This window comes from Salmonella sp. SAL03688 (assembly GCF_046551895.1).
Taxonomy (GTDB): Bacteria; Pseudomonadota; Gammaproteobacteria; order Enterobacterales; family Enterobacteriaceae; genus Salmonella; species Salmonella enterica.
Map to the genome: position 1 here is coordinate 1 of NZ_JBGDVI010000023.1, position 57671 is coordinate 57671.

Below are 57671 nucleotides of genomic sequence, written 5' to 3' on the forward strand. Positions count from 1 at the left end.
CGGTGGCGTCGTCACAGTGCCTGTGGCGGTCTCAGTCCGGAACAATTTGAAAACCAGAACCTCGCTTAGGGCTGTGTCCACATTACGTGGGTAGGATCAGAGGATAGTTCATCGTAACATTCGTCATAAGTGTCGTCATCAATTTCTGTATCAGGGTCTATTCCACCCGCGCCTGAGATAAGGTACTCCACCACACACTCTGGCTCCAGACGGAATTCACTGTTTATGGCAAGGCTGTCATGAGCAAGGCGTAGCCGTGAGGGATTTGGTGCATGTTCGGGAATATCGGGGAAAACAGGTGTATCTGCGGTATTTAATCCATATGTGGATACTCCGCTTTGAGGTATTAATCTATAGGTGACCGGAAGCATAACTTCTTATTTCCTGACTACAATTATGAATTATTTAAATTAAACAATAATAGTGTTTTTAGTTAATGTGCCACATACAGATAACGCTATGATTCAGACAAAGCCAACAAGTAATACGCTGAAAATGTTATTTATAATGAAACTTAGGGGCGGGGTTTATTTAATAAAACAAGGGGGCCTCTGTTTGAATACTTCTTGTTTATAAAATCCCTTTATCTCGACTAAAATATCGGATGGGGGAAAAGAGTTCTATCATTGTAATCCGGGAGTGGAGTAGGGGTATGTTGACTACCTGTCAGATCGACTCCTGTTAATGCTTTCGCTAAAGTTAGAGCTATCTTATCTAATTTCGCACCATTTAGTTTGGTGTCAGTTAAGTCTGAGCCGAATAGAATTGCAGCGGTTAAGTTTACACCGGACATGTTAGCGCAAGTCAGGTTTGCGTGAGTCAGGTTTGCTTTAGTCATGTTTGAACCCATTAGATTTACAGCGTGTAGATTTGCACAACACAAATTTGCACCGACTAAATTTACATTAGATAGATTTGTTTCACGGAAATCTGCATCAGAAGCATCTATGTCTGACAAATCTTCCCCCTGGAAATCTTTATGAGCCAGGTTTACTCCGCGCAGGTTCAAAAAACCATCCTCGGTTATAAGTGAATCAGGCTGTTGTATATTATGTTTACTCATCAGTTTTAACATTCGACATACATTCCAAAATCTCTCACTATCAACTTTATCCGTTACAGTTTTTCCATTTTTGTTCACTTCAATAATGACCATGGGATCCGTATTTTCGGATGCTGCTCCACATGACAGACATATAGTACACCCGTTGACATCCTCCAGAAATATTTTATTACCATCGAAGAAAGCATCTTTATTTACATATAATAATGATGTGGTCAGTTTTCCAATTACCTCCCGAAAGCATCTTTCATTGCTTCTTCTTACTCCACCACAGGTAAAAAAATTGACAAGCCATTCAAGTACACCGCGTGGTGAAGTTGCACTTTTCATTGCTTCTTTCGTACCGATACCGGCCGCATGCAAATATCTTAATATATTTTCTGGGGACGCGTTAGTTATTGGCATTTTGATTCCTTCTTATGGAAGTGAGTCGATTCCTTATAGGTGTGAGTCAAGTCACATTTATACAAGGAATAATAAAAAAAGATATAAGGTGATTTTTGTATTTAGAGCTTTGGTTGAGTATGAGTAGGTGTCTGGCATCTGACAAGAGGCGATGATATCTGCCATAACGGTGAAGCAGAAGTAATATCACCCGTGAATAATAAGATTATCCTTGCTATTGACTTCCTTCATTTCCAGCATAGCTTACGCTTCATCATCATTGAATAAACAATTAAGTTTGTTGAGCGAAAATTTACTTAAAGAAAAAATAATAAGTACCAATATTTTTTGCAGCATTTCAACTTATAGCAGAATAAATGTGCGTAGATGGCGTAAAAACCTGATGAGCAGGAATACTTACACACTAAAAATGCTCCCGCAAACAGAGCAAAATGAGAAAGAGGAACGTTTGCCCCTTACATTTCCACCAAAGATTCTGGTTTTGTCTCTTGTAAAGGGCATACGTATCGCGTTTTATCTCATTAAGAAAGTATGTTGACGTATTAAATTATGCATAATGCTCTTTCAATTGCTTCACGTTTGAAATGAATAATTCAAAACCAGTGAGCGCCTCTTCTTCGGTACTGGTTTGCGGCAAGCGATAAAGCGCCACTAAAGCAGTATTGTCTGCGTCAGCGCCGATAGTGACGGCGCTGGTGTAGTTAAGACGTAAAAAATGCTGCAAAGTCAGGATGTCGTCAGGCAGTGGCATAAAGGGACAGCACATTTCCAGTGTATGATCGGATTCATTAAAATAAACCTGTATCCCATCATCAATGATAAGCAGTGGCTCATCTTCTGGCGCATCCAGGCCTAACGCGTCATATAAACGATTTAATAGACTTTCCATATAGTTACCTCAAGACTCAAGATGTGATTAATGAAGAAATGCCTTTTACTGACTGCCAAATATTTTCATCCCCAACTCGTTTTTGATAGGAAAGATTGAGCACCTCTGGCGATAAATTTTTCATTACTTTGTTTCCCGCCCCGCCCGTATTTTGTTTCTGAATCTCCAGGTTACCGCTATTCAGTAATACTTTTTGGAAAATTTTCTGTCCACCGCTATCCGGAAGACTACCAGGCGCACTTAACATATGGGTCTGATGTAAGGAAATGATCTCTCGCTTGATTTCTGAATCCATCATTCCTGTACGATCTTTGCCGCTTTTACAATTCCAGGCGGGCACCGCGTCAATTTCATGGGCTAACATGGCAAGGCGTTGTGCGAGTTTATAGGGTTCGCCGCCATCTTTATGATGTTGGTTATTTTTCCAGATATCCTTAATCTGGCGCGCTAATGTATTGACGACCTCATAATTATCCGGGTATTGCGCCAGCCATTCGCCAACCCAGCCACCTGGTCTGGCTTCAGGGCGTAAATCATTGCCTAATAACTGATGTAGCGCTTCGGCATTATATCTATCCGATGCCTTAAGGCCAAAGCCGAGCTTGAGCGCCAGCTCATTAACACCCACATTAAATGCGGCGACGTCCGGTTTTATTTTTACCGTCTGTAGATCGCCATCTTTATTGCGGATTTTTAAATGAATCATTTTTCCCGGCTGGGTCAACGATTGCCATGCGCGCATTTGATCCTCGACCATCGTTCCCTCTTTGCCGAAAATATTCGACGCGGTGAGTAACCCGACGGATACCAGTTTCAGGCTTACCGCTTCGCCCGCTAAGGCTCTGTTAAGCAACTCAGGTTTACTAAAAAGTGCCGCAGTTAATACTTCTTTGGCTTTGTTTTCAGCGCCGACCTGACGCAGAAGCGGATCTTTTTCATGATAGGGGGAAAGCACGCCATGACGTATCCCGCAAAAAAGCGTTTTATCTTTACCGTCCTCATGCACACTCACCGTGGACATCCACAAATTATTGGCGTGATGAATATTCCTGGTATCCCAACTGCATACGCCCTTTCCCTGATAAGCACTGGGAAAGATATCTTTTGCGCCGATTTTCATCTCTGCGGCAGGGAGCTGCGTGTTGGTATAGTGATGCCCGTTATGCGTGAGTGTATTTTTTATGGTTTGCCAGGGCTGGTTATTAAGCTGCTTGACCTGAGCATCTCTAAACGCTACTGCCGCAAAGCGATGAGCTTCTTTTGCAGGTAAGCCATCCTGCTGCTGAGTGCGTGCTGCAATAAGTTCGATAAGATTTTTCTTCAATGCTTTTGCCGCGGCTTCTTCTTGTTTTGTTGCTGGCCGGTCCGCTTTAACTTTGGCTAACTCCATTTGGTTTGCCATTGACGTTAGAACCGGGTCTTGTTTACCCAGAACGGTTGCCGCGACGGTAAGAAGATCGCGCTGTAAGTTATAGATGTCATGCAGGGAGTGGTTAGACGTCTTCTGATGCTGTAGATAATTCCCCCATGTCGCGCCGGGTTCTCGCAGGACAATAATTTCCGGGCGAACGTCGGGCGCTTTAGCCGGCGCTTTGCCCTGGCCTGAGAGAATCTGCATTCCGTTGTATAAGGTTTTTTGTAGGCTTTTAAAAGCCTCCTGGGTTTTTAGTGAAGCTGAGTGATAGAAGCTCTGTATTTGCATAGCGTTTTTAATATTCCTGAATAGGGGAGTGGGAACATTCAACAGGGTTAACAACCCTTTAAAAGGATGTGACTTTTATGCACCAAGAACTTTAAAAAAATGTCCTTTTTAATGAGGAAACGCTTCTGATCAGGCGGGGAGGCATCCTGACGTCCATACGTAGTGGCGATCATGGGGGGAGATCGGTACATCAAATGTTCATAAAATCTACAAACTTCACAATTTAGGGCACAACTTTTATTGAAAACCCACCTTCTTGACTCAGATCAAATTCACCGATTTACTCCTGCGTAAAGTAACGGCGTTACATCAAATGTTATACAGGTGTGTGTATGCCAGCAAAGCCCCGGACAAGTAAGACCGTGACGAAGAATATTCGTTTTTCCTATTCCATGCTTGAACAGATAGAATTCGCGTTGAAATCTGAAAAGACGCGGAATTTTTCAGCATGGGTAAAAGAGGCCTGTCGGGAAAAGTTATGTAACACGGGACATAAGTTGTAGTTATCGTTTTATGCGAGAGGAGGCGGCCATTTTGAAAAGAACAACGTGCTTATATACCTCCTGGGTTTTTGCCGCTTTTGTCTCTCTGCTGATATTTGCCTGGAGTGTCATAAACTATCCTCTCTATGAATCCATAATAATTATTGTCTTTTATATCTGGCTAATTCTGGTGCCGCTTTATCTTATTGTGTATGAGTGGCTAATAGATTGTCATTGAATTTATGGTTGCGTACTTGAAAAGTGATATTTCATATCTGTGCGGTAAGTCATTGTCGTAATAATATTATTGGTCAGGCGACGGGCGAGCGTTTGCGCATTTTGCATCGTTTTATCTTCAAAATTTTGCAGTAAGCGTTGCGCTTCTTTCGGATGCGACGCATATAATCTCAGATAGCTCTGCTCCATCTTATACTGCTGCTTAGCTGTTTGCTGTTCAAATGTTTTCCAGGCGTGTTGCACATCTGGCGCAAACGCATTGTAGTCCTGCATAACCAGCGTTTGCAGCGTGCGGAATGTCCAGTAGGTAGAGTCGTTGCTCGCCCGATCGGTTCCTTTATCATCTCCGGGTTGATAATGACGCATTCCCTGATAATAGGGGAGATAGACGCTAAGAGATGGCATTCCATAGGCGATGTATTCTACGTTACCGATAGCCTGCGGTAATTTCGGTCTGACCTGTAAAATATGTGACTCCTGGGTACGAAAAACGGATATGGGTCGCCATGGTTCTTGTGGGTTATGACTGGCATAAGGGTCGTGCGACGTTCCCTGATAGTGATTGCGTAACGCGTTTTTTACTGCCGCTACGCTAATTTTCGTTATTGGCGTTAAAAAAACAGGAAATGTTTCCCCTTCGCTAACGACCGTATCCAGATGCGGATTAAACTGATGTTGTAGCGTCCAGACGCGCGGATAATTATAGGTGGTATCGTTTTTGTTATCCTGCGAATAGGCTTGATGAAAGTCGAATTCGCCGCGGGCCGGATCATATAATCCCTGCTTTTTCGCAAAGCTTACTAACGTTGGTGACGCCATATAATTCGCGTTATCATTCGGATCGTAATGGCGTAAACGTCCCTGATTGGCGGAAACGAAATAGCTATCTGCCGGAAGTCGTACTGCCAGCCATTGATGACCGCTTCCCGTCTCCAGATACCATATCTCTTTGCTATCAATAAACGCGACGCCGAAACCTTCGCCCGCGCCTTTTTGTTCAATAATGTCTCCCAGTAATTTGGCGCCCTGACGCGCCGATTGCGCCACTGGCAGGATCACGGACTCAATGGCGTCTTCCGTGATTCCCGTTTTTGTCACGTAAGGATCGGCAGCCAGCGCCGCTCTGCCGTTATAAATGGTTTCCGTTGCGCTCATTCCGACGCCCGCCGAATTGAAACCGGCTTCACCCATGGCGTTATCGTTAGTATCAAAGTCATGAATCGCCGTATAGCGCATCGCTGTCTCCGGAAGCGGCCAGCTAAAATTGTTCCGATGTGCTTTATACTCGCCTTGTTGATGAAACGCGATGGGATGAATAACCTTATGCTTGGCGTTATTTGCCGAGCCATCTTCGTTGCGCGCGATAATGAAGGAGCCGTCAGCCGAAGCCTGATTGCCTACCAAAAGGGTAGTACAGGCGATGACTTTACCCATACCCAGCAGCGTAACGGCGAATGCAAGATACTTTTTCATAAAGGTTCCCACTGAATAACGCGTTATGGGATGAATTGACCCTGGATTGGAAACCGAGAAAGTGATCGAGCCAGCAATATTCTTTGCCGGCATCCTTTATTTTCTCTTTATTGAGGTTGTATTGATAACCACAGCCCTGTGGCAGGGAAGGGGAACAGAACCTGTACTGACCTTAGCTATCACCGCTATCAGGCAGACGAACCGAAAAGATATTATGTTCATCGGCATAGCGGTAAGATGCCGCGCCACCGTGCAATAGAGCAATCGCGTTAACCAACGATAGCCCCAGGCCGAAACCAGCAGTGTGGCGGGCATTATCTCCTCGCCAAAAACGCCGGAAAAGCTTATCCGCATCGGCGGGGTGGCTGCCCGGATTAGCGACCCGAATTTCTGCAACGTTATCATCATAAGCGCTTTCAATACGTATCACGGCGTTTTCATCAGAATAACGGATGGCATTCGTCAGCAGGTTTGAGAGCACTCTTTGTAATAATATTTCGTCAGCCCATACCGTTCCCTGACATTGATTTATAAAACAGATGCGCTTCTCCTCGGCAAGGGGGCTAAGATAATCCAGCATATTTTCGACCAGCGCATTGAGCGAAACAGGCTGTTTTTTTACCGCTATATTCTGGTGCTCCGCGCGTGCCAGAAAGAGAATATTTTCTGTCAGTCGCGACAGTCCCTCCAGCTCTTCAATATTATCGACAAGGGCTTGTTGATACTCTTCGGCGCTGCGTTCCTGACTCAGCATCACCTGATTCTTCCCCAGTAAAATATTAACCGGCGTGCGCAGCTCATGCGCCAGATCGTCGGCAAATTGGTTCAGGCGTTCAAAATCGTCGGAAAGCTTCTGGCGCATAGTATTTAGCGCTTGTCCAAGCGGCCTGAGCTCGACGGGTAACGCCTGTTCCGCCAACGGCTGGCGAAGTGTGCCGCTATCTGTCGCCGCGGTGAGTCGGCTGAGCGACGTAATGGCCCGCAGCCCGTTTCTGATGACTAATGGACTGAGCGCCGAACAGACGAGGATCGCGATAAGGCTCATCAGCAAACTGTTGCGGCGATATTGCGTCAGCATTTGCCGCCTTTCCGTCGCCAGCCTGGCAATAGTAAGGGTCAGCGGGTCATCGCCGCTTCTGGCGTTTACTCGTACCGCGGTCAGCTCCGTGCCTTGCACCGCCTGGCGAAATAAGGTTTCGCGGGTGATGTTTTTAGTCAGCGGAATCTCGTTAAAGCGTTGGTCGGGGATGCCGCTATGATTAATCGCAACATTGTGGCCTGTTGCTGAATGGATCAATAAGATGTCCTGCTTCGTATCCACCATCCGATTGAAATAGAGCGGCAGATTTTCCGGCCTGGCGCCATCCAGTAACAGTTGCTGCATTTGCGCCGCCCGATTTATTAGCGTCATATCATCCCGATACGTTAATTCTTTGCTCAGCGCGTTATAGAGCGTCCAGCTAATGCCGGTACAGGCGAGGATAAGGATGGCGATAAAAGAAATTGTCAGGCGCAGCGTCATTGATAACTTAACCATTCTGCGACGTTTCCGCCTGTAATCGATAACCCATCCCCCGGACGGTCATAATGAGCTTCTTTTCAAATGGATCGTCTACTTTGGCGCGCAGCCGACGAATCGCGACATCAACGGTGTTGGTTTCACTATCAAAGTTAATTCCCCAAACTTCGCTGGCGATCGCGGTTCGGGGCACGATTTCTCCTGCCCGGGACGCCAGTAACCAGAGGAGCAGGAATTCTTTGCGGGTCAGGGAAATCGGTTTGCCATTTCGTGACACCGATTGCTTTGTGGCATCCATGTCCAGACCATTGATCGTCAGTCGGGTAAAGACCGGGACGTGCTGTCTGAGTTGAGCTCTCACCCGGGCCAGCAGTTCGGCGAAGGAAAAAGGCTTAACAAGGTAATCATTAGCGCCCGCCTCAAGACCTTTGACGCGATCCTCAACCGAGTCGCGCGCCGTCAGGCAAATAACAGGGGACTGATGCGCAGTGCGTAACGCGCGTAAAACCTGCCATCCATCAAGCCCCGGCAGCATAATATCAAGAATAATCAATGAATAATGTTCCTGAAGGGCCAGGTGTAATCCGTCTCGTCCATCACAGGCATAATCAACCACATAGCCTGCCTCCGTGAGTCCCTGACGTACCCACTCAATGGTTTTCTGGTTATCTTCAATCAATAAAATCTTCATCGACGCAGTATGCCATAGGCTTGTTAGCGAATCCGTAAATCTCCAACAAGATGACATAATTGTCATGTCCGTGTAAGGTTAATCCTGGACGCGCCAGATATATTTTCCTGCATCAATACCGTAAAGGAGTGAAGCATGAAACGACATATACTGGCTACCGTGATAGCATCTCTTGTTGCAGCCCCGGCAATGGCGCTGGCCGCTGGCAACAATATTCTCAGCGTACATATTCTCGATCAGCAAACAGGCAAACCGGCGCCCGGCGTGGAGGTGGTACTGGAGCAGAAAAAGGATAACGGATGGACGCAATTAAACACCGGGCATACCGACCAGGATGGACGTATTAAAGCACTGTGGCCCGAAAAAGCTGCCGCGCCGGGGGATTATCGCGTTATTTTTAAAACCGGCCAGTATTTTGAAAGTAAAAAACTGGACACATTTTTCCCGGAGATTCCCGTCGAGTTTCATATCAGCAAAACGAATGAGCACTATCATGTGCCGCTGTTATTAAGTCAGTATGGTTATTCAACCTATCGCGGGAGCTAATTTAGAGCCCATCCCATTAGGGCTATTTTACTTGCCATTTTGGTCCTGGGCAGTGCTCGCCAAAACGCGTTAGCGTTTTGAACGCCGCTAGCGGCGGCCCGAAGGGCGAGTGTAGCGAGTCAAACCTCACGTACTACGTGTACGCTCCGGTTTTTGCGCGCTGTCCGTGTTCAAACTGGCTGCGCCAATAACGCCTGGTGGGATAGGCTCTTAGATTGTATTAATCGCCGCGATTTATGGCGAGCAAACATCGCGGCGGGAATAAAAATCTTCAGCGTATCGACTCTTCTCCCACAAGCGGTGGTTATCCCGCTTGTGGGCATGAGTGACGGTTAAACAGGCGCTTCCATCTCAAGTCTGACCGGATGAAAACGGCGTTTGAAATAAATCAGGCCATGCCCATCCTGGCTAAGGATAATATTTTTGATCGCCACCAGATACACCAGATGCGTGCCAATGGTTTGTACCTCGCTGATCTCGCCTTCAAGACCGGCCAGCGCGCCGTTAAGTACCGGCTGGCCCAGCGGCCCGTTTTGCCAACATGGCTGGTGAAACCGCTCCTCCATCGCCATCCCCGTCATACCGGCAAAGTGGCGCGCCATCAGCTCCTGCTCATGGTTAAGTACATTAATGCACAGCCTGCCGTTGCCCTGAAAGACGGGGTTCATGGCGCTATTGGCATTAATACATACCATCACGGAGGGCGGCGTATCGGTGACGGAACAGACCGCTGTTGCGGTGATACCGCAGCGTCCGGCGTGACCCGCCGTGGTTACGATGTTGACCGCTGCCGCCAGACTTGCCATCGCATCGCGAAAACGCAGACGTTGTTCATCTACTTGCATGAGAACCTCCTGCCGCGTTATTTCAGCAGCTTATCCAGTTGATTGATGTCGTCGTTATTGTGCAAATGCGAAACCGTCCAGCCATTCTGATCGTATTCGGAGAGGCAGCGATCGACCATTGCCATCATCTTATCCATATTGCCGGAGCTCTGGGCCTGACGCAGGCACTGCAGACGAATTTCATCCTGGCTGCCCGAGTAGTTAATCTCGTACAGCTCATGGCGACCGCCAAACTCGCTGCCGATGGCATCCCACATCAATTTAAGAATTTTGATACGTTCAACATGGTCCATTCCGTTAGAGCCGCGTACGTATTTCGCCAGGTACTGGTCGATTTGCGGATTATTCAGATCGCGGGCGCTGGAAGGCAGGTAAATCAGGCCGCTGGTAACGTTACGTTCAATAATATTTTTAATTTTCGCGTAGGCCATTGGGGCCATCACACGATAGGTTTGCAGCGCGGCGTGGTCCGGCAGCCAGGCGCCGTTTACCCACGGGGTTGCTTCAGAACACATAGAATCGCTCAATGCCCAGAACATATTGCGCCAGGCCACGACTTCGCCGAGATCGGCCTGCACGCCCCGGAACTCTACGGTACCCGTACATTCGAGCGATTTTTTCAGCAGCGCGGTAATGAAATCAAGTTTAACCGCCAGACGAACACAGGCTTGCAGTGGATACATACGGGCAAAGCCGCCTTCCATCGTCCAGCGACGACAACGATCGAAATCACGGTAAATCAACACGTTTTCCCACGGGATCAGCACCTTGTCCATCACCAGAATGGCATCGTTTTCATCAAAGCGGCTGGAGAGTGGATAATCAAACGGCGAGCCCGTCGCGCCCGCGACCATTTCATACGAGGCGCGTGAAATAAGTTTTACGCCTTCGGCATCCATTGGCGCGACAAACATCAGAGCGAAATCCGGGTTTTCGCCCATCACCTGGGCTGAGCCGAAACCAATCATGTTGTAGTGAGTCAGGGCGGAGTTAGTGGCGACAACTTTCGCCCCGCTGACAATAATCCCGGCGTCCGTCTCTTTCTCCAGCTTGATATAGACGTCTTTCACTTCGTCGGCAGGTTTGTGGCGGTCAATGGGCGGGTTGACGATAGCATGGTTAAAGTACAGGCCAGTCTCCTGAATGCGGGTGTACCAATTGCGGGCGTTCTGCTCAAACTGGCCGTAGAAGGCTGGGTTAGCGCCCAGAGCGCAGCCAAAGGCGGCTTTGTAATCCGGTGTGCGTCCCATCCAGCCGTAACTCAGGCGTGACCACTCGGCGATAGCATCACGCTGTTGGCGCAGATCGTCTGCGCTTTTCGCCACGCGGAAAAATTTATGCGTATAACCGCCGCTGCCGGTATCGGTATTCCAGCATAGGGTATCTTGCATCGACGGTTTATGTAATGCGTCATACAGTTGTGCGACAGAGGCTGCGGCATTGCGGAATGCCGGATGTGTCGTAACATCTTTAACGCGTTCGCCGTAAATATAAATTTCCCGCCCGTCCTGCAGGCTTTTTAAATACTCTTCGCCCGTTAACGGACGCTTGTTATCAGTACGAAAATCTTCAGGTTTCATTGCGGCCTCTTCCTCGTTAATCGGAATGTTTTGTTAATAATATGTTTCTTATTTGTTGTTTAATTGAATAGGCAGAAGCGTAAACTGTGAAGAGACTTTCAGGACAACGGCGGGTACTTTTCAGATGAACGTCGAAGAAGAAGAGTAAAATGCGATCGCCGTCAACGTTGTAAGCGGGAGGGGATTCCCGCGTCGGCGGCGTGGGAAGGTAAGAATACTATGCTTCCGCTTCGCTATCAGGATGCTGGCGTCCCAGAGCAATAAGATCGTCCAGCAGCAGCATCAATTGCTGTGTTTTTTCGGGCGTGAAATCGGCCTCAATTTTTCGATAAGCCTCTTCAACCTGGCTCCGGGCACGGGCGTACAACGTTTGTCCCTGCTCCGTCAACATGACATATAACTTACGCTGATCGTTAACCGGCTTGAGTCGCAACACCAGTCCGTCTCGCTCCATGCGCGTCAATATTCCGGTCAGACTTGGACGCAAAATGCAGGTACGAAAGGCCAGCTCATGAAAATCCATAGAGGGGCTATCGGCCAGGATTCGCACAATGCGCCATTGCTGGTCGGTCAGATTGTGGCTTTTAACGATGGGGCGGAAATAGGTCATTGCCGCTTCGCGCGCCTGAAGCAATGCGATGGTTAATGAATCATGCATAAGCGTTTCTCTTTTGCAGAATTATTAATACCTGAATAATCGTGTTTACCGATGTGAGCTATGACATCTGTTTTTATGTCCAAAGTTTAACAGAAACAAAGGGTTTTATTTAACTATTTGATATGTATGCATTTAATTATTATTTTGTGAAAATATTGTTAATCACATCACAAATACTTTACTTCAGCTTGCTAAATGTACAGCGAAAGCATAAATCTAATCATTAATATATTAATGAAATCACAGCCCGTTAAATCGGCCTGAGGAGTTTATGTATGAAGGGTACTGTTTTCGCCGTTGCGTTAAACCATCGCAGCCAGCTTGATGCCTGGCAAGAGGCTTTCTCTCAGCCTCCCTATAATGAGCCGCCTAAAACCGCAGTGTGGTTCATCAAGCCGCGTAATACGGTGATTCGTCACGGCGAACCCATTCCTTATCCGCAGGGAGAAAAGGTACTGAGCGGCGCGACAGTGGCGCTCATTGTGGGGAAAACCGCCAGCCGGATACGCCCTGAAGCGGCGGCGGACTATATCGCCGGGTATGCGCTGGCTAACGAGGTCAGCCTGCCGGAAGAGAGCTTTTATCGCCCGGCGATTAAAGCGAAATGTCGCGATGGCTTTTGCCCGCTGGGTGAAATGGCGCCGCTGAGTGATGTGGATAACCTCACCATTATCACGGAAATCAACGGACGAGAAGCGGACCACTGGAATACTGCCGATTTACAGCGTAGCGCCGCACAGCTGCTTAGCGCGTTAAGTGAGTTCGCTACGCTTAACCCTGGCGATGCGATCTTACTCGGTACGCCGCAGAATCGCGTTGCGCTGCGTCCCGGCGATCGGGTGCGTATTCTGGCGAAAGGTTTACCCGCTCTGGAAAATCCGGTTGTCGCAGAAGATGAATTCGCCCGCCACCAGACGTTTACGTGGCCGCTGTCAGCGACGGGAACGTTATTTGCGCTGGGGTTGAACTACGCCGATCACGCCAGCGAGCTGGCATTTACGCCGCCGAAAGAGCCGCTGGTATTTATCAAAGCGCCAAACACCTTTACCGAACATCACCAAACGTCGGTGCGCCCGAACAACGTCGAATATATGCACTATGAAGCCGAACTGGTCGTGGTGATTGGCAAAACGGCGCGTAAGGTGAGCGAAGCCGAAGCCATGGAGTATGTGGCCGGTTACACCGTCTGTAACGACTACGCGATCCGCGACTATCTGGAAAACTACTACCGTCCGAATCTGCGGGTAAAAAGCCGCGACGGCCTGACGCCGATAGGCCCGTGGATTGTGGATAAAGAGGCGGTTTCTGATCCGCATAACCTGACGTTACGCACCTTTGTTAACGGTGAGCTGCGGCAGGAAGGGACGACCGCCGATCTGATCTTCAGCATCCCGTTCCTGATTTCTTATCTGAGCGAATTTATGACGTTGCAACCGGGCGACATGATTGCCACCGGTACGCCGAAAGGGTTGTCCGATGTGGTGCCGGGGGATGAAGTTGTCGTGGAAGTAGAAGGCGTGGGTCGCCTGGTTAACCGAATCGTCAGTGAGGAGAGTGCAAAATGAAGAAGATAAATCATTGGATTAACGGCAAAAACGTTGCAGGTAACGACTACTTCCAGACCACTAACCCGGCGACCGGTGACGTGCTGGCGGAAGTAGCCTCCGGCGGTGAAGCAGAAGTGAACCAGGCTGTCGCGGCGGCCAAAGAGGCGTTCCCGAAATGGGCCAATCTGCCGATGAAAGAGCGCGCGCGCCTGATGCGTCGTCTGGGTGACCTGATTGACCAGAACGTACCGGAAATCGCGGCGATGGAAACCGCCGACACCGGCCTGCCTATTCACCAGACTAAAAACGTGCTGATCCCGCGCGCCTCGCATAACTTCGAATTCTTCGCCGAAGTGTGCCAGCAGATGAACGGCAAGACCTATCCGGTTGACGATAAAATGCTCAATTATACGCTGGTGCAGCCCGTCGGCGTCTGCGCGCTGGTGTCGCCGTGGAACGTGCCGTTTATGACCGCGACCTGGAAAGTCGCGCCGTGCCTGGCGCTGGGCAACACCGCGGTGCTCAAAATGTCCGAGCTGTCGCCGTTGACTGCCGACAGGTTGGGCGAGTTGGCGCTGGAGGCAGGAATTCCGGCAGGCGTGCTGAACGTGGTGCAGGGCTACGGCGCGACGGCGGGCGATGCGCTGGTACGCCACCATGACGTGCGTGCGGTGTCGTTTACCGGCGGTACCGCCACCGGTCGCAATATCATGAAAAATGCCGGCCTGAAAAAATACTCGATGGAGCTGGGCGGTAAATCGCCGGTGCTGATTTTTGAAGATGCCGACATTGAGCGCGCGCTGGACGCCGCGCTGTTCACCATCTTCTCGATCAACGGCGAACGCTGCACCGCCGGGTCGCGCATCTTTATCCAGCAGAGCATTTACCCTGAGTTCGTGAAGCGCTTTGCCGAACGCGCGAATCGCCTGCGTGTCGGCGATCCGACCGACCCGAACACCCAGGTCGGCGCGCTGATTAGCCAACAGCACTGGGAAAAAGTCTCTGGCTATATTCGCCTCGGCATTGAAGAGGGCGCAACGCTGCTGGCGGGCGGTGCGGAAAAACCCACAGACCTGCCTGCGCATCTGAAAGGCGGTAACTTCCTGCGCCCAACCGTGCTGGCCGATGTCGACAACCGTATGCGCGTCGCGCAGGAAGAGATCTTTGGGCCAGTCGCCTGTCTGCTGCCATTCAAAGACGAAGCGGAAGGGTTACGTTTGGCGAACGACGTGGAATACGGTCTGGCCTCTTATATCTGGACCCAGGACGTGAGCAAAGTGTTGCGCCTGGCGCGTGGGATTGAAGCCGGCATGGTCTTCGTTAACACCCAGAACGTCCGCGACCTGCGCCAGCCGTTCGGCGGCGTGAAAGCCTCCGGTACCGGGCGCGAAGGCGGCGAATATAGCTTCGAAGTGTTTGCGGAAATGAAAAACGTCTGCATCTCAATGGGCGACCATCCTATCCCAAAATGGGGAGTTTGATATGGGCAAGTTAGCGTTAGCAGCAAAAATTACCCACGTGCCGTCGATGTATCTTTCTGAACTGCCGGGAAAAAATTACGGTTGTCGTCAGGCAGCCATTGATGGGCATATTGAAATTGGCAAGCGTTGCCGCGAAATGGGCGTTGACACCATTATCGTATTCGACACCCACTGGCTGGTGAATAGCGCTTACCACATTAATTGTGCCGACCATTTCCAGGGCGTCTATACCAGCAACGAATTGCCGCACTTTATTCGCGACATGACCTATGACTATGACGGTAATCCGGAGCTCGGCCACCTGATCGCCGACGAGGCAGTCAAACTGGGCGTACGCGCTAAAGCGCATAACATCCCGAGCCTGAAGCTGGAGTATGGCACGCTGGTGCCGATGCGCTACATGAACAGCGACAAGCACTTCAAAGTGGTCTCCATCTCGGCGTTCTGTACTGTGCATGACTTTGCCGACAGTCGCAGACTGGGCGAAGCCATTCTCAAGGCGATTGAGAAATATGACGGTACCGTAGCGGTATTCGCCAGTGGTTCTCTGTCGCACCGTTTTATTGATGACCAACGGGCGGAAGAGGGGATGAACAGCTACACCCGCGAGTTCGATCACCAGATGGACGAGCGCGTGGTCAAGCTGTGGCGCGAAGGCAAATTCAAGGAGTTTTGCACCATGTTGCCGGAGTACGCCGACTACTGCTACGGCGAAGGCAACATGCACGACACGGTCATGCTGCTGGGAATGCTGGGTTGGGACAAATACGACGGCAAGGTGGAGTTCATCACCGACCTGTTCGCCAGCTCCGGTACCGGCCAGGTGAACGCTGTTTTCCCGCTGCCTGCGTAAGGGGGGGTTATGCCGCACTTTATTGCTGAATGTACTGAAAATATTCGCGAGCAGGCTGATTTACCCGGCCTGTTCAGCAAGGTAAACGAGGCGCTGGCCGCCACCGGGATTTTCCCCATCGGCGGTATCCGCAGTCGCGCCCACTGGCTGGATACCTGGCAGATGGCTGACGGTAAGCATGATTACGCGTTTGTGCATATGACGCTGAAAATCGGCGCCGGGCGCAGCCTGGAGAGCCGTCAGGAAGTTGGCGAAATGCTGTTTGGGCTGATTAAAGCCCACTTCACCGACCTGATGGAGAACCGCTATCTGGCGCTGTCGTTTGAGATTGCCGAGTTACATCCGACGCTCAATTACAAACAAAACAACGTACACGCGTTATTTAAATAGCACACTCTTTCGCCCGGTGGCGCTGCGCTGACCGGGCCTACAAAAAAAACGATGCACGAAGCAATACCGAACCGTAGGCCGGGTAAGACGCACCCGCGTCGCCACCCGGCGCAGCAGCACCGAATGACGTAACAGGAAGCAACTATGCTCGATAAACAGACCCATACCCTGATCGCTCAGCGACTTAATCAGGCTGAAAAACAGCGTGAACAGATTCGCGCAGTGTCGCTGGATTATCCCAACATCACTATTGAAGATGCCTATGCCGTACAGCGCGAATGGGTCAATATCAAGATTGCCGAAGGGCGCACGCTCAAAGGCCACAAAATCGGCCTGACCTCAAAAGCGATGCAGGCCAGCTCGCAAATCAGCGAACCGGATTACGGCGCGCTGCTTGACGATATGTTCTTCCATGACGGCGGCGATATCCCCACCGACCGTTTTATCGTCCCGCGTATTGAAGTGGAGCTGGCGTTCGTGCTGGCGAAACCGCTGCGCGGCCCCCACTGCACGCTGTTCGACGTCTACAACGCCACGGATTATGTGATTCCGGCGCTGGAACTGATTGACGCCCGCAGCCACAACATCGACCCGGAAACCCAGCGTCCGCGCAAAGTGTTCGACACCATTTCCGACAACGCCGCCAACGCCGGGGTGATCCTCGGTGGTCGTCCCATCAAACCAGACGAGCTGGATCTGCGTTGGATTTCCGCGCTGCTCTATCGCAACGGCGTGATCGAAGAAACCGGCGTCGCCGCAGGCGTGCTGAATCATCCGGCCAACGGCGTGGCGTGGCTGGCGAACAAGCTTGCCCCCTACGATGTCCAGCTTGAAGCCGGGCAGATCATCCTCGGCGGCTCGTTCACCCGCCCGGTGCCGGCGCGCAAGGGCGACACCTTCCATGTCGACTACGGCAACATGGGCGCGATCAGTTGCCGGTTTGTGTAAGGAAAAAACGATGAAAAATGCTTTCAAAGACGCGTTAAAAGCGGGGCGTCCGCAAATCGGTTTGTGGCTGGGGCTTGCCAACAGTTACAGCGCTGAACTGTTAGCGGGCGCCGGCTTCGACTGGCTACTGATTGACGGTGAACACGCGCCAAACAACGTGCAGACGGTGTTGACCCAGTTGCAGGCGATTGCGCCTTATCCCAGCCAGCCGGTGGTGCGTCCGTCATGGAACGATCCGGTACAGATTAAGCAACTGCTCGACGTCGGCGCGCAAACGCTGCTGATACCGATGGTGCAGAATGCCGATGAAGCGCGAAACGCCGTGGCGGCTACGCGTTATCCGCCTGCCGGTATTCGCGGCGTGGGCAGCGCGCTGGCGCGGGCATCGCGCTGGAACCGCATTCCGGAGTATCTCCACCTGGCCAACGACGCCATGTGCGTACTGGTGCAGATTGAAACGCGTGAGGCGATGAGCAATCTGGCGTCAATTCTCGACGTGGATGGCATTGACGGCGTGTTTATTGGTCCGGCGGACCTCAGCGCCGATATGGGCTTTGCCGGCAATCCGCAGCACCCGGAAGTGCAGGCGGCGATTGAGAACGCCATCGTGCAGATACGCGCGGCGGGGAAAGCGCCGGGGATTCTGATGGCCAATGAAGCACTGGCGAAACGTTATCTGGAACTGGGGGCGCTATTTGTCGCCGTCGGCGTTGACACCACGCTGCTGGCGCGCGGCGCGGAGGCGCTGGCGGCGCGCTTTGGCGCAGAAAAAAACCTGTCCGGTGCGTCCGGCGTCTATTAAGCCTGGCCCGGTAAGCGTAGCGCTACCGGGCAACCGTAGTACCCTACAAAATTCCCATCAGAGGAAAAAAAATGAGCGACACATCATCTGCACTTCCGGAAAGCCCCGAGTCTGTCAGTTCGCGCAACGCGCTCAGCACGGGTCAACAAACCGTCATAAATAAACTGTTCCGCCGACTGATCGTATTTTTATTCGTGTTGTTTATCTTCTCGTTTTTAGACCGTATCAACATCGGTTTTGCCGGGTTGACGATGGGGCAGGATCTGGGGTTAAGCGCCACCATGTTTGGCCTTGCCACGACGCTGTTTTACGCCACCTACGTCATTTTCGGCATTCCCAGCAACGTGATGTTGAGCATCGTCGGTGCCCGCCGCTGGATTGCGACCATTATGGTGCTATGGGGCATTGCATCTACCGCCACGATGTTCGCGGTGGGACCGAAAAGCCTGTATGTGCTGCGAATGCTGGTGGGTATTACCGAAGCGGGCTTTTTGCCAGGAATATTGCTCTATTTAACCTACTGGTTCCCGGCATTTTTCCGCGCCCGCGCCAACGCATTATTTATGATTGCCATGCCGGCCACTACCGCGTTGGGGTCGATTGTCTCCGGCTATATTTTATCGCTGGACGGCATATTCAATCTGCATGGATGGCAGTGGTTATTCCTGTTGGAAGGATTTCCGTCAGTTTTGTTAGGCATTATGGTCTGGTTTTACCTGGATGATACCCCGGCAAAAGCCAAATGGCTGACGGCAGAGGATAAAAAATGTTTGCAGGAGATGATGGATAATGACCGCCTGACGCTGGTTCAGCCGGAGGGGGCCATCAGCCATAACGCCATGCAGCAGCGTAGTCTGTGGCGCGAAGTATTCACGCCAATTGTACTGATGTATACGCTGGCCTATTTTTGCCTTACCAATACGCTTAGCGCCATTAGTATCTGGACGCCGCAAATCCTGAAAAGTTTTAATGAAGGCAGCAGCAATATCACCATCGGCCTGCTGGCGGCGATCCCGCAGATTTGTACTATTCTGGGCATGATTTACTGGAGCCGCCATTCGGACAAACATCAGGAACGTAAACATCACACGGCGTTGCCATTCCTGTTTGCCGCCGCGGGCTGGCTGCTGGCGTCGGCGACCGACCATAACCTGATCCAGCTCCTGGGGATCGTGATGGCATCCACGGGTTCCTTTAGCGCGATGGCGATCTTCTGGACCACGCCGGATCAGTCGATCAGTTTACGCGCCAGGGCGATAGGCATTGCGGTCATCAATGCCACCGGCAATATTGGCTCCGCGCTTAGCCCGTTTATGATTGGCTGGCTAAAAGATATCACCGGTAGCTTCAATAGCGGACTCTGGTTTGTCGCTTCTCTGTTAGTCGTCGGCGCCGCCATTATCTGGCTCATTCCCATGAAAGCATCGCGTCCGCGCGCCACCCCTTGAGGAGAAACTATGTGCCAACGTGCGATCGCCAATATTGATATCAGCAAAGAGTATGACGAAAGCATGGGCAGTAACGATGTGCATTATCAGTCGTTTGCTCGTATGGCGGATTTCTTTGGTCGTGATATGCAGGCGCATCGCCACGACCAGTTTTTTCAAATGCACTTTCTTGATACCGGGCAGATTGAGCTACAGCTCGACGATCATCGCTATTCGGTGCAGGCGCCGCTATTTGTGCTTACGCCGCCCTCGGTGCCGCATGCTTTTATTACCGAATCGGATAGCGATGGCCATGTTCTGACGGTACGCGAAGAGCTGGTTTGGCCGCTGCTGGAAGTGCTTTATCCCGGCACCAGAGAGGCCTTTGGCCTGCCGGGAATCTGCCTGTCGCTGGCGGATAAACCCAACGAGCTGGCGGCGCTCAAACATTACTGGCAGCTAATTGAGCGGGAGTCCACGGAACAACTGGCTGGCTGCGAACATACCCTGGTGCTACTGGCGCAGGCGGTATTTACCTTGCTGTTGCGTAATGCGAAGCTGGACGATCACGCCGCAACCGGGATGCGCGGTGAACTGAAACTTTTTCAGCGCTTTACCCTGTTAATTGACAACCACTTCCATCAGCACTGGACGGTGCCCGATTATGCCTGCGAGCTGCATATTACCGAATCTCGTTTGACCGATATTTGCCGACGTTTTGCTAATCGCCCGCCTAAACGCCTGATTTTTGATCGGCAATTACGCGAGGCGAAACGACTGCTGCTTTTTTCCGACAATGCTGTCAACGAGATCGCCTGGCAATTAGGTTTTAAAGATCCGGCTTATTTCGCCCGTTTCTTTAATCGCCTTGCTGGCTGTTCTCCTTCGCAGTTTCGCCAACGTGAAGTTCCCTCTTTTCTCAACTAAGAAGAGTAAAAACATGATGAAAAAAAGCGTCGCTATGCTGGCGGTTTGTATGCTGGCGCAAAGCCACCTTGCCATTGCTGCCGGTGCTCCTGCGCCTCAAGAGATCAACATTGTTTTACTGGGCACCAAAGGCGGGCCTTCTTTGCTCAATACAGCCAGACTACCGCAAGCGACGGCGCTCACTATCGGCGATAAAATATGGCTGATAGATGCCGGCTACGGCGCCAGTCTGCAACTGGTGAAAAACGGCATTCCACTGCGCAACATCAATACTATTTTGCTCACCCATCTGCACAGCGACCACATACTGGATTATCCTTCCTTGCTGATGAATGCCTGGGCAAGTGGTCTGAAAGACCATACCATACAGGTGTATGGCCCGCCGGGAACCCAGGCGATGACGAAGGCTAGCTGGAAGGTCTTTGACAGGGATATCACGCTACGCATGGAAGAAGAGGGGAAACCCGATCCGCGCAACCTGGTTAAGGCGACCGATATTGGCCAGGGCGTCATCTATAAAGATGAACTGGTCACAATAAGCGCGCTAAAAGTGCCTCATTCCCCTTTCCCGGACGGTGAAGCGTTTGCTTACCGTTTTGATACCCAGGGTAAGCGAATCGTCTTCTCTGGCGATACGTCCTGGTTTCCGCCGCTTGCAACGTTTGCCCAAGGGGCGGATATCCTGGTACATGAGGCGGTACATGTCCCTTCGGTAGCAAAACTGGCTAATAGTATTGGCAACGGAAAAACGCTGGCTGAAGCGATTGCGTCGCATCACACCACGATTGAAGATGTCGGTAAGATTGCTCGCGAGGCCCACGTGAAAAAACTGGTGTTAAGTCATCTGGTGCCTGCGACGGTTGCGGATGACGTCTGGCAACAGGAAGCCATGAAAAATTACCCGGGCCCTGTCATTGTCGGTCATGACAATATGACGATAAGCGTACCGTAAGTATCAGGGCAGGGGTAAACCCACGGGCTGACATGATGTCAGCCCGTTATGCTTTTGGCGATCAGCATGACGCGCAGAGCTTTTGTCTAAAACATTATTTTTTCTAAACACTACTTGCTGATTTTTATGCACAATAAAGGTAAGATGATTGCTCTGGTGAAATATCACTAAATAAGAATGTCACGGATGGAATTTATACAGTGTTAAAAGCAATGCGTTTCTTTGTCTGCCGGCCATCAGTAATATCCTCTGTACCGGCTCCTCGTTGCCAAAGTGAAGGTTAGATTAAACGAATTAAAAAATATCCGAACTGTACAATTTTTATATCAAACATATTTAACTGCAAAATACTGCAAACGTGCGCGAATACACTTAATCAGTAGTATGGCTAATGCATACTTTATTTCCTAAACTTTCTTATTATCTATTTGAATATTTCTGGTTAAACCAAATGGGCAAACGGATACCAGACACTCGAAAGGATAACTGCAGGCTTCTGGTTTAGGATTGCAGTTACCAGGACAGTGGCTATTTTCTTTAAGCGATTTCCATAGAACAGGATTAAACCTGGTAACGTTGTAAACAGTAACGGGATAAAGTTTATCGTTTATTAAGACCCCCTTATTAAAGGGGATGATAATGCTACCTGGAGGCATGTAAACATCTGCCTGATACCATAAGGTCAATCTAAGATTTTTTAGGCTATGTATGCATGAGAACGACACTCCGGTAGAGGGACTTATAACTGTATCAACGACCTTCCATTCCATTACAGAAACCTTTTAAGTGAAATAGTCAATGGTGTAAATTACATTTTCCGCAAGCCTATTCAGGATAGATGAAAATCTGAGAAACATAACTCGTTGAAAACGATCGTTTTTTATTGACCACTCTATTTATATTGATTTTTTAATAAGTTATTTATTTTATGCTCTTATTTTGTTTACATTCTATTACATTTTTGTATTTTAGGCTTGGTGTAAATATTGGGCGGTAGTGGATGTTATAACGCTCAATTATTAAACTGTAAGTGACTGTTGTATTTCTTATTTATAAATACCGCAACCTGTAAGCGCAGCGGTACATTTTACCCGGCATTGACAGGGAGAAGGTACGTATCAACCAGAGAGTACAAAACAGTGAAAGAATATATTCTTCAGGCAATAAATGATCGCTAACGTGTAAAAATAACCGACGTATCTAAAAAATGTGAACGTGTGGCTGGTCTTTATTTAAACGATGATCTTCGCAATGGCGCATTAATGGCTGACATTGGCGGTTCGTTGATCGGGTTGTGCGCGGTGAAAGGCTATATTTCTTCCGTTGGGGGAAGTATGTCAGAGGCATTCTGGTATTATATCGGGTGCATGTAAATCCGGGGTGGGCAGAAAGCCCACCCTCGGTTTATTGCCTTTATCGTGGATTAGGGATGCGAGATAAAGCGAGAAAGGCGTTGCAGCAGTAACCGGTTTTCTTCGCGCAGCCGTGAATTCTCTTCCAGCAGCGTTAACGCGACCGCGATCCCAGGCCAGTCGAGCGCCAGCTCCTCGCGTAAGCGTAGCGCGCGTTGTACCACGCTCGCTGCGCGATCGTCGAATTGCCAGTCGGCGTTATCGTCTTCGTAAGGCTCAATTACGCCAAGTCCGACGATTTCGTTTAGCTCCTCTTCCGTCACGCCGGTGTGCAAACAAAATTCGGTGATGGTAAAGGTGACAGTGATGTTAGCCATTATGCTTTCCCCCATTGCTGGCGTGGGTCAAAGGACGACTGCGCGTCCGCCAGTTGTTGCCACAGGGCAGCTGTTTTCTCGTCAGGTTTCGGCGGCATAACGATTTTGATGATGGCATAGAGATCGCCAGTGTGCTTTTTACTGGATAATCCTTTTCCTTTGATACGCAGCCGCTGACCAGCCTGGCTGCCGGGGGGAATGGTCAGCAAAATACGCTCTTTAAGCGTTGGCACAGACACCTTAGCGCCGAGCGCCGCCTCCCATGGGGCAAGCGGAAGGACGACTTCCAGATCCTGATTGACAATATCAAAGAGCGGATGCGGGGCAATATGGATAACGAGCCATAAATCGCCATTAGGTCCGCCGTTTTCCCCCGGCGTGCCCTGGCCTTTCAGTCTGATTCGTTGCCCGTTGCTGACGCCAGCCGGGATTTTCACATTCAATGTTTTGGGAATTTCCCGCTCCACCAGGCCGAACGCGTTATAAACGGGGACGGAATAGCTAATCGTACGCTGGTGCTCTTCCAGCGTTTCTTCCAGGAATACCGCCACTTCAATTTCGATATCATGACCGCGTGCGGCGTGGCGGTGGTGCGAATGGCGACCGTGCTGACCAAAAATAGACGAGAAAATATCATCAAAATCTTCGGCGTTATACGGCTGGCCTTCGTGTTGCTGGAACTGGCGATTAAATTGTGGATCGTTACGGTGTTGCCATAACTGGTCATACTCGGCGCGCCGTTGCTCATCACTCAGCACTTCCCATGCTTCAGCAACCTCTTTGAAACGGGCTTCGGCATCGGGTTCTTTGCTGACATCTGGATGGTACTTGCGGGCCAGTCGGCGATAGGCGGTCTTAATCGTCTTGAGATCGTCCGTCGGTTTCACGCCCATAATGGCGTAATAATCCTTAAGTTCCATAGCATCATCTCGCTAAATCAATACATACAGAAGGGACCCCAAAAAGGTTTCTCCACTAAGTGTAGGGTAAACCTGAAAAGTGCGTATGAAAACACCAGTTATATCATTAGTAAGAATAAATTACGTTGTTCGACTATCAGAAGGTTGCGCAGCGCGCCGACATAACTTTACAGGGGAAAGGTTGCCAAAACCGCGCCAGTGGCTAAGATAACTCGCGTTAAACAGTGAGGGCGCAATGGCGAAACAACAACGGATGGGCTGGTGGTTTCTTTGCCTTGCATGTGTCGTGGTAATGGTTTGTACCGCGCAACGCATGGCGGGCCTGCACGCCTTGCAGATGCAGGCGACGGCCTCTGCTGCGGTGGTCAGCGCTCCCTCCTCGACAGATGACGGCTCGCCGGTCACTCCCTGTGAATTAAGCGCCAAGTCGCTGCTGGCGGCGCCTCCGGTACTCTTTGAAGGCGCTATCCTTGCGCTTTGTCTACTGCTTTCCTTACTGGCGCCTGTCCGGGGCATGCGCCTGCCGTTTTCGCCTCCACGGGCTATTTCGCCGCCCACATTACGGGTACATCTACGATTTTGTGTCTTCCGTGAATGACAGACCGGTTATTACTAACGGTTAATTACTCATTCACGGAGAAAAAATATGATGATTTTGTTCAGGCGGATACTGTTCTGCCTGTTATGGCTTTGGCTGCCCGTCTCCTGGGCGGCGGAAAGCGGCTGGCTGCGTTCGCCCGATAACGACCATGCCAGTATACGGCTACGTGCCGATACGTCCGCTAACGGTGAGACCCGGCTGTTGCTGGATGTCAAACTGGAAAACGGCTGGAAAACCTACTGGCGTGCGCCGGGGGAAGGGGGCGTGGCGCCCTCTATCGCCTGGAAAGGCGACATGCCTGAGGTAAGCTGGTTCTGGCCAACCCCCTCGCGCTTTGATGTGGCGAATATCACCACCCAGGGATATCACGACGAGGTGACCTTTCCGATGATCGTGCGCGGTACGCCGCCCGCGACCTTGAGCGGCGTGTTGACGTTATCAACCTGCAGCAATGTTTGTCTGTTGACCGATTACCCCTTTTCCGTGACGCCTACTGTGCAGAATGCCGATTTTGCCCATGACTATGCGCGGGCGATGGGTAAAGTTCCGCTCCGCAGTGGACTGACGGACTCGCTTGAGGTCGGCTATCGCCCGGGAGAACTGGTGGTCACTGCTACGCGAGCGGCGGGCTGGTCATCGCCCGGGCTCTATCTTGACACCGTAGATGACGTCGATTTTGCGAAGCCTCGCCTGCGCGTAGAGGGCGACAGGTTACAGGCGACGGTGCCGGTGATGGACAGTTGGGGCGAAAAGGCGCCCGATTTGCGCAACAAATCGCTGACCCTCGTGTTAGCCGATGGCGCTATCGCCCAGGAGAGCACGCAAACCATTGGCGCTGCGCCAGCGCAAACGCCGGACAATGCGGCGCTACCTTTCTGGCAAGTTGTAATGATGGCGCTGATCGGCGGACTGATTCTTAATTTAATGCCCTGCGTACTGCCGGTTCTGGGCATGAAACTTGGCTCTATTTTATTGGTAGAGGAAAAAAGCCGCTCTCACATCAGGCGACAATTTTTGGCTTCGGTCGCCGGTATCATTGCGTCATTTATGGCGCTGGCGGCGTTTATGACCCTCCTTCGCCTGTCAAACCATGCGCTGGCCTGGGGAGTCCAGTTCCAGAATGCATGGTTTATTGGTTTTATGGCGCTGGTTATGTTGTTGTTTAGCGCCAGCCTGTTCGGGCTTTTTGAGTTCAGGCTTCCCTCATCTATGACCACGAAACTGGCCACTTACGGCGGTAACGGTATGTCGGGACATTTCTGGCAGGGGGCATTCGCCACGCTGCTGGCGACGCCTTGTAGCGCGCCGTTTCTGGGCACGGCGGTCGCGGTGGCGCTCACGGCGTCGCTGCCGACGCTGTGGGGGCTGTTCCTTGCGCTTGGCCTGGGAATGAGCGCGCCGTGGCTACTGGTCGCGCTACGACCAGGGCTTGCGCTACGTTTACCGCGCCCCGGGCGCTGGATGAATGTCCTGCGCAGGATCCTCGGTCTGATGATGCTGGGGTCGGCTATCTGGCTGGCGACGTTACTCCTGCCGCATTTCGGCTTCACTGCGTCAAAGAGCGCGCAAGACACGGTTCAGTGGCAACCGTTGAGTGAACAGGCAATCCAGTCGGCGCTGGCGCAGCATAAGCGGGTATTTGTCGATGTCACTGCGGACTGGTGTATTACCTGTAAAGTGAATAAATACAACGTCCTGCAAAAAGAGGATGTACAGGCTGCCTTGCAACAGCCGGATGTTGTGGCGCTGCGGGGAGACTGGACGCTGCCGTCCGATGCCATTACAGATTTTCTGAAAACGCGTGGCCAGGTCGCCGTGCCGTTTAATCAGGTATATGGCCCCGGCTTGCCGGAAGGGGAGGCATTGCCCACTTTGCTGACCCGCGATGCGGTATTACAAACGTTGAAAAAAGCGAAAGGAATAACCCAATGAAATACATGATTGTTTTGCTGCTGGCGCTGTTTTCGACGCTGAGCATCGCGCAAGAAACCGCTCCTTTTACGCCGGATCAGGAAAAGCAGATTGAAAATCTGATCCATGCGGCGTTGTTTAACGATCCTGCCAGCCCGCGGATAGGCGCTAAACACCCTAAGCTGACGCTGGTGAACTTTACGGATTACAACTGCCCGTACTGCAAACAGCTCGATCCGATGCTGGAAAAGATTGTGCAGAAATATCCTGACGTTGCGGTCATTATTAAACCGCTGCCATTTAAAGGAGAGAGTTCCATACTGGCGGCGCGTATTGCGCTGACCACCTGGCGCGAGCATCCGCAACAGTTCCTCGCGCTACATGAAAAACTCATGCAAAAGCGCGGTTACCATACGGATGACAGTATTAAACAGGCCCAGCAGAAAGCTGGGGCTACGCCAGTGACTCTGGATGAAAAAAGCATGGAAACGATACGCACTAATTTGCAGTTGGCAAGGCTGGTCGGCGTGCAAGGAACGCCAGCGACGATCATTGGCGACGAGCTGATTCCGGGCGCAGTGCCCTGGGATACGCTGGAAGCGGTGGTGAAAGAAAAACTGGCGGCTGCCAATGGCGGGTAAACTGCGGCGTTGGCTGCGTGAAGCCGCGGTTTTTCTGGCGCTCCTCATCGCGATAATGGTGGTCATGGACGTCTGGCGCGCGCCGCAGGCGCCTCCGGCGTTTGCCGCGACACCATTACGTACGCTGACGGGAGAGTCGACAACTCTGGCGACATTGAGCGAAGAACGCCCCGTACTGCTCTATTTTTGGGCCAGCTGGTGCGGGGTATGCCGCTTTACTACGCCTGCGGTCGCTCGCCTGGCGGCGGAAGGGGAAAACGTCATGACCGTTGCGCTCCGCTCCGGCGATGACGCTGAGGTTGCCCGCTGGCTGGCGCGCAAGGGCGTTGACTTCCCGGTCATCAATGATGCTAACGGCGCCTTATCCGCTGGATGGGAAATCAGCGTGACGCCAACGCTGGTGGTGGTTTCACAAGGTCGGGTTGTGTTCACCACCAGCGGCTGGACCAGCTATTGGGGCATGAAGCTTCGGCTGTGGTGGGCAAAAACGTTCTGAATATGCGCCGGGGTTTCCCGGCGCTAACGCGTTTACTGTAAGAAAAACCCCCGTTTTGCGAAATCGTTCCCGGAAAAATGATCCATTTCTGTCACACTCAGAACGATTTGATAACAACAAGAGGTCATAGGGATGAAAAAATCATTACTCGCTGTTGCTGTGGCAGGGGCTGTTTTGTTGTCATCCGCCGTACAGGCGCAGACAACGCCGGAGGGTTATCAATTACAACAGGTGCTGATGATGAGCCGCCATAATCTGCGGGCGCCGCTGGCGAATAATGGCAGCGTACTGGCGCAGTCGACGCCGAACGCCTGGCCGGCGTGGGACGTTCCCGGCGGGCAACTGACGACGAAAGGCGGCGTGCTGGAAGTCTATATGGGACACTACACACGTGAATGGCTGGTCGCGCAGGGGCTGATACCGTCGGGAGAATGTCCGGCGCCCGACACGGTATATGCCTATGCGAATAGTTTGCAGCGCACCGTCGCCACCGCGCAATTTTTCATTACCGGCGCTTTCCCCGGCTGTGATATTCCTGTTCATCATCAGGAAAAAATGGGCACTATGGACCCTACCTTCAATCCGGTAATTACCGATGATTCCGCCGCGTTCCGGCAACAGGCCGTACAGGCGATGGAAAAGGCGCGTAGTCAGCTACATCTTGATGAGAGTTATAAACTGCTTGAGCAGATAACGCATTATCAGGACTCGCCGTCCTGCAAAGAGAAGCATCAGTGTTCGCTAATCGACGCGAAAGATACCTTCAGCGCGAACTATCAGCAAGAGCCTGGCGTGCAGGGGCCGCTGAAAGTAGGGAACTCGCTGGTGGACGCGTTTACCCTGCAATATTACGAAGGGTTTCCGATGGATCAGGTCGCCTGGGGCGGGATCCACACCGATCGGCAGTGGAAGGTGCTGTCAAAACTGAAAAACGGCTACCAGGACAGCCTGTTTACCTCACCCACGGTGGCACGCAATGTCGCTGCGCCGCTGGTGAAATATATCGATAAGGTGCTGGTTGCCGATCGCGTTAGCGCGCCAAAGGTTACCGTGCTGGTGGGGCATGATTCCAATATCGCGTCGCTGCTGACGGCCCTGGATTTTAAACCCTATCAGCTCCATGACCAGTATGAGAGAACGCCGATTGGCGGTCAGCTTGTCTTCCAACGCTGGCATGACGGCAACGCTAACCGGGATTTGATGAAAATTGAGTATGTCTACCAGAGCGCCCGGCAGTTACGTAACGCGGAAGCATTAACGCTTAAATCGCCCGCGCAAAGGGTAACGCTGGAACTGAAAGGATGTCCGGTGGATGCGAACGGCTTCTGTCCGCTGGATAAGTTTGATAACGTCATGAACACTGCCGCAAAATAGCCGTATGCCCCCGCGCAGGCGGGGGCGTTTGTGTTATACGTTTTTACGTTCGATGATTTGTTCGCCCCAGAAGAGCGAGTCTTTGTCCGTTTTCTCAAAGGCTTTGATCAGCACCTCATCGCTACCTTCTTCCCATATTTTTTCTGCCAGTTTCTCGTCATAGTGAGCGACTTCAAAAATGGCTTCGGCAATTTCCGGCGACGTATTACGCAGGCTTGCCCATTCGCCGACGCGGTGCGCTTTTGCTTCTTGAGTTGGCATTCGAATCCTCCTGTTGAAGATTAGCCGTTGAGTTTGACTGCCAGACCGGCGACGTATTCCCCCTGATAGCGAGCGATAGAGAGTTCCTCCTGGCTTGGTTGACGTGAACCGTCGCCTCCGGCGATAGTCGTTGCGCCGTAAGGCGTGCCGCCGCGAACCTGGGAGACGTCAAAGAGTTCCTGTGCGGCATAGCCTATCGGGACGATCACCATCCCATGATGGGCAAGAGTAGTCCAGGTCGAGGTGATGGTCTGCTCCTGGCCGCCGCCCGTTCCGGTAGAACTGAACACGCTGCCGAGCTTGCCGTATAGCGCGCCGGATGCCCACAGTCCGCCGGTTTGGTCCAGGAAGGTACGCATCTGGCCTGACATATTGCCAAACCGGGTTGGCGTACCAAAAATAATGGCATCGTAATCCGCCAGCTCCTGTGGGGTGGCAACCGGTGCGTTTTGTGTTTTACCGCCAGCTTTTGCGAAGATTTCAGGCGGCATTGTTTCTGGCACACGCTTTATAATGACCTCTGCGCCGTCGACTTTCTTTGCCCCTTCCGCCACCGCGTGCGCCATGGTTTCAATGTGTCCGTACATGGAATAATAGAGCACCAGAATCTTTGCCATTTGTACTACTCCTCAGATTAATCAGGTGTGTAGCGATTCGCTACGTCTATTTAAAGATATGCCCTCCTGTGAAGAGTGCAAATTTCAGCGCCATTTCTTTGATTTATAACAATAATTAATTTGGCGACCTTTGTTGCAAAATGATACATTTTTAAGCGCTTTGATTTTCCCAAATATAAGAATAACTTATTTATTTCTTATGGTTATTATTCTGCATATTCGGCTTCTAATGTTGCAGAATATTTCGGTAAGCGGCCTACCACGGCGTTTTTCACTATGCTTAATGTTACGCGGCGTTACTGATGATATCGTTCATACGCTGCGCGAGGAGATACTCCTCATTACCTATGCAATATGATGTCTAATCTATGACGGAGGTCAGTAATGGCAAACCATCGTGGCGGTTCCGGTAATTTTGCGGAAGACCGCGAAAGAGCATCAGAAGCAGGTCGTAAAGGTGGTCAGCACAGCGGGGGCAATTTTAAGAATGACCCGCAGCGTGCATCCGAAGCAGGCAAAAAAGGGGGCAAAAGCAGTAACCGTAATAGCTAGCCTGCGTCACAACAGCAAGACGCTGAGCGTTTCACGCTAAAAAGCGTCATGCGCCACCGCCGCCGGATTTCCGGCGGTTTTTTTGTTTATAAGCCGGATTTGGTATGCTTGCGTCCTGACAAAAAGGAGAGGGCGCATGTCGCAACGCACAGAGAAAAAAATCGGGAAACGCTCGCAGGCCACCGGTGCAAAACGGCAGCTTATCTTAACCGCCGCGCTTGCTGTTTTTTCCCAGTATGGTATCCATGGCGCGCGTCTTGAGCAGGTCGCCGAGCGGGCAGGCGTCTCCAAAACCAATCTGCTTTATTATTATCCTTCGAAAGAGGCGCTGTATGTCGCGGTAATGCGACAGATCCTGGATGTCTGGCTGGCGCCGCTCAAGGCGTTTCGCGCAGAATTTTCCCCTCTGGAGGCCATCAAAGAGTATATCCGTCTCAAGCTGGAGGTTTCGCGTGATTATCCGCAGGCGTCGCGGCTCTTCTGCATGGAGATGCTGGCGGGCGCGCCGCTCTTAATGGAGGAACTGACCGGCGATCTAAAAGCGTTGATAGATGAAAAATCCGCGCTGATTGCCGGATGGGGGCACAGCGGGAAACTGGCGCCCGTCTCCCCGCACCATTTGATCTTCATGATTTGGGCCGCCACGCAACATTACGCCGATTTTGCCCCTCAGGTTGAGGCGGTAACCGGCGCGACGCTTCGCGATGAAGCCTTTTTTAACCAAACGGTCGAAAGCGTTCAGCGCATTATTATTGAAGGGATTCGCGTGCGTTAACCGGCTGGCGGCAGTGGGCAGCTCAAATCACCCTCTTCACATTGCAGCAGCGAGGCTAAAAACGCTTCGCGTTCGTTCGTTTTATCGGTCAGGCACTGGCTGGCGATCATGGGTTGCACGCTGCCGCCCTCCGTACCTGAGCGAATCAGATCGCAATCGGCGTCCCGCAGTGCAATCCATGCCACCTGCGCTTTTTGCAACAGCTCGCGCTGCGGCGGTTGCGCACGCTTAATCGCGCTTTGATAGGTTTCGTTCAGCTTTTTATCTGCCGCCTGGTATTGCGCGGCGGCGCAGCGATTCATTTCCAGCTGCGTACTGGCGCTGGCACACTCATCGGCCAACGCCTGACTGCTGAACAACAACGCCGCGCAGGTAAGGAAAATTCGTTTCATACGGTCCTCTGACGCGAGTAAAAAGGCTCCATTGACGGAGCCTTAATTAACCACAGTATTAGCCAATTGTCATCAGGCTGGCATTACCGCCAGCGGCGGCAGTGTTTACGCTCAGCGAACGTTCAATATAGAGCCGTTCCAGCAGTATATTGCTTTCGCCGCGGGCGAACCCCTGTACCGACACTATCGCGCCTTCGCGGGCGGCGACGGCTTCGCAAACGGTTCGCAGCTTGTCGGAGTCGCCGTGGAAAATCACCGCGTCAAACGGCTGCGCCATCAGCGTTTCCGCTTTCGCAAACTGGACACGCGCCGCAACGGCGGCGGGGAGACGTTTCGCCAGATCGCGGTGGAAGGCGTCGTCTGACCATAGCGCCTGACTGCCGACGGCGAGAACAGCGGCAAGCTGCGTCAACGCGTCCTGTTCGTCATCAGCCAGGCATAATACCCGTTCACGCGGCAACAGCGTCCAGGTATTACGCTCGCCGGTCGGTCCCGGTAGCAGGCGCTGCGTGCCGGCCTGCGCCAGATCGGCGAATTGTCGGCAGAGCGTCTGTAGCGCCGGACGATCCGACGCCCATTGCGTCAGGGCGGTCAACGGCGCGAGTAGCGTGGTTTTAAGCTGCGCATCCACCGGGTAACGCGCATCCTGACGAGTCAGCGTCGTATTGAGCGCATTGGGCGGGCGGTGTGCCAGCAGGCGGTAGAGATAGAGCGGTCCTCCCGCTTTTGGCCCGGTGCCGGACAGTCCTTCGCCGCCAAACGGCTGGACGCCGACGACCGCGCCCACCATATTACGGTTAACGTACAGGTTGCCGACATGGGCGGAACCGGTGACTTGCGCAATGGTTTCATCAATACGGGTATGTACGCCCAGCGTTAGCCCGTAGCCGGAAGCGTTAATCTGTTCGATAAGCTCCGCCAGTTGGTTACGGTTATAACGCACGACGTGCAGCACGGGCCCGAAGACCTCTTTTTCCAGTTCTGCGAAGTTTTCCAGCTCAATAAGCGTGGGCATAACAAACGTACCGGTCTGCCATTCCTGCGCGTCATCGCTGTTTTCACGCGCGGCCTGGAAAACCGGGCGGCCTTTGGCGCGCATTGTCTGGATATGACGTTCAATGTTGGCTTTGGCCTCGCTATCGATCACCGGCCCGATATCGGTCGTCAGACGGCCTGGATTCCCCATCCGACACTCCGCCATCGCGCCGCGTAACATTTTCAGCGTATGTTCGGCGATATCGTCCTGCAAACACAGCACGCGGAGCGCGGAACAGCGTTGTCCGGCGCTGTCGAAAGCGGAAGCCAGCACATCCACGACCACCTGCTCGGTGAGCGCGGAAGAGTCGACAATCATAGCGTTCATACCGCCGGTTTCCGCAATCAACGGAATAGGGCGGCCCTGGGCGTCAAGACGCGTGGCGATGTTGCGCTGCAACAACGTCGCGACCTCCGTGGAACCGGTAAACATCACGCCGCGTACACGCGCATCGGCGGTAAGCTGGGCGCCGACGGTTTCTCCCCGTCCCGGCAACAGTTGCACGACGCCCGGCGGTACGCCCGCTTCCAGCAAAATGGCAATGCCCTGGGCGGCAATCAGCGATGTCTGCTCTGCCGGTTTCGCCAGAACGCTGTTACCTGCCGCCAGCGCGGCGGCGATTTGGCCGGTGAAAATGGCCAGCGGGAAGTTCCACGGACTGATGCAGACTACCGGCCCTAACGGGCGATGCGTTTCGTTATCGAAATCGTCACGCACTTGACCGGCATAATAATGGAGGAAGTCTACCGCTTCGCGCACTTCGGCAATGGCGTTGCTGAACGTTTTCCCCGCTTCACGCACCAACAGGCCAATCAACTGCTGCATTTGGTCTTCCATCAATACCGCCGCCCGCTGCAAAATAGCGGCGCGTTCTTGCGGCGGCGTCGCAAACCAAACCGGCGCCTGATTGACCGCGTTTTGCAATGCCTGTTCAACCTCGCTTTCTGTCGCTTCGCGTCCCCAGCCGACAATATCTTTCGGTTCCGCCGGGTTGATAACCGGCGTCATCTCACCGTCGGCCACCGGTTGTTCCAGCACAGGTTTGGCCTGCCATTTCTGCATGGCGTTGCTTAACAGGGCAGAAGAAAGCGAGGCGAGGCGATGCTCATTCGCTAAATCAAGTCCGGCGGAGTTTATCCGACCTTCGCCGTACAGATCGCGCGGCAGCGGAATTTTCGGATGCGGTATGCCAGCCTGACCTTCCTGCTGCGCCAGTTTTTCCACGGCCTCGACCGGGTCGGCCACCAGTTCATCGAGCGGTAGGGTGGCATCGGCGATGCGGTTGACAAAAGAGGTGTTGGCGCCGTTTTCCAGCAGGCGTCGTACCAGATAGGCCAGCAGGGTTTCGTGTGTTCCCACCGGCGCGTAAATACGGCAGGGACGGTTAAGTTTTCCGTCCGCTACTTTACCGGTGACCTGTTCATACAGCGGTTCGCCCATGCCGTGCAGGCACTGGAATTCGTACTGACCCGGATAGTAATTTTGCCCGGCCAGATGATAAATCGCTGCCAGTGTGTGTGCGTTATGGGTCGCGAACTGCGGGTAGATCAGATTAGGTACGGCAAGCAATTTTTTCGCGCAGGCCAGATAAGAGACATCGGTATACACTTTGCGGGTATAAACCGGATAACCCTCCAGCCCTTCCATTTGCGCGCGTTTGATTTCGCTATCCCAGTAGGCGCCTTTCACCAGACGAATCATCAGCCGACGGCGGCTACGGGAGGCCAGATCGACTAAATAATCAATGACCAGCGGGCAGCGTTTCTGGTAAGCCTGGATCACAAAGCCAATGCCGTTCCAGCCCGCCAGTTCGGGTTCGACGCAGAGTTTTTCCAGCAGATCGAGTGAGATCTCCAGACGATCCGCCTCTTCGGCGTCGATATTGAGACCGATATCATACTGGCGCGCCAGCAGCGTCAGGGATTTCAGGCGTGGATAAAGCTCCTCCATTACCCGATCGTATTGCGCGCGACTATAGCGTGGATGCAGGGCGGACAGCTTAATCGAGATGCCTGGCCCTTCGTAAATACCGCGACCGTTAGACGCTTTGCCGATGGCATGAATCGCTTGCTGGTAAGAAACCATATAGGCCTGCGCATCGGCGGCGGTTAACGCGGCTTCGCCCAGCATATCGTAAGAATAGCGGAACCCTTTCTCTTCCAGTTTTCGGGCATTCGCCAGCGCCTGAGCAATGGTTTCGCCAGTCACGAACTGCTCGCCCATTAAACGCATCGCCATGTCGACGCCTTTGCGGATTAACGGCTCGCCGCTCTTGCCGATAATGCGGTTCAGCGAGCGCGAAAGATTGGCTTCGTTATGCGTTGAGACCAGTCGGCCGGTAAAGAGCAGCCCCCAGGTGGCGGCGTTTACAAACAGCGACGGGCTACGGCCAATATGCGACTGCCAGTTGCCATTACTGATTTTGTCGCGAATTAACGCATCGCGCGTAGCTTTGTCGGGAATACGCAGCAGCGCTTCCGCCAGACACATCAGCGCTACGCCTTCTTGCGAAGAGAGGGAAAACTCCTGCAACAGGCCTTGTACCATACCCGCGCGACCGCTGGCGGATTTTTGATTGCGCAATTTCTCCGCCAGTTGATACGCCAGTTTATGCGCCTGCTCAGCGACAGGCGGCGACAGGCGCGCCTGTTCCATTAGCATTGACACCGCATCGGTTTCCGGGCGGCGCCAGGCGGCGGTGATGGCGGCGCGAGAGACGGATTGGGGAAGAATCTGTTCGGCAAACTCCAAAAAGGGCTGATGCGGCTCATCCTGCGGCGCGACCGGCTCCTCGCTTTCATTTGCCGCGCCGGCAAACAGCGCAGGTAGCTCCGGTAGCGTATCGCTATTTTCCAGCTTGTCCAGATAGCTAAAGATTGCCTGTTTTATTAACCAGTGCGGCGTGCGATCGATACGCGACGCGGCCATTTTGATCCGTTCGCGCGTGGCGTCGTCCAGCTTAACCCCCATCGTGGTGGTTCCCATACCCTCTACTCCTGTTATTCGCTCTATCTGCTAACCAATAGTTAGCGGAAAATATCCACTATGTTGCAACTTTGTGCAACCGCGTTAAATGTGACCTGCGTTGCAAGCTTAAAAATGAATAAATTGTTAAAAAAAGAAAGTGGGAGTCTGACGGGGAAAACCATCTGGATTTATTTTCTCTGCGGTAGTTAACACTTTTAAAAGGTGCAACCGCAAAAAATGTGAGAGAGTGCAACCTGGAGAAAAATAGTATCCCTATGCAATCAAATTTGATGTAAATGGTGTGTTAAATCGATTGTGAATAACCACCGCTTCCGGCAGGATACGGTCGCCCTGGTAACATAACACCCTTGCCACGTTCCGGCAGGGTACAAAACGGCACGCTACGGTAGTGCCAATAAATAAATTTGGAGAACCTTGATGGCTATTAGCACACCGATGTTGGTGACATTCTGTGTCTATATTTTTGGCATGATATTGATTGGGTTTATCGCCTGGCGCTCAACCAAAAACTTTGATGACTATATTCTTGGCGGTCGCAGCCTGGGGCCGTTTGTTACGGCTTTATCAGCCGGCGCGTCGGATATGAGCGGCTGGCTGTTAATGGGGCTGCCTGGCGCTATCTTTCTGTCGGGGATCTCTGAAAGCTGGATCGCCATTGGCCTGACGTTAGGCGCATGGATTAACTGGAAGCTGGTGGCCGGGCGCCTGCGCGTGCATACCGAATTTAACAATAACGCGCTCACGCTGCCGGACTATTTTACCGGTCGGTTTGAGGATAAGAGCCGAGTCCTGCGTATTATTTCCGCGCTGGTCATTCTGCTGTTTTTCACTATCTATTGCGCGTCAGGTATTGTCGCTGGGGCTCGACTGTTCGAAAGCACCTTCGGTATGAGCTATGAAACCGCACTGTGGGCGGGGGCCGCGGCAACCATTATTTATACCTTTATCGGCGGGTTTCTTGCCGTTAGCTGGACGGATACCGTTCAGGCCAGCCTGATGATTTTTGCGTTAATCCTGACGCCGGTGATGGTTATTGTCGGCGTAGGCGGTTTTAGCGAGTCGCTGGAAGTGATCAAGCAAAAGAGCATCGAGAATGTCGACATGCTCAAGGGGCTGAATTTTGTCGCTATTATTTCTCTGATGGGCTGGGGACTGGGTTACTTCGGTCAGCCGCATATCCTGGCGCGCTTTATGGCGGCGGATTCCCATCACAGTATTGTTCATGCGCGTCGTATCAGTATGACCTGGATGATTCTGTGTCTGGCGGGCGCGGTGGCGGTGGGCTTCTTTGGCATTGCGTACTTTAACAATAACCCCGCGCTGGCCGGGGCGGTGAACCAAAACTCAGAACGCGTATTTATTGAACTGGCGCAGATCCTGTTTAACCCGTGGATTGCCGGTATTTTGCTGTCTGCTATCCTGGCGGCGGTGATGTCGACGTTGAGCTGTCAGTTGCTGGTATGCTCCAGCGCGATTACGGAAGATTTATATAAGGCTTTTCTGCGTAAAAGCGCCAGCCAGCAAGAGCTGGTATGGGTAGGGCGAGTGATGGTGCTGGTGGTAGCGCTGATCGCCATTGCGCTGGCGGCGAATCCCGATAACCGTGTGCTGGGGCTGGTGAGCTACGCCTGGGCTGGATTCGGCGCGGCATTTGGACCTGTTGTCCTGTTTTCTGTGATGTGGTCGCGTATGACACGTAACGGCGCGCTGGCGGGAATGATTATTGGCGCGGTGACGGTTATCGTCTGGAAACAATATGGCTGGCTGGATCTGTATGAGATTATCCCTGGCTTCATTTTCGGCAGCCTGGGGATCGTAATCTTTAGCCTGCTTGGCAAAGCGCCGACAGCAGCGATGCAGGAACGCTTTGCAAAAGCGGACGCGCATTATCATTCCGCGCCGCCATCGAAGCTACAGGCGGAATAACCGACATGTCCGATAGCATTATTGCTATCGGACATATTTTACCAGGCGGCGTTATACGCCTGCCTGGCCCTCTGATAAGTCCCGGACCGATTGACTGAAGATGTTCAGGTAAATGAGGACGCTCTCTCAAACTATTTTTAGCCCTTGAGCGCCATTAACGCGGGCGTAATACGTCTCGAGTAATCACTAACTGGCCATATATGAAATCGCCTGTTAATGGTACCAATAGCCTTGATGCAATAGAGTAATGACAAAAATTAAAACGAGTCAGCGTTACTGGCGTAAGTATGCCGCACAAAATTTTGCATAAATAATGCCGTTTTAGCGATGGGAGAGAGGACTCGTTAATTACTCCATTTTAACCTTTTATATGTTGAATATTCAATGGGTTATGGGTGGTTTCACCATTAATACCCGCAGTAGCTAATGATTATCTTTTTTAGTCTCCTGCCGATGAAATAATCGTGTAATCTTTCTGTAAGAGACTGACAATGACGCAATAATGTTTGGTTAATACTTGGTGAATATATTGTTGCATTATTGATGTTTTGTGTTGTACTTAGTAGTAATAGCGGTAGTTCCCCGGCAGTGATGGTCACTCACTATGGAGATCGCGAATGGTAATGTCCGCACCAGGACACATTGTTTACAGTAGTTACAACACCCTGTACGGACATTCTCTCTCCGGTGGTGGTCTTGTCACCTTAAAAGCTCTCATCATTTCTCTTACTGTCCATACCCATGACGTCATATGTGGTGCGCGTAGCCGTGTGTGGCGTCGTTTCAAAAAGCAAGCTAAGGCTTACAAGGAAGCCAACCCTCAGATGTGTGTGCGCATAATCGCGTTCAAGAGAACGCGGGTGATGTATACCTACAACTCAAGGTGCTATCCATGGGAAGACAAAAAGCAGTGATCAAAGCTCGTCGTGAAGCAAAGCGTGTGTTGAGACGAGATTCGCGTAGTCATAAGCAACGTGAAGAAGAATCGGTCACGTCACTGGTACAGATGGGCGGAGTAGAAGCCATTGGCATGGCGCGCGATAGTCGCGATACCTCTCCTGTTAAGGCGCGAAATGAAGCACAGGCGCATTATCTGAACGCTATCGACAGTAAACAGCTTATTTTTGCGACCGGCGAAGCCGGCTGTGGAAAAACATGGATCAGTGCGGCAAAGGCGGCAGAAGCATTGATTCATAAGGACGTCGAGAGGATCATTGTGACGCGTCCGGTATTGCAGGCTGATGAAGATCTTGGTTTTTTGCCCGGTGATATCGCTGAAAAATTCGCGCCTTATTTTCGTCCCGTCTACGATGTCCTGCTTAAACGGTTGGGCGCGTCCTTTATGCAATATTGTTTGCGCCCGGAAATCGGTAAGGTAGAAATTGCCCCGTTCGCCTATATGCGTGGGCGTACTTTTGAAAATGCGGTCGTGATCCTCGACGAGGCGCAAAATGTGACTGCGGCGCAAATGAAAATGTTTTTGACGCGACTAGGCGAAAATGTCACGGTCATTGTCAATGGCGATATTACGCAATGCGACCTGCCGCGCGGCGTGCGTTCCGGGTTGAGCGATGCGTTGGAACGCTTTGAAGAAGATGAAATGGTAGGGATTGTGCATTTCAACAAAGACGACTGCGTGCGCTCGGCGCTTTGTCAGCGAACGCTTCACGCATACAGCTAATATAGCATTGACTTTCAGAGCCCGGGAGACCGGGCTTTGTTGTCTATAAAGCGTCCAGCAGACTCATGGACAAAAAAGGAAAATGACGCCTGTACGTGAAGGGAATTATTTTGTCATGTCCAGGGCATTCATTGTCCGTAATTTGCTTTCTCGGGCCTGTTCCGGCGAGGACTGTACAAGAAGGGTATAGAGCAGGTCAAAGACGAAAAGCTGCGCGGCTTTCGTACCGATCGAGTCACCCTGCAACATTCCTTGCCGATTACCATTGATCAGGCAAAAATCGGCCTCTTCACATAATGGAGAACCCAGATTATGGGTAATGGCGACTGTGGTGGCGCCAGCCTGTCGGGCCAATCGGAGTGAATGCACTGTTTCTGGCGATGTGCCCGAGTGACTGACACCCATCGCGACATCGCCTGCTTTTAATAGCGTAGCCTGCATGTACATAAAATGGTTATTGCTTACCGCATCGCCCCGTAAACCAATACGCATTAGCTTGTGTTTCATATCCAGCGCCGTGATCCCCGATGAGCCCACACCAAAGATATAAACTGAGTGACAGTGACGTAGGGCGTCCACGACACCGAGAACCTGTTGCATATCAAGCAGATTTAGCGTTTCAGATAATACATTACTAATGGTGTTCTGCAATTTTAAACCAATGGCGTGGGCATCGTCGGATTCGCTAACTTCGGCATCCAGTAGAGGACTACTGTCATCAGACTCGGTAGTGGCAAGTTCAATGGCCAGGTCCATTTTAAAATCCTGAAAACCTTTATAGCCCAGGGTGCGACAAAAGCGAATAACCGTGGCTTCTCCGGCCTGTGTGTCGCGCGACAAATCGGCAATAGATGACTGTGTCACCTGTCTGGGGAAGGCTAAAATATATTGCGCTATACGCTGGGAGGCACGTGTCAGGCTTTTTTGCATAGCACCCAGAGTGTCAAGGATTTTTCCGGGTTTAAGACGTGGGGGTTGAGGCTCCATATAGTTCCTGCTCTTGAGGGCTGATTGCGGCACAAAGCCTGCAATATCGAACAGAGCAGAGCCTATCAAGTCTGCGGCATGAAAAAAAGCGCGATGTAAGTAAAGGAGGGGGAATATTTACATCGCGTTGCCAACTTATGACAGAACATCACTGGAGAGTAATCTGTTTGCTCTTACGGTGTTTATAGCGCGCCATCTGACGGATGGTTTATATCTGGCCCGGTATTGTCGCCCCGCGCGTTGGCGTCACCGTGTGCTGTGTCGGTATAGCGTGGTATCATGAAATCATAATGTCACCTTTGGTTCAGGTTTTTCATCCAGCGTCAATGGCGGTGCCGGGGTAAATAACGGGGCGAAAATAACGCCGCTGATCACCACGCTTAGCGAGCCAATGACCCCATAAAAGAAGAAGTTAAGGTCAGTGGCATAGCGTGCGCCCAGCACGGTAATGACGCTGATAATAATTCCTAAAACCGCACTCCCGGCATTTGCTCGTTTAAAGAAAATGCCCAGCATGAACAGACCGGTCATTGGCCCTCCCATCAGACCTATCAGACTATTAAATGCATCCCAGATTTCTGATTCATCGGCCATGACCAGCCATACCGAGGCCGCGCTACTTATCAGGCCCGCGACCAGAATAACTAACTTAGCTATTTTCATACGGTTTTCTGGCGTTCTTTTTTTATGACTCAAACGCTGATAGATATCGGAATTAAAACAACTGGAAATGCTGTTTAAGCTGCTGGAGATACTGGACTGCGCAGCAGCGAAAATAGCGGCGATTATCAACCCTGCAATGCCGACTGGCATTTCGGTGACCACGAATAAGGGTAAAATGCCGCCAGTGTTGAATCCCGCCGGTAATAATTGTGGATGTTGCTGATAGTAGACAAACAATGCCGAGCCGATAGCAAAAAAGAAAACAGGGATCACAGCAACCAGTTTGGCATTTGTAAGTAATGTTTTCTTCGTTTCCTCTATGGAGTCAGTCACGATATAGCGTTGGACCACATCCTGACTGGCAGTAAATTGCTGAATATTGGCAAACAGAAAACCAATCATCAATACAGGTACTGTGCTTTCCGTCCAGCTCCAGTTGAACTGCGTAGCCGGAAAGAATTTATCCGCCTGCTGCGTCACCGTAAAAATTTCACCAATGCCGCCCTGGACTTTGAGACATATCACTATAAAAATCAGTATCGCGCTGCCAGAAAGTAAGAGGCCTTGAATAACATCAGTCCATATTACTCCTTCAATTCCCCCCATCCAGGTATAAATGATACACATCACGCTAATCAACAGTACCAAAATCACCGGGTCTATAGCAATGAAGGGGCGCAAGGCCAGCACGGTGAGGAAAGTGATAATAGCGATACGTCCAATATGAAACAACATAAATGACATGCTGGCGAATAGACGGCAGCGCACATCGAACCGTGCTTCGAGATATTCATAGGCTGATGTGACTTTCAATTTCCGAAAAAACGGAATATAGAAATAAAAAACCAGCGGTAAAATTGCGATAGCCAGATACTGACCAATGATAAACGTCCAGTCGGAAGTAAACGCTTTGGCAGGAATTGACATAAATGTAATTGAGCTTAACGTAGTAGCAAATACACTGACCCCAGCCGCCCAACCAGGAACCCGGCCACCACCGCGAAAATAATCGTCTGCTGTTTTTTGCCGTCTGGAAAAATAGACACCGACTAACATCATGGCCAGGAGGTAGCCAAATAATACAAGATAATTAACGATGCCGAAAGAATGTGTAATCATAGTTCTTTCCTGCTTATGGTTTTGAGTAGAGTTGCGGTCATCGTCTGTGTATTTTTATCTTCCCATCATTCAGACGATACGATATTCAGATCAAGTAATAGTTTTTGTTAATCTCAATGACGCTAATCATGAGATGTAAAAGGCAGAGCATTTATGCTCCTGATGCCAAGACGTATGTCCTGCCGGATACCTGAAATAGCAGCTATCCGATATTGTGTTCAAACAGGTTTCAGGCCTGGGTATCGTATTTGCCGATAGCATTATTAACGTCGGATCATTCTCTGAGACATAAATATCAATAGTAAGCGTGTTCATTTTCTTTTCCTGTTCAGCGTCTTACTGCGTGACTGAACCACTGACAGATATGCTCGATACGGGTGATAGCGGAACCAACGGTAACTGCCCAGGCACCATGCTCAATAGCATTGGCCGCCAGTGCAGGCGTGTTATAGCGCCCCTCGGCAATAACACGACAACCTGCATGGCTCAGTTGTGTCACCATTGCCAAATCTGGCTCAACCGGCGTGATGGGGCCGGTATAGCCAGACAGTGTTGTACCAATGAATTCGATTCCTTTCTGATGGCAACTTATGCCTTCATTCACGGTTGAACAGTCTGCCATCGCCAGTAATCCATGCAGGCGAATACGTGTCAGTAAACTATCAATATCAACCGGGCGAGAGCGGAATGAGGCATCAAAAGCGATAATATCGGCACCTGCCTGCGCCAGGGCGTCAACATCCTGTAAATAGGGAGTGATACGGACTGGCGACCCTGTAAGGTCACGTTTAATTATCCCAATAATAGGAACAGAAAGATGGGGACGAACAGTCCGCAGATTCTCAATGCCTTCAATGCGCACAGCGACCGCACCCGCCGAAGCCGCTGCCTGTGCCATTGCAGCCACAATTTCAGGTTTATCCATAGGGCTGCCTGGTACCGGTTGGCATGAGACAATCAGCCCACCGTTTTCGTGTACACTTTGTTCCAGCCTGGCTAATAGTGACATCCAGTTCCGCCTTATATATTTTGAAGTTTTGCTCCGTTTTATGTTATGTTGTGGAGTGTTGCTGCATCAAGCAAAAAGATAGAAAAATGTGAACACAGTCATAAGGTATGTTTGTTATTCAATTACTGCGCCAGCGGATTTGAGGCTATAACCTGAAGCTACAAGACAAATACAATTCACTCTGATGGCAGCATGCTGTATTTTATTAACTGCTTCCGGCATAAAGATAAAATGCTCAGAAGGAGCTTATACGCCACGGGATAGCCAGTATGAAATGCATCACATAATTCTTGTTGTATTTATTCGAATGCTATCACTAATGAGTTTGACCATAACAGGTCACCCATAATCACTTCTAACATCACCATGGTGTGCTTTTACCTCGCACATGATAACCCCATGTAATTATTTTTAGCGCTTGGTCACATTTTGTCATTATCATTGTTGAAATTGTGCACCATAAGATCACTAATGATGAAGCTTTACTCCAATTGTATTTCTTCGCATGGGGATGCAGATGAAAAATTTTAAGAAAATGATGACGCTAATGGCGCTATGTTTATCAGTCGCTATCACCACATCAGGATATGCAACGACGCTTCCTGATATACCAGAACCACTGAAAAATGGTACTGGCGCTATTGATAATAATGGCGTGATTTATGTCGGCTTAGGTACCGCAGGGACATCCTGGTATAAAATTGATCTTAAAAAGCAACATAAAGACTGGGAGCGTATAAAGTCGTTTCCTGGTGGAGCTCGTGAGCAATCCGTGTCGGTATTTTTAAATGATGAGCTTTATGTTTTTGGTGGCGTAGGGAAAAAAAACAGTGAATCACCGTTGCAGGTTTATAGCGATGTGTACAAATACTCACCGGTGAAAAATACATGGCAAAAAGTTGACACTATATCTCCAGTTGGATTAACAGGGCATACGGGAGTAAAATTAAACGAAACGATGGTACTTATTACCGGAGGGGTTAATGAGCATATCTTTGATAAGTATTTTATTGATATAGCGGCTGCGGCTGCGGATGAAAGTGAAAAAAATAAAGTCATCTATAATTATTTTAATAAACCTGCCAAAGATTATTTTTTTAATAAAATCGTATTTATCTACAATGCTAAAGAGAACACATGGAAGAATGCCGGTGAGCTGCCAGACGCGGGGACGGCAGGATCGTCATCGGTAATGGAAAATAATTTCCTGATGCTGATTAATGGTGAGCTCAAACCGGGTTTACGTACCGATGTGATTTACCGCGCCATGTGGGATAACGACAAGCTAACATGGTTGAAGAACAGCCAGTTACCGCCATCGCCTGGAGAACAACAGCAAGAAGGGTTGGCCGGAGCATTTTCGGGCTATAGTCACGGTGTCCTGCTTGTCGGTGGTGGCGCGAATTTTCCGGGAGCAAAACAAAATTATACCAATGGAAAGTTTTACTCCCACGAAGGAATAAATAAAAAATGGCGAGATGAAGTCTATGGTTTGGTTAATGGCCATTGGCAATATATGGGTAAAATGAAACAACCTCTCGGCTATGGTGTATCAGTAAGTTATGGTGATGAAGTTTTCCTTATTGGTGGTGAAAATGCTAAAGGGAAACCTGTTTCGTCTGTAACCTCCTTTACCATGCGTGATGGTAATTTATTAATAAAATAATTTTTTAAATACAAAAATAAAGTTAATTGATGAGCGGAGTATTTTATGAAAATCAACAAATATCTTCTGGGTATGGTTTCGTTTATAGCATTTTCATCATATCTACAAGCGGCAACCCTTGATTATCGGCATGAATATGCTGATAGAACCAGAATTAATAAAGACCGTATTGCTATAATTGAAAAGCTTCCTAACGGCATTGGTTTTTATGTCGATGCCAGCGTTAAATCGGGAGGAGTAGATGGTGAGCAGGATAAGCATTTAAGCGATCTCGTCGCAAACGCTATAGAACTGGGCGTAAGTTATAATTATAAAGTTACGGACAATTTTGTTTTGCAGCCTGGATTTATATTTGAAAGCGGTCCAGACACTTCAATTTATAAGCCTTATTTAAGGGGGCAATATAATTTTGATTCTGGTGTTTATATGGCTGGTCGTTACCGTTATGACTATGCAAGGAAGACAGCTAACTATAGTGATGATGAGAAAACGAATAGATTTGATACTTATATAGGTTATGTTTTTGATGAGTTGAAATTAGAATATAACTTTACCTGGATGGATAGCGATCAAATTAAATTTGATAACAAAAAAACAAACTATGAACATAATGTGGCTTTAGCCTGGAAACTGAATAAGTCATTTACACCATACGTTGAGGTCGGAAATGTAGCGGTGAGAAATAATACCGATGAGAGACAGACCCGTTATCGCGTTGGATTACAATACCACTTTTGAGAAAGGTTAAAGAGTTACTGTACTAATCTTTGCTTAGTATTCATGTCGATAATCTTATAGCCCGTGGCTACGTTACAGAACGTTAGACTTTGTCTTGAGTATTCACGTCCTTAACGTAGCTACGAATAAGGATGATAAACAATGAATATACGTCTTACATAGCTACGATCTCAGGCGGTTGTCGGAAAGTGCCGGTTGATTGTGTCTTATTCGGCAATTGATATGACTTAAAAATTAATTCCGTAAGCATTTCAGACGGTAACAGCAAATAAGGGTTTTATTGTGATAGCAAAATTCTTCCCGTGGTATAGCGAGATAACTCGTCCACAAAAAAATGCTTTATTTTCAGCATGGCTGGGTTACGTTTTTGACGGCTTCGACTTTATGCTGATTTTCTACATTATGTATCTGATCAAGGCTGACTTAGGATTGACAGATATGGAGGGCGCATTCCTTGCCACAGCGGCCTTTATTGGGCGACCATTTGGCGGGGCGCTATTTGGTCTGCTGGCAGACAAATTTGGCCGTAAGCCGTTGATGATGTGGTCGATAGTTGCCTATTCTGTAGGTACAGGGTTAAGTGGCCTGGCTTCCGGTGTAATTATGCTGACGCTTAGTCGCTTCATTGTCGGTATGGGGATGGCGGGGGAGTATGCTTGCGCTTCTACTTATGCCGTGGAAAGTTGGCCAAAGCATTTAAAATCTAAAGCGAGCGCATTTCTGGTTTCAGGTTTCGGTATTGGTAACATCATAGCAGCCTATTTTATGCCATCATTTGCCGAAGCGTATGGTTGGCGTGCTGCTTTTTTTGTCGGTTTGCTACCCGTTCTTTTAGTAATCTACATCCGGGCCAGGGCTCCTGAATCTAAAGAGTGGGAAGAAGCCAAACTCAGTGGTCCCGGAAAGCATTCACAAAGTGCCTGGTCAGTTTTCTCTTTGTCAATGAAAGGGCTATTTAATCGAGCTCAATTTCCACTGACATTATGTGTATTTATTGTTCTGTTCTCTATTTTCGGCGCAAACTGGCCGATCTTTGGTCTACTGCCTACATATTTGGCGGGAGAGGGCTTTGATACGGGCGTGGTCTCTAATTTAATGACGGCGGCGGCATTCGGCACTGTATTGGGAAATATCGTTTGGGGTCTGTGCGCAGATAGAATTGGTTTGAAGAAAACGTTCAGTATTGGTCTTCTCATGTCCTTTTTATTCATTTTCCCGTTATTCAGAATTCCGCAAGATAATTATTTACTGCTGGGCGCATGTTTATTCGGTTTAATGGCGACTAACGTAGGTGTTGGCGGGTTGGTTCCCAAATTTCTCTACGACTACTTTCCTCTTGAGGTTCGTGGTTTGGGTACCGGGCTGATTTATAATCTTGCTGCGACATCAGGCACATTCAATTCAATGGCGGCGACCTGGCTTGGAATAACAATGGGGCTAGGCGCTGCGCTAACGTTCATTGTTGCTTTCTGGACCGCAACAATTCTACTCATTATTGGCCTATCCATTCCGGATAGACTAAAAGCACGTCGTGAAAGTTTTCAATCAACAAAAGAATTTTAATAGAGGATAAATGATGACGAAATACGGTGTTGTAGGTACAGGTTATTTTGGCGCTGAACTGGCGCGATTTATGTCTAAGGTTGAAGGGGCGAAAATCACTGCGATTTACGATCCGGTAAATGCGGCTCCGATAGCGAAAGAGTTGAACTGTGCCGCCACTGCAACGATGGAGGCGCTTTGTACCCATCCTGATGTGGATTGCGTAATTATTGCTTCACCAAATTACTTACATAAAGAGCCAGTCATTGCGGCGGCTAAAGCGGGTAAACACGTGTTTTGTGAAAAACCTATCGCCTTAAATTACCAGGATTGTAAGGATATGGTTGATGCCTGCAAAGAAGCTGGTGTTACCTTTATGGCGGGTCACGTTATGAACTTTTTTCACGGGGTTCGCCACGCTAAAGCGCTCATCAAAGCTGGTGAAATTGGTGAAGTTACACAAGTTCACACTAAACGTAATGGTTTTGAAGACGTGCAGGATGAGATCTCATGGAAGAAGATTCGCGCAAAGTCAGGTGGGCATCTGTACCATCACATTCACGAGCTAGATTGTACACTGTTCATCATGGATGAAACCCCATCCCTGGTTTCAATGGCGGCGGGGAATGTTGCGCACAAAGGTGAAAAATTTGGTGATGAAGATGATGTTGTCCTAATCACCCTTGAGTTTGAAAGCGGTCGTTTCGCGACACTTCAGTGGGGATCATCGTTCCACTACCCTGAGCACTATGTATTAATTGAGGGCACGACAGGTGCAATTCTCATTGATATGCAAAACACGGCGGGTTATCTAATAAAAGCGGGCAAAAAAACACACTTTCTTGTGCATGAAAGCCAGGCGGAGGATGATGATCGTCGCAACGGTAACATATCCAGCGAGATGGATGGCGCAATCGCTTATGGTAAACCCGGTAAACGTACGCCGATGTGGCTCTCATCAATTATGAAACTGGAGATGCAGTACTTGCATGATGTGATAAACGGTCTGGAGCCAGGCGAGGAGTTTGCTAAATTGCTAACGGGAGAAGCGGCGACAAATGCCATTGCTACCGCTGATGCTGCGACGCTTTCCTCAAACGAGGGGCGCAAAGTAAAACTCACTGAAATTCTTGGCTAAAATTGAAAGCCGGATGGTGGTGTTATTGCCCGGTGGCGCTGCGCTTATGTAGACCGGATAAGGCGCCTGTGAACTGTGCCGCCATCCGGCAATGGACGGGTCATAATGCGAAAAAAAGCCCGTACATTCGTACGAGCTCTTTCTTAAATATGGCGGTGAGGGGGGAATTGACTCGCTTCGCTCGCCCTTCGGGCAGTCTCCTCGCAGGCTCGTCGTCTGTCCAGCTGGCTGCGCCGCTACTCAGCCCATCCCTGGACCTCGCCCCTTCGGGGCCAGAGCAAGCTCTGTTCAAAAACGCTCCCGGCGTTTTTGTGTCGAACCCCGGTCGGTGGTTCTCATCCCCCCTTGGTTTGGGGGATATATAAGCAAAAAGCCCGTACTTCTGTACGAGCTCTTTCTTGAATATGGCGGCGAGGGGGGGGCCATATTTACGTTCATTATCAGTTGACGAACTTCTTTTGGGATTTTAGAAGATAAATAATAATACTCGTCTGGGGTATATGTTTTTGAATATTCTGGCTCCTCGCGTGAATATGATGAGTTGCACACAAAAAGTAAAAAGCATAACAGTAAACGGGTCATGATTATTTCGTATCCTCTGTATAATTAGGAATATCAGCATGCATCAATTGTTCGGCTCTTTGTCTGTTTAGTTCAGCCATACAGAAATATATGCGAGTAAAACTCCCCACACCATTTCCCCATGATTCTGCAAACGAGCACTGAGCAAGACGATAACGAATAAACTCTTGATTAGATTTATCCAGTCTGTAGAGTGCAATCGGGATAGCATCATCCAGTGCTGCATTTTTGACTTCAGACCATTTGTTTATACGTAATCTGATATTTTCTTCGGCCTTTCTCAGCGTTATAGTGCTTTCAATGACTTCATTTCTCAGGCAGTCGACAAGTTCCGCCTCTTCTCCTGATTCACAGTTGTTCTTACTGGGATAATAAACATTATTTGCATATGTACTATGGATTGAGGAAAAGCTAAACATCAACGTGGCTAATATTATAAAAATCCGTGCAATACTAATCATTGATTTTTATTTCCTGTTGCAGAGGTAAATAATGTATATACATAAGGCAATTTTTCTGCATACTTAGAATCTCCTCCGCCATTATAACTACATCCACTAGCTCATTAAATGATAGTCGCAAAATCACTCATTACTTTCATTTTTTATTTGCGTCTTTTTATACTCGTCATATATTATGATGGTATCATCATAGACCGTTAGTCTTGCTGAATAATCTTTGTTATTCTTGTATTTGTTTTTCATCGAGAGTAATTTATTTTCAATGTTTGAGCAGTCTCTTTTAATCGAATCCTCTACAAACTGATAAGTCAATTTTTCTTGACGAACATCAAAATCCCTTATCCATCCTTCACAGGAATCAGCGGTTTCAAAAAAATCCCGTAAGTCTTGCGGCATATCATAAATAACGATATGGTTAACATTTTCTGCAAATAAATAGTTACAGTAAAAAAATGCCATAATGAAATTAATTATAATAAGGAACTTATTGCGCATAATAACCTCTATATATAATCGTTAAGCCATTTTATTTGTGAAATATTCATCTCGGTTTTACAATATAATGAAGATATTGGAACCCTATAACCGGAAAGCGATCCAATACTAAGTGATGCATAGCCGCATTGTTTTTCCCTGTAAATGATAAAATAACGATGAAGTTCGGGGAAGGTTATTCTTGCAAGGTGAATGTTAGAATCGTATGCAAGAGTCCTATCTTCATTAAGGCCTCTTTCCTTTCCTTCATTTTTATCGAATCTTTCCAGCCTTTTTTGTGCATTAATTTCTTCTTTTTTTAAAGCGATAACACTTTGCTGGTATTTATCCATAAGGCACCAATAGACGTCATCCTGTTGTATCTCATTATTGCATTTCGCAGGATCGATGTTATGCGCATTGGCTGCACCACATATAAGAAAAAGACATAGAATTTTTTTTATGTTCATTGATTATTCCTTGTAAACGTTATTTACTCTCATCTGCGACAATGAGAGCGTATGTGAATCTGATTTTATCCGCATAGGTGTGATCCCCTCTATGACCAGGTTGTGCTTTTGTTGGGTCTATATTATATTGTTTTTGAATGTTTTCAGGTGTAAATAAAAGCCATCCTGGTATATACTGTTCCAGATGCGCTTTCTTATACTTAAGTTTATCTCCGGGGTGAATGACTTTAACGCCATTCAGTTTAGTAAGAACACTCTGTGTTGTACCTATTTTCTTGGCTATGGAGCTATAACCACGATCACCCTCAACAACTTCATAGGTATCTTCATTTTCATTGTCATAAACAATTTTATCTTTTTCTGTTTCTGACATTTTTATCATTAAAAGAGCAATGCCCGCCCGGATGTTATATTCTGGATTGCTCCTTATAAGATCTGTCTTATTGATTAAATATGTGTTCCATGTTTTCGGAATTATGATGTTGTACTTTCTAGGGCGAGCAGGAATAACCACTTCTTTGATCCCCTCATCTCCTGTGTTTCCTATCTGTATTGGTCTCGTTTTCCACGCCGCTACCGTCGCACCTGTTTCAGTCCATATCATTGCCTTAATCAATTTCCAGTCCAGCGGCTTATATTTTTCGATGTTTTTAGATGTTGATAAATGCCGATTAATCTCAGATACAAGTTTCCTGATTGTATTATCATAAATATACCAGTCAGGATTGCCAATCGCTTTTTCCCGGCCAGCCTTCCACTCATCAAGAGGACTGAGTTTTTTGGGAGGGTGTCCAGACCCTTTCCCTGTTGTCCGGGTATTTACCTGGGGTCTTTCCCTCGGATTTTCTGTTGTTGGGATGCCTTTGTGTGCCGATGCTGTGCGATTTACCATGTGCAACCCTCCATTCATTTGTAAAATTTTTACTAAAACACCCTCTCATCCCATAAACTGAATGCACTGGTCCCGGCAATACAGTGTTCCCAGTTTATGGATTCATATATAAAAGAAATACTTTCCTGAGGTTGTGCTTCACTGTCAATGACTACATGCGCAATCGAGAAATTAATATCACTAATTCGGGCTTTTTTTAATTCCAGTTTGTAATATTTTTCATTAATACCAAATCGATTTGTTCGATAAAAATCAAAAGTGCAGGTCAATATTTCATTATCGTTAATTGCTTTTCCCAGTAAAGGAGATGATTTATCGACAGGTTTTTTTATCGTAACTGAATGATGATTGACATTTTGATCCCGACTTAACCCATGTGTCAGTTCATATACCATAATATGATCAAGGTGCAGTAACTGTGCTTTATTACCGATAGAGTCAAGGGAACAACAACCTGCTGAAATCAATCCTTGCTTTTCACCGTTCAGTGTTAAATAAATTAAATTGGCCATGTTAATCTCCTTGATTTAACTATTATTTTCGGGGGGGGCTTTAGTTGCCGTTTCCGGCACTACATTGTTTTTCAGCAACAGCCAGCGGCTTAACACCCCATCCAGCCGTTCATTAATTTGTTTTTCCAGCACCTCCGCATTCCGTCCCTGAGCGCGGGCATCCTGGTACTGCGTCAGCAGGGACTCCAGCGGCGTTTCCTGGTTCAGCAGGCGTTCCGCCTGCCAGGTCACCGTTTTAATATAGGAGAGGGTAAAGCCCTGCTTCTCCGTTTCCCGCTGCATCATCAGGTCAGCAAAGTCACGCAGATTCTGGCGCGCCTGCTGCCAGCCGCGCATTTGCGGGCTGCTTTGCGCGCGGGTTTTCAGGATTTCATTCCACTGCGCTGTCGCCTGCTGCTGTTGCAGACTCTCCGGCCAGCGGCTGTCTGCGGTATGCGTCATCTGCATCCCCGCCTCCAGCAGTTGCAGCGGCGAGGCGTCGGGAAGCTGTTGTAACCGTTGCCCGTAACTGTCCAGTTCAGGCGAAGCCAGCCAGAGCGTTGCCGCGCCCTGCGCCGTGTCCCTGACCTGCGCCAGTTGCTGTTGCATCGGGTACACCTGCCACCACCAGAGGACGGCAGCGACAGCCGCAGCGCAGACGACACCGGCCATAAAGCCTTTTATAGTCCGGCCTGACGTGGCCCTGGCGACAGGCTCTGTATCCTCCACCGCGCCGTGGTGGACTTCCACCTTCATTTCCGGCAACTCAGGCAGGGGCGGAAGGTTTTCCTCCGTGACGGGCTGCGTACTCTCCGGGGCGTAGATCAACGTTCTGACGGTGGTCTGCGGCGAAATGTCCACGCTGCTTTTCGGCGGCGGCTCAAGCCGCTTACGTGTGTTCTGCACAAAATAAAGCAGGTTCTCCACATGCGGCTGGCGTTTCAGTTCCACCTGCTGGAGTTTGTCGCAAATCAACTGTAACGCCCGCTCGGTGCGGTACAGTAACGGCAGGTCCGCGCCGGAGAAGGACAGCTGCTGGCGCAGAATATTACCGGTGCGCGAATTAAGCCAGTCGAGCATCCCGGTGCGGGCTGACTCATCCTGCGGCCAGAATTTGTCCCAGTCGTGGCTTATCATGGCCGCCAGCAGCTCCACCCCTTCGCAAAATCCGGCCAGGCCGTGCGTGCGGGTGCGCGCCAGGGTGTAGTAGGTGGCCGTGTGCAGATCCACGCCATGGGCTTTAAAAATGGCCAGCGCCAGCGATTCCACCAGTTTCCAGTTCAGCTCCGGCTGCGACGGGTGAGACGATTTGTTGATCTCTTCCCGCAGGGCGCTGAACTCCGGCAGGCCGCGCGGATCCTGGCCGGTAACAATAATGTGCGTGAGTGCGTCCTGACTCATTTCAGCCTCCTCAGTACAGGGTATCCGGCAGCCGGAACTGACTGAACAGCCCGCCGGTGAAGGGGTTATCTTCCGTATCGGTATGTACCCGGTACACCATCGCTCCGCCGTCCACGTTAAAGCGCACGCTGAATGTCCCCTCCTGAACGCCGGTAAGTTGCCCGGCGCCGAACAGCCTGAACTGCGCCCACGGTCCGCTGAAACTGATGCTACGCGGCGCGCCGCCACTGACGCCTATCAGCGTCAGCTTACTTTCATTGCCCTCGCGCATGTTGTTCGGCCAGACCAGATGGGCGGTGTAATTGCGGCCCTGGCTGTAGTCCACTAACTGCCCGTCCAGGTTCAGCACGCTGCGCCGTTTGTTGCCGGAAAGCGACACGGTTTCCACGGCAAACTGCGCACCCAGGCCGTTCTGTCTGCTGAAAAACGCCTCGCGGATTTCCTGTGCGGTATCCAGTTGCTCCCGGACATCCTCACGAATAATCACGTTGTTATCCCCGTCCTCCAGACTCAGATCGTTTTCCATAAACAGACGCAGGTTCTGCTGGTAGAACGTGTCCAGCACGCCATCCGGCTTAAAGAATCGCTCAAAGGCATCCAGCGACGCATCCTGTGATGAGCGCGGGTTAAACGGATAGTTGTTGGCAAGCTGTTCGTTAAACGGTTTCACCACGTTGTCACGCCAGTCAATCTCCATGTAATGGACCGCTTCCACCATCACCACGTGCCAGGCCTGATCCGCCAGCTTGCCCACCCAGCGGTTGAGCGGGGCAGGCAGGGTTTTCGCCATCTGGCGGGTGGCGAAAATAGGATCGCTGCTGTTCTGATCCAGCCGTAGCTGCACCGCTTTCAGCGCTGATTTTCCCGGCACCAGCGCGTTCTGAATAGCCAGCAGGTAACGGTGCAGCTCCGTCAGTTGCTGATAGACCGCCTGGAGAGTGTTTTCTTTGTCTTTCTGTATCGCCAGCGTGCTGTTTTCCGGGGCAAATTCATGCCCCAGGCGGGTCAGCAACTGGTAATCCGGCTCCGCCATCGCCTCCTGAAGCGCCTTGTCATCCAGTTTTTCAGAGAGAACGGCAGGCTGCGTGTTGTCGCGCAGTGCCGTCAGCGCCCGCTGGAGCGGCTGATCGCCGCTGATGATCTGCTCCAGCGCCCCGGTCAGTTGCGCAATGGATTCGTAATTGCGCACGTTAAGGTTGTCCATTCCGGCGCGCCAGGTGGCGGTGTAGTCGCTGAGATACTGTTCAGTGAGCTGGCGCTGGATTTCCGCCCGGTCGGCGTCGCTGTATTTCACGCTGCGGGTCAGGTTCAGCACCCAGGAATCCATCGCCGTCAGTTCGATCAGCGCGTCGCGCTGTTTGACAAAATAACTTTGCAGGCCGTAACGGGTGAGGAACTGCGGAACAATGAGCTTATTATCATCCCCGGAGGTAAAGACCTGATCAAACGTGGCGCCCACCTGGTCGCGCAGATTCAGGTCAGCGGGCAGCACGCCCATCGCCCGCGTTTTCAGACTCTGGTAAACGCGCTGGTAGACGGGCAGTTTGCTGAGTTCCTTCTGCGCCGCCACGACCGGACTGTCATACGGCGTCCAGCGGCTGATGGCGTCGCCGTCGCCTGCCTGACGCTCCGCGTGCCAGTCGGTGTGTTTCAGCGCGTAGTCCAGATGAGACATCAGTTGTGCCTGAATATCGCGCTGGCCGTGAAATTTATCGCTCCAGCGTTTCGCCATATACTGCTTCACCACCTCGTCGCTGCGCCCGCTTTTATCTTCCAGCATTCTGATAACGCGCAATACCGCGAGCTTCTCCTCGCTCTCCGCAGGCGCGGCATTCATCTCTTTGACCAGGCCGTTAAACAGCGCCGGAAGATAACGCTGCTCCAGCAGTTGCAGGTAGGTCTGCTCCACATACGGGCCGATACGCCTGCCCTGATACAGCCCCATATCGGCCAGGCGGCTGCGATCGCCCCAGTCGCCGTAGGCCAGCGTGGCGTCACGCACCGGGTTAAGTAACGGCAGCTGCAGGTTGCCATATTCGTCCATTCCCTGCGGCGGCGGTACGGACATAAAGGCTTTTGCCTGCTCCAGTACCGTAATGCCGGACTGCCAGTTGTCAGTGTAATAGTGATGCCAGCCGATAATCAGCAGCAGCGCGGCGATGCCGCCGGTGGCGGAAAACACGGACAACCGGCGGCGGGACTGCATCAGCCAGACGCGGCTTTCACTGGCGAGGTTCGGCTCAGCCAGTAAGGTCTGCGGAAACAGATTACGGGTGAAATACGGTAACGTGTCCACCAGCGGCCAGGCGGTCAGCGGACTGCTGCCCAGCCGGAACTGACGGGCGGCGGACTGCATAAAAATATCGTCTATCTGGCCGCGTTGCAGGGAGGAGGTGAGGTACACGCCGCGCAGCATCACATCCATATTTTCCCCGTCCAGCAGCCCGTTCAGCAGGGCGATCAGCGGCTCGCGCCCCCCCTGGATCTGGCGGACAAAGCTGAACAGAGAGCTGCGGGAGCCGGGGGCTAACATCCGCTCCGGCAGGGCGTTACTCAACCGTTCGCCCCATGCCTGCCAGAAGGCATTCAGTTCTGTACGCCAGTCGTCATTTTCATGGGCATGACGGGTAAAGGTGACGCCAAGAATGGCGTCGCGATCGTTGCGGTCCAGTGACTGAAACAGGGCGGCGAAACCGTGCAGTAGATCCAGCCGGGTCAGCACCACATAGACGGGGAGCTGGCAGTGAAGATGCTGGCGTATATCCTGCAAACGTCCGCGCAGGATCTGCAACAGGTGCTCACGGCGTGGCTTGTCGGCGGTCAGCAGATCGGGCAGATCCAGCGTCAGTATCAGACCGTTCAGCGGCTGCCGGGCGCGTTTTTGCGCCAGCCAGTCCAGCATATGGGTCCACAGGCGGCGATGCAGTATATCCGCATCCTGTTGCTCAAAGAGGAGACCGTCGGCGTCAAAAATCACCGCCTGTTTTCCCACATGCGGGATAACATACCGGCGCTGCTCCACGCCCCGCAGCGCCTCCGGGGCATAAATGATGTCGGACGGATACCCTTCGCGCAACAGCGTGGTTTTACCGCTTCCTGCCGGGCCAATGACCATATACCACGGTAGCTGCCACAGATAGCGGCGGCTGTCGAGATGGCGTTGCAGACGCAGTAACCAGTGATCGAGATAGCGTTGCTGGGTGTTCAGTTCCACGCTGAGCGGATCCTGCGCCTCGTCCCGTTGCTGGCGCTGCTGTTTTTCCAGCAGTTGCAGGCGCTTCATGACCCGGACGGTCAGCCACGCCAGCGCAATCAACCCCCAGGCGGCGGTGGCCAGCCAGCGGTTCGCCAGCGGGGCCAGCCAGCGCTGCTCGTAGAGCGTCCATGACGGACCTTTCCACCAGATCCATACCAGCAGCAAAATCCACGCCAGCGCCAGCAGCCAGGCGGCAGAAACCTTAAACCGGGGCATTGCCGATCTCAGTGTGCTGAATAATCGGGGTGTCGGTAATCTGAACACAAAAACTCCTGTTGTCTCTTACTGTTCTGCCGTGAGTTTGTTTTCCAGTTGTTCCAGCAGGGACGGCTCCCATTCAGCCAGCGTCATGCGCAGCCCTGCTTTAAACAACATCCGGTACTGTTGCTGTGCCAGTTGCGCCATCCCGGCTTCTTCTAACAGTTGCGCGCCAAGATACTGCCGGTGGAACCGATCGCGCGGATCGCCTTCCGGCAGGGTTTCCAGGTATCGCAGCGCGGCCTCCAGCCCCTGCTCGCTGAAACACTGGCGGACGGCCTCGGTGTCTTCACTGGTCCGCACCATCGGGGCTGTCTGACTGCCCGGAGACGCCGCCAGCCACTGCTTTGTCTGTTCGCTGATAAACGGCGTGCGGTCATTAAACAGCAGGGTGGCAAGTTGCGGCAGGCGGGCGAGAAAGCGAACCACCTCATCCCGGATGGCTTCTGCCGCGCTGGTGTAGCCCAGGCGTTGTGCGGTCTGCGCTGAAAGGTAATGACCGTCGAGCCAGTACGGTGCCAGCAGCAGGCTTTTTTCCACCTGTTGCCAGAGCGCCAGATCGGCGTTGTTCAGCCGCGCCTGGTAATCGGCGGTCATGTCGGCAGGCACCGCCGCCAGCGGTGTGCGCCCGTCGCTTTCGGCCTGGGGGACGGATGTAATGGCCTGCCATAACGCATGGCGGCGCAGGCGGTAGCCCTGCGGTGAATCCGGCTGGCGCTCACAGAGAATGGCGGCCACTTTCAGCAGCGTGTCGCGCCAGGCTTTGTCGTCATGGCTGTCGATATCCACCGCTGGCGCCGTCGCCGCCGCAGGCGCAGACGGGGATACCGGGGCGGACGGCGTGGCCGAAACCGGAGCCGGAGGCGTGGACGGGCCAGCCGCTGGCGGCACCGGGGCGGCTCCGCGAAATGCCCGGCGATACTGCGACGAGAGGTCATCGACGGCCTGTGCCAGCGCCGGGATATTCTGCTCCTGCCAGCGCTGCGCCAGTTTCGCCAGTTCAGCCAGCAGGCTGTCGCGCTGCGCGGTACGGGCTGTCTCTGCGAAACTCTCCACGCCGGTTTCAAAGCGTTTCAGCACCTGGGTGGCGAAACGCTGTTTATGTGCCGCATTTTGTGGTGCCGCCACCGTCCAGTAATGCTCCACGTACAGCGCCAGCAGACGCAGCGCCAGCAGCGGATCGCCGGCATGTTGCAGGGTGCGCAGC

At 50.9% G+C, this 57671-nt stretch carries 53 protein-coding genes and 1 pseudogene (1 of these 54 running past the window's edge); 25 read left to right on the forward strand and 29 right to left on the reverse strand.

Annotation, left to right across the window (positions count from 1 at the left end; all coding sequences use genetic code 11):
- Positions 1–98: 98 nt before the first annotated feature.
- Positions 99–371 (reverse strand): annotated as a pseudogene (pipA, locus tag ACLJR2_RS19380) (type III secretion system effector protease PipA); the annotation flags it as partial.
- Positions 372–592: 221 nt separating this feature from the next.
- Complete coding sequence (gene pipB, locus ACLJR2_RS19385) at positions 593–1468, reverse strand: SPI-2 type III secretion system effector PipB (RefSeq protein WP_001123025.1); 876 nt, start codon at positions 1466–1468, stop codon at positions 593–595.
- A gap of 217 nt (positions 1469–1685) precedes the next feature.
- On the opposite strand from pipB, the gene ACLJR2_RS19390 reads away from it, so the two are divergent.
- Complete coding sequence (locus tag ACLJR2_RS19390; protein ID WP_077905117.1) at positions 1686–2006, forward strand: hypothetical protein; 321 nt, start codon at positions 1686–1688, stop codon at positions 2004–2006.
- 9 nt (positions 2007–2015) lie between these two features.
- Here the strand turns inward: ACLJR2_RS19390 and sigE are convergent, their stop codons facing one another.
- Complete coding sequence (gene sigE / locus ACLJR2_RS19395) at positions 2016–2357, reverse strand: type III secretion system chaperone SigE (protein ID WP_000444724.1); 342 nt, start codon at positions 2355–2357, stop codon at positions 2016–2018.
- 16 nt (positions 2358–2373) lie between these two features.
- Positions 2374–4059: an SPI-1 type III secretion system effector inositol phosphate phosphatase SopB gene (gene sopB / locus ACLJR2_RS19400; protein ID WP_001166956.1), complete on the reverse strand. Its 1686-nt coding sequence runs from the start codon at positions 4057–4059 to the stop codon at positions 2374–2376.
- A 332-nt stretch (positions 4060–4391) separates the two neighbouring features.
- Between sopB and ACLJR2_RS19405 the strand changes: the two genes are divergently transcribed.
- Positions 4392–4562: a YlcI/YnfO family protein gene (locus ACLJR2_RS19405; RefSeq protein ID WP_001111006.1), complete on the forward strand. Its 171-nt coding sequence runs from the start codon at positions 4392–4394 to the stop codon at positions 4560–4562.
- On the opposite strand, the gene ACLJR2_RS19410 is transcribed toward ACLJR2_RS19405, so the two are convergent.
- The 4 genes from ACLJR2_RS19410 to hprR form a co-directional block, all read right to left on the reverse strand.
- Positions 4563–4673 carry a hypothetical protein gene (locus tag ACLJR2_RS19410; RefSeq protein WP_000174815.1) on the reverse strand — a complete coding sequence of 37 codons (111 nt, stop codon included), beginning with the start codon at positions 4671–4673 and terminating at the stop codon, positions 4563–4565.
- Positions 4674–4781: 108 nt separating this feature from the next.
- On the reverse strand, positions 4782–6251 hold the full coding sequence (locus tag ACLJR2_RS19415; protein WP_000760228.1) for a C69 family dipeptidase: 1470 nt from the start codon (positions 6249–6251) through the stop codon (positions 4782–4784).
- 172 nt (positions 6252–6423) lie between these two features.
- Complete coding sequence (locus ACLJR2_RS19420) at positions 6424–7788, reverse strand: heavy metal sensor histidine kinase (RefSeq protein WP_000240044.1); 1365 nt, start codon at positions 7786–7788, stop codon at positions 6424–6426.
- Positions 7781–8461, reverse strand: coding sequence for a response regulator transcription factor HprR (hprR, locus tag ACLJR2_RS19425; RefSeq protein WP_000698207.1), 681 nt, complete (start codon positions 8459–8461; stop codon positions 7781–7783). Before hprR ends, ACLJR2_RS19420 begins: the two co-directional genes overlap by 8 nt.
- Positions 8462–8596: 135 nt before the next feature.
- On the opposite strand from hprR, the gene hiuH reads away from it, so the two are divergent.
- Entirely contained in the window at positions 8597–9007 is a 411-nt protein-coding gene (hiuH, locus tag ACLJR2_RS19430; protein ID WP_000820358.1) for a hydroxyisourate hydrolase, read from the forward strand.
- A gap of 332 nt (positions 9008–9339) precedes the next feature.
- Here the strand turns inward: hiuH and ACLJR2_RS19435 are convergent, their stop codons facing one another.
- From ACLJR2_RS19435 to hpaR, 3 genes are all read right to left on the reverse strand, one after another.
- A complete protein-coding gene (locus ACLJR2_RS19435) occupies positions 9340–9852 on the reverse strand; it encodes a 4-hydroxyphenylacetate 3-monooxygenase reductase subunit (protein WP_001195556.1) in 513 nt (170 codons plus the stop codon).
- A gap of 17 nt (positions 9853–9869) precedes the next feature.
- Positions 9870–11432 carry a 4-hydroxyphenylacetate 3-monooxygenase, oxygenase component gene (gene hpaB, locus ACLJR2_RS19440; RefSeq protein ID WP_000801496.1) on the reverse strand — a complete coding sequence of 521 codons (1563 nt, stop codon included), beginning with the start codon at positions 11430–11432 and terminating at the stop codon, positions 9870–9872.
- A gap of 217 nt (positions 11433–11649) precedes the next feature.
- Positions 11650–12090, reverse strand: a complete 441-nt coding sequence (gene hpaR / locus ACLJR2_RS19445; RefSeq protein WP_000543922.1) for a homoprotocatechuate degradation operon regulator HpaR — start codon at positions 12088–12090, stop codon at positions 11650–11652.
- Between the two features lie 275 nt (positions 12091–12365).
- Between hpaR and hpaG the strand changes: the two genes are divergently transcribed.
- The 9 genes from hpaG to ACLJR2_RS19490 all read left to right on the forward strand — a co-directional run bounded on the left by hpaG (position 12366) and on the right by ACLJR2_RS19490 (position 21417).
- Entirely contained in the window at positions 12366–13655 is a 1290-nt protein-coding gene (gene hpaG / locus ACLJR2_RS19450; protein ID WP_000679213.1) for a 4-hydroxyphenylacetate degradation bifunctional isomerase/decarboxylase, read from the forward strand.
- Positions 13652–15118 (forward strand): 5-carboxymethyl-2-hydroxymuconate semialdehyde dehydrogenase, encoded by a 1467-nt coding sequence (gene hpaE, locus ACLJR2_RS19455; protein ID WP_000723529.1) that lies wholly within the window; start codon positions 13652–13654, stop codon positions 15116–15118. Before hpaG ends, hpaE begins: the two co-directional genes overlap by 4 nt.
- A 1-nt stretch (position 15119) precedes the next feature.
- Positions 15120–15971, forward strand: a complete 852-nt coding sequence (hpaD, locus tag ACLJR2_RS19460; RefSeq protein ID WP_000517001.1) for a 3,4-dihydroxyphenylacetate 2,3-dioxygenase — start codon at positions 15120–15122, stop codon at positions 15969–15971.
- Positions 15972–15980: 9 nt separating this feature from the next.
- Entirely contained in the window at positions 15981–16361 is a 381-nt protein-coding gene (locus ACLJR2_RS19465; RefSeq protein ID WP_001119853.1) for a 5-carboxymethyl-2-hydroxymuconate Delta-isomerase, read from the forward strand.
- Between the two features lie 144 nt (positions 16362–16505).
- Complete coding sequence (gene hpaH / locus ACLJR2_RS19470) at positions 16506–17309, forward strand: 2-oxo-hept-4-ene-1,7-dioate hydratase (protein ID WP_000884795.1); 804 nt, start codon at positions 16506–16508, stop codon at positions 17307–17309.
- Between the two features lie 10 nt (positions 17310–17319).
- Complete coding sequence (gene hpaI / locus ACLJR2_RS19475; protein ID WP_000785071.1) at positions 17320–18111, forward strand: 4-hydroxy-2-oxoheptanedioate aldolase; 792 nt, start codon at positions 17320–17322, stop codon at positions 18109–18111.
- A 71-nt stretch (positions 18112–18182) separates the two neighbouring features.
- Entirely contained in the window at positions 18183–19559 is a 1377-nt protein-coding gene (gene hpaX, locus ACLJR2_RS19480; RefSeq protein WP_001285806.1) for a 4-hydroxyphenylacetate permease, read from the forward strand.
- Between the two features lie 9 nt (positions 19560–19568).
- Positions 19569–20465 carry a 4-hydroxyphenylacetate catabolism regulatory protein HpaA gene (hpaA, locus tag ACLJR2_RS19485; RefSeq protein ID WP_000336602.1) on the forward strand — a complete coding sequence of 299 codons (897 nt, stop codon included), beginning with the start codon at positions 19569–19571 and terminating at the stop codon, positions 20463–20465.
- A 13-nt stretch (positions 20466–20478) separates the two neighbouring features.
- Positions 20479–21417, forward strand: a complete 939-nt coding sequence (locus tag ACLJR2_RS19490; protein ID WP_000976557.1) for an MBL fold metallo-hydrolase — start codon at positions 20479–20481, stop codon at positions 21415–21417.
- A gap of 407 nt (positions 21418–21824) precedes the next feature.
- Here the strand turns inward: ACLJR2_RS19490 and ACLJR2_RS19495 are convergent, their stop codons facing one another.
- From ACLJR2_RS19495 to cbpA, 3 genes are all read right to left on the reverse strand, one after another.
- Positions 21825–22187 (reverse strand): anti-adapter protein IraM, encoded by a 363-nt coding sequence (locus ACLJR2_RS19495; protein WP_001537781.1) that lies wholly within the window; start codon positions 22185–22187, stop codon positions 21825–21827.
- 653 nt (positions 22188–22840) lie between these two features.
- Positions 22841–23146 (reverse strand): chaperone modulator CbpM, encoded by a 306-nt coding sequence (cbpM, locus tag ACLJR2_RS19500; protein ID WP_001284251.1) that lies wholly within the window; start codon positions 23144–23146, stop codon positions 22841–22843.
- Complete coding sequence (cbpA, locus tag ACLJR2_RS19505) at positions 23146–24066, reverse strand: curved DNA-binding protein (RefSeq protein WP_000420605.1); 921 nt, start codon at positions 24064–24066, stop codon at positions 23146–23148. Before cbpA ends, cbpM begins: the two co-directional genes overlap by 1 nt.
- 235 nt (positions 24067–24301) lie before the next feature.
- Here cbpA and ACLJR2_RS19510 point away from each other — a divergent pair, with 235 nt between their 5' ends.
- The 5 genes from ACLJR2_RS19510 to agp all read left to right on the forward strand — a co-directional run bounded on the left by ACLJR2_RS19510 (position 24302) and on the right by agp (position 29089).
- Complete coding sequence (locus ACLJR2_RS19510; protein ID WP_001118900.1) at positions 24302–24664, forward strand: hypothetical protein; 363 nt, start codon at positions 24302–24304, stop codon at positions 24662–24664.
- A gap of 48 nt (positions 24665–24712) precedes the next feature.
- Positions 24713–26599: a protein-disulfide reductase DsbD family protein gene (locus ACLJR2_RS19515; RefSeq protein WP_000972973.1), complete on the forward strand. Its 1887-nt coding sequence runs from the start codon at positions 24713–24715 to the stop codon at positions 26597–26599.
- Positions 26596–27219: a DsbA family protein gene (locus tag ACLJR2_RS19520; RefSeq protein ID WP_000876685.1), complete on the forward strand. Its 624-nt coding sequence runs from the start codon at positions 26596–26598 to the stop codon at positions 27217–27219. Before ACLJR2_RS19515 ends, ACLJR2_RS19520 begins: the two co-directional genes overlap by 4 nt.
- Positions 27209–27715: a protein disulfide oxidoreductase gene (locus ACLJR2_RS19525; protein WP_000907528.1), complete on the forward strand. Its 507-nt coding sequence runs from the start codon at positions 27209–27211 to the stop codon at positions 27713–27715. Before ACLJR2_RS19520 ends, ACLJR2_RS19525 begins: the two co-directional genes overlap by 11 nt.
- Positions 27716–27847: 132 nt before the next feature.
- Entirely contained in the window at positions 27848–29089 is a 1242-nt protein-coding gene (agp, locus tag ACLJR2_RS19530; RefSeq protein ID WP_000749201.1) for a bifunctional glucose-1-phosphatase/inositol phosphatase, read from the forward strand.
- Positions 29090–29122: 33 nt separating this feature from the next.
- Here agp and ACLJR2_RS19535 read toward each other — a convergent pair whose 3' ends face one another.
- Both ACLJR2_RS19535 and wrbA read right to left on the reverse strand, forming a co-directional pair.
- On the reverse strand, positions 29123–29350 hold the full coding sequence (locus tag ACLJR2_RS19535; protein WP_001143125.1) for a YccJ family protein: 228 nt from the start codon (positions 29348–29350) through the stop codon (positions 29123–29125).
- A 20-nt stretch (positions 29351–29370) separates the two neighbouring features.
- A complete protein-coding gene (gene wrbA, locus ACLJR2_RS19540; RefSeq protein ID WP_001062898.1) occupies positions 29371–29967 on the reverse strand; it encodes an NAD(P)H:quinone oxidoreductase in 597 nt (198 codons plus the stop codon).
- A gap of 384 nt (positions 29968–30351) precedes the next feature.
- Here wrbA and ACLJR2_RS19545 point away from each other — a divergent pair, with 384 nt between their 5' ends.
- Both ACLJR2_RS19545 and rutR read left to right on the forward strand, forming a co-directional pair.
- Complete coding sequence (locus ACLJR2_RS19545; protein WP_001273663.1) at positions 30352–30519, forward strand: general stress protein; 168 nt, start codon at positions 30352–30354, stop codon at positions 30517–30519.
- A 136-nt stretch (positions 30520–30655) separates the two neighbouring features.
- Positions 30656–31294: an HTH-type transcriptional regulator RutR gene (gene rutR / locus ACLJR2_RS19550; RefSeq protein WP_001534610.1), complete on the forward strand. Its 639-nt coding sequence runs from the start codon at positions 30656–30658 to the stop codon at positions 31292–31294.
- On the opposite strand, the gene ACLJR2_RS19555 is transcribed toward rutR, so the two are convergent.
- Positions 31291–31686 carry a lysozyme inhibitor LprI family protein gene (locus tag ACLJR2_RS19555; protein ID WP_000821061.1) on the reverse strand — a complete coding sequence of 132 codons (396 nt, stop codon included), beginning with the start codon at positions 31684–31686 and terminating at the stop codon, positions 31291–31293. The genes rutR and ACLJR2_RS19555 overlap by 4 nt on opposite strands.
- A 58-nt stretch (positions 31687–31744) precedes the next feature.
- Entirely contained in the window at positions 31745–35707 is a 3963-nt protein-coding gene (putA, locus tag ACLJR2_RS19560; RefSeq protein ID WP_000537510.1) for a trifunctional transcriptional regulator/proline dehydrogenase/L-glutamate gamma-semialdehyde dehydrogenase, read from the reverse strand.
- A gap of 420 nt (positions 35708–36127) precedes the next feature.
- Between putA and putP the strand changes: the two genes are divergently transcribed.
- Positions 36128–37636: a sodium/proline symporter PutP gene (gene putP / locus ACLJR2_RS19565; RefSeq protein WP_001018463.1), complete on the forward strand. Its 1509-nt coding sequence runs from the start codon at positions 36128–36130 to the stop codon at positions 37634–37636.
- Positions 37637–38528: 892 nt separating this feature from the next.
- Complete coding sequence (gene phoH, locus ACLJR2_RS19570; RefSeq protein ID WP_000533527.1) at positions 38529–39317, forward strand: phosphate starvation-inducible protein PhoH; 789 nt, start codon at positions 38529–38531, stop codon at positions 39315–39317.
- A 105-nt stretch (positions 39318–39422) separates the two neighbouring features.
- Here the strand turns inward: phoH and ACLJR2_RS19575 are convergent, their stop codons facing one another.
- The 3 genes from ACLJR2_RS19575 to ACLJR2_RS19585 form a co-directional block, all read right to left on the reverse strand.
- On the reverse strand, positions 39423–40304 hold the full coding sequence (locus ACLJR2_RS19575; protein WP_000433673.1) for a MurR/RpiR family transcriptional regulator: 882 nt from the start codon (positions 40302–40304) through the stop codon (positions 39423–39425).
- A gap of 285 nt (positions 40305–40589) precedes the next feature.
- Positions 40590–42086 (reverse strand): sodium:solute symporter, encoded by a 1497-nt coding sequence (locus ACLJR2_RS19580; protein ID WP_000628087.1) that lies wholly within the window; start codon positions 42084–42086, stop codon positions 40590–40592.
- A 328-nt stretch (positions 42087–42414) separates the two neighbouring features.
- On the reverse strand, positions 42415–43095 hold the full coding sequence (locus tag ACLJR2_RS19585) for an N-acetylmannosamine-6-phosphate 2-epimerase (protein WP_000054244.1): 681 nt from the start codon (positions 43093–43095) through the stop codon (positions 42415–42417).
- 505 nt (positions 43096–43600) lie between these two features.
- Between ACLJR2_RS19585 and ACLJR2_RS19590 the strand changes: the two genes are divergently transcribed.
- From ACLJR2_RS19590 to ACLJR2_RS19605, 4 genes are all read left to right on the forward strand, one after another.
- On the forward strand, positions 43601–44761 hold the full coding sequence (locus ACLJR2_RS19590; protein ID WP_000525756.1) for an N-acetylneuraminate epimerase: 1161 nt from the start codon (positions 43601–43603) through the stop codon (positions 44759–44761).
- A 45-nt stretch (positions 44762–44806) separates the two neighbouring features.
- A complete protein-coding gene (locus ACLJR2_RS19595; RefSeq protein WP_000700610.1) occupies positions 44807–45499 on the forward strand; it encodes an oligogalacturonate-specific porin KdgM family protein in 693 nt (230 codons plus the stop codon).
- Between the two features lie 282 nt (positions 45500–45781).
- The gene (locus ACLJR2_RS19600; protein WP_000560758.1) at positions 45782–47062 is read left to right on the forward strand and encodes an MFS transporter; all 1281 of its coding nucleotides are present in this window, start codon (positions 45782–45784) and stop codon (positions 47060–47062) included.
- A gap of 10 nt (positions 47063–47072) precedes the next feature.
- Positions 47073–48179, forward strand: coding sequence for a Gfo/Idh/MocA family protein (locus ACLJR2_RS19605; protein WP_000988584.1), 1107 nt, complete (start codon positions 47073–47075; stop codon positions 48177–48179).
- A 584-nt stretch (positions 48180–48763) separates the two neighbouring features.
- Here ACLJR2_RS19605 and ACLJR2_RS19610 read toward each other — a convergent pair.
- From ACLJR2_RS19610 to tssA, 8 genes are all read right to left on the reverse strand, one after another.
- Positions 48764–49222 (reverse strand): lysozyme inhibitor LprI family protein, encoded by a 459-nt coding sequence (locus tag ACLJR2_RS19610; RefSeq protein WP_000623374.1) that lies wholly within the window; start codon positions 49220–49222, stop codon positions 48764–48766.
- A gap of 123 nt (positions 49223–49345) precedes the next feature.
- Positions 49346–49717 (reverse strand): hypothetical protein, encoded by a 372-nt coding sequence (locus tag ACLJR2_RS19615; protein WP_001244612.1) that lies wholly within the window; start codon positions 49715–49717, stop codon positions 49346–49348.
- An 8-nt stretch (positions 49718–49725) separates the two neighbouring features.
- Entirely contained in the window at positions 49726–50166 is a 441-nt protein-coding gene (locus ACLJR2_RS19620; protein WP_043991200.1) for a hypothetical protein, read from the reverse strand.
- A gap of 19 nt (positions 50167–50185) precedes the next feature.
- Positions 50186–51058, reverse strand: coding sequence for a LysM peptidoglycan-binding domain-containing protein (locus ACLJR2_RS19625; protein ID WP_000248214.1), 873 nt, complete (start codon positions 51056–51058; stop codon positions 50186–50188).
- A gap of 32 nt (positions 51059–51090) precedes the next feature.
- Positions 51091–51570 (reverse strand): Hcp family type VI secretion system effector, encoded by a 480-nt coding sequence (locus ACLJR2_RS19630; protein ID WP_001284962.1) that lies wholly within the window; start codon positions 51568–51570, stop codon positions 51091–51093.
- Positions 51571–51585: 15 nt separating this feature from the next.
- A complete protein-coding gene (locus ACLJR2_RS19635) occupies positions 51586–52950 on the reverse strand; it encodes a VasL domain-containing protein (protein ID WP_000076071.1) in 1365 nt (454 codons plus the stop codon).
- A 10-nt stretch (positions 52951–52960) separates the two neighbouring features.
- Positions 52961–56470 carry a type VI secretion system membrane subunit TssM gene (tssM, locus tag ACLJR2_RS19640; protein ID WP_015632881.1) on the reverse strand — a complete coding sequence of 1170 codons (3510 nt, stop codon included), beginning with the start codon at positions 56468–56470 and terminating at the stop codon, positions 52961–52963.
- Between the two features lie 18 nt (positions 56471–56488).
- Positions 56489–57671: the 3' portion of a type VI secretion system protein TssA gene (gene tssA / locus ACLJR2_RS19645; protein ID WP_000365802.1), read on the reverse strand. The gene runs 230 nt beyond the window's last position; only the last 1183 of its 1413 coding nucleotides appear in the window; its start codon lies off the right edge, out of view — the gene reads right to left on this strand; it ends in the stop codon at positions 56489–56491.

Excerpts from the sequence above, each read along its gene's own strand:
- pipB (WP_001123025.1), bottom strand. The coding sequence starts at position 1,468 with ATGCCAATAACTAACGCGTCCCCAGAAAATATATTAAGATATTTGCAT.
- sigE (WP_000444724.1), bottom strand. The coding sequence starts at position 2,357 with ATGGAAAGTCTATTAAATCGTTTATATGACGCGTTAGGCCTGGATGCG.
- sopB (WP_001166956.1), bottom strand. The coding sequence starts at position 4,059 with ATGCAAATACAGAGCTTCTATCACTCAGCTTCACTAAAAACCCAGGAG.
- ACLJR2_RS19405 (WP_001111006.1), top strand. The coding sequence starts at position 4,392 with ATGCCAGCAAAGCCCCGGACAAGTAAGACCGTGACGAAGAATATTCGT.
- ACLJR2_RS19410 (WP_000174815.1), bottom strand. The coding sequence starts at position 4,673 with ATGACACTCCAGGCAAATATCAGCAGAGAGACAAAAGCGGCAAAAACC.
- ACLJR2_RS19415 (WP_000760228.1), bottom strand. The coding sequence starts at position 6,251 with ATGAAAAAGTATCTTGCATTCGCCGTTACGCTGCTGGGTATGGGTAAA.
- ACLJR2_RS19420 (WP_000240044.1), bottom strand. The coding sequence starts at position 7,788 with ATGGTTAAGTTATCAATGACGCTGCGCCTGACAATTTCTTTTATCGCC.
- hprR (WP_000698207.1), bottom strand. The coding sequence starts at position 8,461 with ATGAAGATTTTATTGATTGAAGATAACCAGAAAACCATTGAGTGGGTA.
- hiuH (WP_000820358.1), top strand. The coding sequence starts at position 8,597 with ATGAAACGACATATACTGGCTACCGTGATAGCATCTCTTGTTGCAGCC.
- ACLJR2_RS19435 (WP_001195556.1), bottom strand. The coding sequence starts at position 9,852 with ATGCAAGTAGATGAACAACGTCTGCGTTTTCGCGATGCGATGGCAAGT.
- hpaB (WP_000801496.1), bottom strand. The coding sequence starts at position 11,432 with ATGAAACCTGAAGATTTTCGTACTGATAACAAGCGTCCGTTAACGGGC.
- hpaR (WP_000543922.1), bottom strand. The coding sequence starts at position 12,090 with ATGCATGATTCATTAACCATCGCATTGCTTCAGGCGCGCGAAGCGGCA.
- hpaG (WP_000679213.1), top strand. The coding sequence starts at position 12,366 with ATGAAGGGTACTGTTTTCGCCGTTGCGTTAAACCATCGCAGCCAGCTT.
- hpaE (WP_000723529.1), top strand. The coding sequence starts at position 13,652 with ATGAAGAAGATAAATCATTGGATTAACGGCAAAAACGTTGCAGGTAAC.
- hpaD (WP_000517001.1), top strand. The coding sequence starts at position 15,120 with ATGGGCAAGTTAGCGTTAGCAGCAAAAATTACCCACGTGCCGTCGATG.
- ACLJR2_RS19465 (WP_001119853.1), top strand. The coding sequence starts at position 15,981 with ATGCCGCACTTTATTGCTGAATGTACTGAAAATATTCGCGAGCAGGCT.
- hpaH (WP_000884795.1), top strand. The coding sequence starts at position 16,506 with ATGCTCGATAAACAGACCCATACCCTGATCGCTCAGCGACTTAATCAG.
- hpaI (WP_000785071.1), top strand. The coding sequence starts at position 17,320 with ATGAAAAATGCTTTCAAAGACGCGTTAAAAGCGGGGCGTCCGCAAATC.
- hpaX (WP_001285806.1), top strand. The coding sequence starts at position 18,183 with ATGAGCGACACATCATCTGCACTTCCGGAAAGCCCCGAGTCTGTCAGT.
- hpaA (WP_000336602.1), top strand. The coding sequence starts at position 19,569 with ATGTGCCAACGTGCGATCGCCAATATTGATATCAGCAAAGAGTATGAC.
- ACLJR2_RS19490 (WP_000976557.1), top strand. The coding sequence starts at position 20,479 with ATGATGAAAAAAAGCGTCGCTATGCTGGCGGTTTGTATGCTGGCGCAA.
- ACLJR2_RS19495 (WP_001537781.1), bottom strand. The coding sequence starts at position 22,187 with ATGGAATGGAAGGTCGTTGATACAGTTATAAGTCCCTCTACCGGAGTG.
- cbpM (WP_001284251.1), bottom strand. The coding sequence starts at position 23,146 with ATGGCTAACATCACTGTCACCTTTACCATCACCGAATTTTGTTTGCAC.
- cbpA (WP_000420605.1), bottom strand. The coding sequence starts at position 24,066 with ATGGAACTTAAGGATTATTACGCCATTATGGGCGTGAAACCGACGGAC.
- ACLJR2_RS19510 (WP_001118900.1), top strand. The coding sequence starts at position 24,302 with ATGGCGAAACAACAACGGATGGGCTGGTGGTTTCTTTGCCTTGCATGT.
- ACLJR2_RS19515 (WP_000972973.1), top strand. The coding sequence starts at position 24,713 with ATGATGATTTTGTTCAGGCGGATACTGTTCTGCCTGTTATGGCTTTGG.
- ACLJR2_RS19520 (WP_000876685.1), top strand. The coding sequence starts at position 26,596 with ATGAAATACATGATTGTTTTGCTGCTGGCGCTGTTTTCGACGCTGAGC.
- ACLJR2_RS19525 (WP_000907528.1), top strand. The coding sequence starts at position 27,209 with ATGGCGGGTAAACTGCGGCGTTGGCTGCGTGAAGCCGCGGTTTTTCTG.
- agp (WP_000749201.1), top strand. The coding sequence starts at position 27,848 with ATGAAAAAATCATTACTCGCTGTTGCTGTGGCAGGGGCTGTTTTGTTG.
- ACLJR2_RS19535 (WP_001143125.1), bottom strand. The coding sequence starts at position 29,350 with ATGCCAACTCAAGAAGCAAAAGCGCACCGCGTCGGCGAATGGGCAAGC.
- wrbA (WP_001062898.1), bottom strand. The coding sequence starts at position 29,967 with ATGGCAAAGATTCTGGTGCTCTATTATTCCATGTACGGACACATTGAA.
- ACLJR2_RS19545 (WP_001273663.1), top strand. The coding sequence starts at position 30,352 with ATGGCAAACCATCGTGGCGGTTCCGGTAATTTTGCGGAAGACCGCGAA.
- rutR (WP_001534610.1), top strand. The coding sequence starts at position 30,656 with ATGTCGCAACGCACAGAGAAAAAAATCGGGAAACGCTCGCAGGCCACC.
- ACLJR2_RS19555 (WP_000821061.1), bottom strand. The coding sequence starts at position 31,686 with ATGAAACGAATTTTCCTTACCTGCGCGGCGTTGTTGTTCAGCAGTCAG.
- putA (WP_000537510.1), bottom strand. The coding sequence starts at position 35,707 with ATGGGAACCACCACGATGGGGGTTAAGCTGGACGACGCCACGCGCGAA.
- putP (WP_001018463.1), top strand. The coding sequence starts at position 36,128 with ATGGCTATTAGCACACCGATGTTGGTGACATTCTGTGTCTATATTTTT.
- phoH (WP_000533527.1), top strand. The coding sequence starts at position 38,529 with ATGGGAAGACAAAAAGCAGTGATCAAAGCTCGTCGTGAAGCAAAGCGT.
- ACLJR2_RS19575 (WP_000433673.1), bottom strand. The coding sequence starts at position 40,304 with ATGGAGCCTCAACCCCCACGTCTTAAACCCGGAAAAATCCTTGACACT.
- ACLJR2_RS19580 (WP_000628087.1), bottom strand. The coding sequence starts at position 42,086 with ATGATTACACATTCTTTCGGCATCGTTAATTATCTTGTATTATTTGGC.
- ACLJR2_RS19585 (WP_000054244.1), bottom strand. The coding sequence starts at position 43,095 with ATGTCACTATTAGCCAGGCTGGAACAAAGTGTACACGAAAACGGTGGG.
- ACLJR2_RS19590 (WP_000525756.1), top strand. The coding sequence starts at position 43,601 with ATGGGGATGCAGATGAAAAATTTTAAGAAAATGATGACGCTAATGGCG.
- ACLJR2_RS19595 (WP_000700610.1), top strand. The coding sequence starts at position 44,807 with ATGAAAATCAACAAATATCTTCTGGGTATGGTTTCGTTTATAGCATTT.
- ACLJR2_RS19605 (WP_000988584.1), top strand. The coding sequence starts at position 47,073 with ATGATGACGAAATACGGTGTTGTAGGTACAGGTTATTTTGGCGCTGAA.
- ACLJR2_RS19610 (WP_000623374.1), bottom strand. The coding sequence starts at position 49,222 with ATGATTAGTATTGCACGGATTTTTATAATATTAGCCACGTTGATGTTT.
- ACLJR2_RS19615 (WP_001244612.1), bottom strand. The coding sequence starts at position 49,717 with ATGCGCAATAAGTTCCTTATTATAATTAATTTCATTATGGCATTTTTT.
- ACLJR2_RS19620 (WP_043991200.1), bottom strand. The coding sequence starts at position 50,166 with ATGAACATAAAAAAAATTCTATGTCTTTTTCTTATATGTGGTGCAGCC.
- ACLJR2_RS19625 (WP_000248214.1), bottom strand. The coding sequence starts at position 51,058 with ATGGTAAATCGCACAGCATCGGCACACAAAGGCATCCCAACAACAGAA.
- ACLJR2_RS19630 (WP_001284962.1), bottom strand. The coding sequence starts at position 51,570 with ATGGCCAATTTAATTTATTTAACACTGAACGGTGAAAAGCAAGGATTG.
- ACLJR2_RS19635 (WP_000076071.1), bottom strand. The coding sequence starts at position 52,950 with ATGAGTCAGGACGCACTCACGCACATTATTGTTACCGGCCAGGATCCG.